Origin of the sequence: Mycobacterium sp. 852002-51613_SCH5001154 (genome assembly GCF_001667425.1) — a bacterium.
In the GTDB taxonomy this organism is placed as follows: domain Bacteria; phylum Actinomycetota; class Actinomycetes; order Mycobacteriales; family Mycobacteriaceae; genus Mycobacterium.
The window spans coordinates 113,433-171,103 of sequence record NZ_LZII01000043.1; the positions used below are offsets into that span (position 1 = coordinate 113,433).

Annotated in this window: 27 protein-coding genes and 1 pseudogene (2 of these 28 cut by a window edge); 11 read left to right on the forward strand and 17 right to left on the reverse strand. The window is 68.4% G+C overall.

Translation table 11 applies throughout. From position 1 onward, the window contains the following. Positions 1–169 carry the 3' portion of a class I SAM-dependent methyltransferase gene (locus A5750_RS11410; RefSeq protein ID WP_067262829.1) on the forward strand. 512 nt of this gene lie to the left of the window's left edge, so the window shows 169 of its 681 coding nt (coding positions 513–681); its start codon lies beyond the left edge, outside the window; the stop codon is at positions 167–169. Here the strand turns inward: A5750_RS11410 and egtE are convergent. The 9 genes from egtE to A5750_RS11450 form a co-directional block, all read right to left on the reverse strand. After that, complete coding sequence (egtE, locus tag A5750_RS11415) at positions 166–1,311, reverse strand: ergothioneine biosynthesis PLP-dependent enzyme EgtE (protein ID WP_067262832.1); 1,146 nt, start codon at positions 1,309–1,311, stop codon at positions 166–168. The genes A5750_RS11410 and egtE overlap by 4 nt on opposite strands. Beyond that, positions 1,308–2,273 (reverse strand): L-histidine N(alpha)-methyltransferase, encoded by a 966-nt coding sequence (gene egtD / locus A5750_RS11420; RefSeq protein WP_066955811.1) that lies wholly within the window; start codon positions 2,271–2,273, stop codon positions 1,308–1,310. Before egtD ends, egtE begins: the two co-directional genes overlap by 4 nt. After that, a complete protein-coding gene (gene egtC / locus A5750_RS11425; protein ID WP_067262836.1) occupies positions 2,270–2,983 on the reverse strand; it encodes an ergothioneine biosynthesis protein EgtC in 714 nt (237 codons plus the stop codon). Before egtC ends, egtD begins: the two co-directional genes overlap by 4 nt. Next, on the reverse strand, positions 2,983–4,278 hold the full coding sequence (gene egtB, locus A5750_RS11430) for an ergothioneine biosynthesis protein EgtB (RefSeq protein WP_067262893.1): 1,296 nt from the start codon (positions 4,276–4,278) through the stop codon (positions 2,983–2,985). The genes egtC and egtB overlap by 1 nt, the downstream gene beginning before the upstream one ends. 68 nt (positions 4,279–4,346) lie before the next feature. Then, positions 4,347–5,630, reverse strand: coding sequence for an ergothioneine biosynthesis glutamate--cysteine ligase EgtA (gene egtA / locus A5750_RS11435; RefSeq protein WP_066955817.1), 1,284 nt, complete (start codon positions 5,628–5,630; stop codon positions 4,347–4,349). A 166-nt stretch (positions 5,631–5,796) separates the two neighbouring features. Then, positions 5,797–6,444 (reverse strand): sensor domain-containing protein, encoded by a 648-nt coding sequence (locus A5750_RS11440; RefSeq protein WP_156659669.1) that lies wholly within the window; start codon positions 6,442–6,444, stop codon positions 5,797–5,799. Between the two features lie 38 nt (positions 6,445–6,482). Then, a complete protein-coding gene (locus tag A5750_RS11445; protein WP_066955823.1) occupies positions 6,483–7,931 on the reverse strand; it encodes a catalase in 1,449 nt (482 codons plus the stop codon). Between the two features lie 118 nt (positions 7,932–8,049). Next, positions 8,050–8,514, reverse strand: a complete 465-nt coding sequence (locus tag A5750_RS25310; protein ID WP_082959089.1) for a hypothetical protein — start codon at positions 8,512–8,514, stop codon at positions 8,050–8,052. 157 nt (positions 8,515–8,671) lie between these two features. Continuing rightward, positions 8,672–9,049 (reverse strand): hypothetical protein, encoded by a 378-nt coding sequence (locus tag A5750_RS11450; RefSeq protein WP_067262839.1) that lies wholly within the window; start codon positions 9,047–9,049, stop codon positions 8,672–8,674. Positions 9,050–9,304: 255 nt separating this feature from the next. Here A5750_RS11450 and A5750_RS11455 point away from each other — a divergent pair, with 255 nt between their 5' ends. Then, positions 9,305–10,813 carry a sensor domain-containing protein gene (locus A5750_RS11455; RefSeq protein WP_067262843.1) on the forward strand — a complete coding sequence of 503 codons (1,509 nt, stop codon included), beginning with the start codon at positions 9,305–9,307 and terminating at the stop codon, positions 10,811–10,813. 14 nt (positions 10,814–10,827) lie between these two features. On the opposite strand, the gene A5750_RS11460 is transcribed toward A5750_RS11455, so the two are convergent. The 4 genes from A5750_RS11460 to A5750_RS11475 form a co-directional block, all read right to left on the reverse strand. Next, complete coding sequence (locus A5750_RS11460; RefSeq protein WP_231989173.1) at positions 10,828–12,531, reverse strand: NAD-binding protein; 1,704 nt, start codon at positions 12,529–12,531, stop codon at positions 10,828–10,830. A gap of 96 nt (positions 12,532–12,627) precedes the next feature. Then, positions 12,628–13,770 carry a DUF4185 domain-containing protein gene (locus A5750_RS11465; RefSeq protein WP_067262846.1) on the reverse strand — a complete coding sequence of 381 codons (1,143 nt, stop codon included), beginning with the start codon at positions 13,768–13,770 and terminating at the stop codon, positions 12,628–12,630. 7 nt (positions 13,771–13,777) lie between these two features. Continuing rightward, positions 13,778–14,812, reverse strand: a complete 1,035-nt coding sequence (locus tag A5750_RS11470) for an aspartate-semialdehyde dehydrogenase (protein WP_066955835.1) — start codon at positions 14,810–14,812, stop codon at positions 13,778–13,780. Beyond that, positions 14,813–16,078: an aspartate kinase gene (locus A5750_RS11475; protein ID WP_066955838.1), complete on the reverse strand. Its 1,266-nt coding sequence runs from the start codon at positions 16,076–16,078 to the stop codon at positions 14,813–14,815. Between the two features lie 230 nt (positions 16,079–16,308). Between A5750_RS11475 and leuA the strand changes: the two genes are divergently transcribed. Continuing rightward, positions 16,309–18,150 carry a 2-isopropylmalate synthase gene (gene leuA, locus A5750_RS11480; RefSeq protein ID WP_197505411.1) on the forward strand — a complete coding sequence of 614 codons (1,842 nt, stop codon included), beginning with the start codon at positions 16,309–16,311 and terminating at the stop codon, positions 18,148–18,150. A 244-nt stretch (positions 18,151–18,394) separates the two neighbouring features. Here the strand turns inward: leuA and A5750_RS26090 are convergent, their stop codons facing one another. Beyond that, positions 18,395–18,550 (reverse strand): DUF6131 family protein, encoded by a 156-nt coding sequence (locus A5750_RS26090; protein WP_197503757.1) that lies wholly within the window; start codon positions 18,548–18,550, stop codon positions 18,395–18,397. A 119-nt stretch (positions 18,551–18,669) separates the two neighbouring features. On the opposite strand from A5750_RS26090, the gene A5750_RS11485 reads away from it, so the two are divergent. After that, the gene (locus A5750_RS11485) at positions 18,670–19,344 is read left to right on the forward strand and encodes a response regulator transcription factor (protein WP_066955844.1); all 675 of its coding nucleotides are present in this window, start codon (positions 18,670–18,672) and stop codon (positions 19,342–19,344) included. A gap of 6 nt (positions 19,345–19,350) precedes the next feature. On the opposite strand, the gene A5750_RS11490 is transcribed toward A5750_RS11485, so the two are convergent. Next, on the reverse strand, positions 19,351–20,343 hold the full coding sequence (locus A5750_RS11490; protein WP_066955847.1) for a DEDDh family exonuclease: 993 nt from the start codon (positions 20,341–20,343) through the stop codon (positions 19,351–19,353). Positions 20,344–20,502: 159 nt separating this feature from the next. On the opposite strand from A5750_RS11490, the gene A5750_RS11495 reads away from it, so the two are divergent. The 3 genes from A5750_RS11495 to A5750_RS11505 are packed head-to-tail and all read left to right on the forward strand — an operon-like array spanning position 20,503 to position 22,871. Further along, positions 20,503–21,732 carry a Mur ligase family protein gene (locus tag A5750_RS11495; protein WP_066955851.1) on the forward strand — a complete coding sequence of 410 codons (1,230 nt, stop codon included), beginning with the start codon at positions 20,503–20,505 and terminating at the stop codon, positions 21,730–21,732. Continuing rightward, on the forward strand, positions 21,725–22,432 hold the full coding sequence (locus A5750_RS11500; RefSeq protein ID WP_066955862.1) for a type 1 glutamine amidotransferase: 708 nt from the start codon (positions 21,725–21,727) through the stop codon (positions 22,430–22,432). Before A5750_RS11495 ends, A5750_RS11500 begins: the two co-directional genes overlap by 8 nt. Position 22,433: 1 nt before the next feature. After that, entirely contained in the window at positions 22,434–22,871 is a 438-nt protein-coding gene (locus A5750_RS11505; RefSeq protein ID WP_082948017.1) for a hypothetical protein, read from the forward strand. A gap of 6 nt (positions 22,872–22,877) precedes the next feature. On the opposite strand, the gene recR is transcribed toward A5750_RS11505, so the two are convergent. Beyond that, complete coding sequence (gene recR / locus A5750_RS11510; RefSeq protein WP_066955865.1) at positions 22,878–23,489, reverse strand: recombination mediator RecR; 612 nt, start codon at positions 23,487–23,489, stop codon at positions 22,878–22,880. 10 nt (positions 23,490–23,499) lie between these two features. Beyond that, positions 23,500–23,847, reverse strand: a complete 348-nt coding sequence (locus A5750_RS11515; RefSeq protein ID WP_066955869.1) for a YbaB/EbfC family nucleoid-associated protein — start codon at positions 23,845–23,847, stop codon at positions 23,500–23,502. Positions 23,848–23,945: 98 nt separating this feature from the next. Here A5750_RS11515 and A5750_RS11520 point away from each other — a divergent pair, with 98 nt between their 5' ends. The 4 genes and pseudogenes from A5750_RS11520 to A5750_RS26585 form a co-directional block, all read left to right on the forward strand. Further along, positions 23,946–24,719 carry an Rv3717 family N-acetylmuramoyl-L-alanine amidase gene (locus A5750_RS11520; protein WP_082948018.1) on the forward strand — a complete coding sequence of 258 codons (774 nt, stop codon included), beginning with the start codon at positions 23,946–23,948 and terminating at the stop codon, positions 24,717–24,719. Between the two features lie 551 nt (positions 24,720–25,270). Beyond that, positions 25,271–25,564, forward strand: coding sequence for a hypothetical protein (locus tag A5750_RS11525; RefSeq protein ID WP_066955872.1), 294 nt, complete (start codon positions 25,271–25,273; stop codon positions 25,562–25,564). Positions 25,565–25,580: 16 nt separating this feature from the next. Further along, on the forward strand, positions 25,581–31,826 hold the full coding sequence (gene pks2 / locus A5750_RS11530; protein WP_067262851.1) for a type I polyketide synthase: 6,246 nt from the start codon (positions 25,581–25,583) through the stop codon (positions 31,824–31,826). Between the two features lie 16 nt (positions 31,827–31,842). Next, positions 31,843–57,671: pseudogene (locus tag A5750_RS26585) on the forward strand (non-ribosomal peptide synthase/polyketide synthase); its annotated part runs 1,563 nt beyond the window's last position; the annotation flags it as partial.

Below are 57,671 nucleotides of genomic sequence, written 5' to 3' on the forward strand. Positions count from 1 at the left end.
CGCCGCGGTGAGCAAGTACTGGGAAGTCGACGAGATCCGGCCGGCCTTCATCCTGTCCAACGTCGTCGAAATCCCCAACGCGCCCTTCGAATTTCCGCCGCACGATCGCGATGACAAAGGCCGGATGAAGATGCCGGCCTACCTGCTGACGGCGCACAAAGCGGGCTAAGACGTCGCCGCCGTCGCGGCGATCAGCGCCTCGGCGAAGGTCTGCAGGTCCTCGGCCGTGGTGTCGACATGCGGCGAGATGCGCAGCACCGGACCGGCCAGCCGCAGGGGAGCCCGCTGCACGCCGACGAAGGTGGTCAGGATCCGCCGCTCGGCGAGCAGCCACGCCCGCACCGCTTGGGCATCGGCGCCGTCGACCGGGGCAAGGGTGGTGATGGCGCTGGGCTCGTCGACCTCCTCGACCACCGCCCAACCGGCCACGTCGGCCAGCACCCGGCGGCTGGTGGCGCCCAACTCGGCCAGCCGCGCGCGCACGGCCCGTGGCCCGTACGCCAAGTGCTCCCCCAACGCCAGCGAAAAGCCCACGCGCGCTGCGACATTGGCTTCGCCGAATTCGAGTTGCTGGGCGACAGTGCACGAGCCCGCGAGCGAGTCCGGCGGCGCCAGACGCGGACGCAGGCCCTCCATCAACTCGCGTCGCACCGCGAGCGCGCCGACACCGCGCGGCCCCGCGATCCACTTGCGCGACGACGCATACGTCACGTCGGCGCCGACCGCGCAGTCCACCTGGCCCAGCGCCTGGGCGGCGTCGACGACGAGCGGCAGGCCCAACTCGCGGCAGAGTTGCGCGATCATCGACAGCGGTTGCACCACACCGCTGTGGCTGCCGACCGCCGTGAGGTGGACCAGATCGGGCGGGTCGGCCTCGAGCGCCAGCGCCGCGTCGTCGAGCGCGACCCGCCCATCGTCGAGCGTCGGCAGCAACTGACGGTCGAAGCCGTGGGCGGCGAAGAGCGCCAAATTGGGGCCGTATTCACCGGGCAGGCACGCCAGCGTGCGGCGGTCGGCGGGCCAGCCGCCGAGCAGCAGATCCAGCGCGTTCAGGGAACCGGTGGTGAACACCACCTCGGCGTCGGGCACGCCGGCCAGTGCGGCGAACGCCACCCGCCCGGCGTCCAGCGCGGGTGCGGCCGCCTCGGCCGCGACATAACCGCCGATTTCGGACTCGTTGCGCGCGTGCAGGGCGGCGGCCTCGATCACCGTAAGGCTCTGCCGCGAACACGCCGCACTGTCCAGGTGCAGCCCGGCCACGGGCGGGCGGGCCGCCCGCCAGCGGTCCGCAAGCGAACCGCCGGCCGTCACTTGACGGCCAACGACAACCCGAAATCACCCGCGGCGTCCGTCCAGAACCGGGTGCGGCGCAGTCCCACGCGGGCCAATTCGGCGCTCACCCCGTCGGGGCGGAACTTGCACGACACCTCGGTGAGCATCTCCTCGTCGGCCGCGAAATCGACGGTCAGGTCGAGCGCGTCGACGCGGACCCGCTGGGCACGGCTGGCGCGCAACCACATTTCGATGCGTTCCTCGTCGGCGTTCCAGCGGGCCACGTGCTCGAAGGCCTCGACGTCGAAATCGGCGTCGAGTTGCCGGTTGATCACCGCCAGCACATTGCGATTGAACGCCGCGGTCACCCCGGTCGAGTCGTCGTAGGCGCGCACCAGCCGGCCGGTGTCCTTGATCAGGTCCGTGCCCAGCAGCAGGCTGTCGCCCGGGCGCATCTGGGCGGACAGGCTCGACAGGAACGCCGTGCGCGGTCCGGGCGTCAGGTTGCCGATCGTCGACCCCAGGAACACGAACAGGCGCCGCCCGCCGGTTGGGATCTCGGTCAGGTGTTCCTCGAAATCGCCGCATACGGCGTTGATTTCGACGCCGGCATATTCCTGCTGAATCGCCGCCGCGGCCGTCGACAGTATGCCTGCGTCGACGTCGAAGGGGACGAATCTGCGCAACGATCCGCGTTCACGCAGCGCGTCGAGCAGCAGCCGGGTCTTCTCCGACGTCCCGCTGCCCAACTCCACCAGGGTGTCGGCCTCGCTGGCCGCCGCAACCTCGGCCGACCGCGCGCGCAGGATCTCGGCCTCCGCGCGGGTCGGGTAGTACTCGGGCAACCGGGTGATCTGATCGAAAAGGTGGCTGCCCAGCGAATCGTAGAACCACTTGGGCGGCAATGACTTCGGCGTCCGCTGCAGGCCGTCGAACACATCTCGGCGCAGCGCCTGATCCGCAGAGTCGGCGGCCAGGTGGTTGGACAAAGTCAGCGTCATCGATAACCTTCCGAGTGATCCAGCGGGGTCAGCGCGACGCCCGTCGCGGTGACCTCGACGAGGTGGCGGTCCGGCACGTCCTCCCAGCCGGGGTCGTTGTCGTAGGGCTCGCTGGCCAGAACAATGCCGTCCGCGCGGCGCAAGATGGACAACGTGTCGCCCCAGGTGGTGGCGAGCAGGCGAGAGCCGTTTGCCGCCAATATGTTCAGCCGGGCGTCCGGGTCGGCTGCCGCGATCTCGGTGATGGTCGCGCCGAGCGCGTCGAGGCCCCGCTCAAAGATGGCGGCCGCGAGTAGTGCACTGTCGCAGACGGATTCGGCCTGCGAACTCATGGGTAACGCGGCGCGGTCCACCACGCCGTTGTGCGACAACATCCATTGACCGTCGGTGAACGGCGCCGTAGCGCTGACATCGATCGGCATGCCGACCGTCGCCGAGCGGACCGCGGCAACCACGCAGCGGCTGCGCAGCGCCGGTGCGACGGAGTCGAACGACGTGTCGCCCCACAGTGGCGCGTGGCTACGCCAGCGGCGGGGCACTTGCCGTCCAGAAGAGTCGTCGAAAAAGCCGACGCCCCAACCGTCGGCGTTGAGCAGGCCGTGCTTCTGCCGACGCGGGGCATACGACTGCACCCGCAGGCCGTACTGCGGGTCCAGCAGCAGCGAGGAGACGGTGACGTCGGCCCCAAGCCAGCCGAGGTGACGGCACATCAGGTGAAATCCTCGACGTCCCAAGCCAACCGGACGCCAGAAAAGATCTGGCGCCGGATCGGGTGGTCCCAGTTGCGGAAGCTCGGCCGCAGGATTGCGGGCTCTACGGCCCACGAGCCGCCGCGCAGGACCCGGTAGTCCTGAAGAAAGAACGGCTGCGAGTAGCGCTCGTAGATCATCGGAAGGAATCCCGGCCAGGGCCGCAGCGGCGAACTGGTCCACTCCCACACGTCGCCGAGCATCTGTTCCGCCCCGTACGCCGAGGCGCCGGCGGGGTAGGCCCCGACTGGTGCCGGACGCAACGACGTTCCGCCCAGGTTGGCGAGGGCGTCGGAGGGCGGCTGCGCTCCCCACGGGTAGCGGCGGCGACTGTCGGTGCCCGGATCCCAGGCGCAGGCCTTCTCCCATTCCATCTCGGTGGGCAGCCGCGCGCCGGCCCAGGCTGCGTATGCCTCGGCCTCGAAGTAGCAAACGTGCTGCACCGGTTCGTCGGCAGGGATGTCTTCGACGTGGCCGAACCGGGTGCGCGTTCGTGCGTCGGGGCTCCAGAACTGTGGCGCTGTCAGACCCGCGCGCTGGCGATGCTCCCAGCCGCGCTCGGACCACCAGCGAGGTTGGAGGTAGCCGCCGTCTTCCATGAAGTGCCGCCATTCGCCGTTGGTGACCGGCACCCGGCCGATCCGGAACGCGGGCAGCTCGACGACGTGGGCGGGACGCTCGTTGTCCAACGAATACGGTTCGCTCGCGGCGTCCACGCCCAGCACGAACGGACCGGCGGGCACCAGCACGTAGGTGCCGGCCAGCCCGGGGCGGCCGGCCGGCAGCGCCGCCGAGTCGCGCAGCAGCGGAGCGCCGGTGCGCAGGTTCAGCGCCTGCAGCATGGTTTCGTCGTGCTGGTTTTCGTGACTGATCACCAACGCGAACGCGAAGTCGTCACTCTCCTCCGGCAGCGCATCGAGGGCATCAAGGGCAGCGGACCGCACCGTGGCGCAATACGCCCGCGCGCGGTCCGGCGACAGCAGCGGCAGCTCGACCCGGCTCGCGCGGGAGTGGACGAAGGCGTCGTAGAGGCCCTCGATTGCCGCCGGCAACATGCCGGGCCGGCCGGGGTCACCGCCGCGCAGCAGCCAGAACTCCTCTTGCTGACCGATGTGCGCCAAGTCCCACACCAGTGGGCTCATCAGGGGGTCGTACTGCCGATACAGCTCGGCGTCGTCGAACTCGACGAGCCGCAACGTCCGCGTCCGCGCCCGCGCCAGATCATCGGCAAGACTTGCCCGGCATGACGACCGCAAGCGCGGCGCTGGGGGCACCTCCCGCTTGCCGGGGACTCCGCGCAGCGGGTCGGAATCATCGGGAAAGCTCACAGCCCCCCTTGCGAGGATCGCGCCGCCTTGGCAACCGTAGCCGCGATGCCCTGCTGTATCACCTGGTCGGAGAAGTCGTCGCCGGGACATCGGCCCCGCTCGACGGCGTCGACCAGCCGCTGCATCGAATCACCGAGTTCGGGCGGCGCCAGCTGAGCGGCGACGGCCACGCACTTGTTGGCCGCGGCGTACAGCCGCCGGTCACGCAGTCCCGCCTGGGCGGCCGTGTCCCAGGCGGTCGCCACCGGCTCGACCGCTTCGGCCGCGGTGTCCGCCGCGACCGGGTCGTCGAGCAGGGCCACCAGAGTGAACACAACGGCCGGCCAGAAGTCGTCCGGCACGCTGTCGAGATAGCGGATTTCCAGCCACTGCCTCGGGCGCACTGGGGGGAACAGCGTGGTCAGGTGGTATTCCAGGTCGGCGAGGGTGGGGCGGCGACCGCCGAGCAGCACCCGGCCGTCGACCCAGTCGGCGAATGGCACCCAATGCGTGACCGCGGTGGCGTCCGGGGCGTGCACCAGCATCACCGGCGCCTTGAGCGCATAGCGCGCCCAGTCGGTGCCCGGGTCGTCGCCGCTGGCGCCCAGGATGGGTCCGCACCGCGCCGAGTCCATCTGGCCCCACACCCACTGCCGGGTGGAGGCCCACCCGGTGAACTCGCCGCGCAGCATCGGGGAGTTCGCCGCCATCGCGATCATGGTGGGCCCGAGTGCGTGCGCCAGCCGCACCCGTTCCGCCCAGCCGGCCCGCGGGCCCGCGTCCAGGTTGACCTGAATGGACGCGGTGGACGTCATCATCGCCGCGCCTGCCTCACCCGAGCGGCTGGTCGCGAAGAACTGCTCCATGGCGCGGTAACGCGCACCCGGGTTGATGCGCTTGGGCGGCCGCAGCGGATCCGCCCCGAGGAACACCAGGCCCAGCCCGCCATCGACGAACGCCGACCGCAGCACGGCCTGGTCGCGCCGCATCGCGTCGATGGCGGCCGCCACCCCTTCGGCGGGCGGGCCGGACAACTCCACCGCACCGCCGGGTTCCACCGTGACCCGGCTGCCTCCCGGCAGCTCGGGCAAGTGCCCCAGAACGTCGGCGATCTCCTGCCAACCGGGCCTGCGATGCGGGTCGGCCGGGTCGTGGCAGTGGGCTTCCAGTTCCAGACCCACACGCCCCAGCGGGGCGTCCACCATGCAACCGTCTGCGATGTAGCGCGCGGCGGTCTTGGAATCGGCCATCTCGGGACTGGCCAGCTCGGAGCCGGCGGTAGTGATAGCGGCAAACGTCATATCACTATCCCTCCGGGCCTGAGCAAGCTCGAACATGCGCCTACGGACCGCTTCCCGACACAGTCGACGGAACGGTAACCGCCACTACTTCATCTAACAGATGGCTCCGACATATTCCCGTTCGCGCCCAATTCCAAGCATGCCCGACCCGGTCCCCGAACCCGGCTCACTGACCCAGCGCGTTCTGCATCGCCCCAGCCAGCACGTTGACCGCCGGCCCGGCGTTGCCAGATTGGCAGACCTTGGCCTGCAACAACACATTTTCACGCAGCCTGGTTTGATTGAAGCACCGCCGATCGGTACCGGCCTCTTGCTTGGTCCAGTTCGCGTCGGCGGCGTCGGGCGGCCCGCCATCGAACGACCACACCTGTGTGACGCCGTTGTCCAGGTGCATCGGGGTGGTCTGGCCCGAGCAGCCCACCGTCCGATCCACCACCCGATGGAAGGCGCGGCCGGCGGCGTCGTTGGTGGCAAACACACCGACGGCCTGCTTCACGAAGTGGGTTTGGTCGGTGGCCGAAGTCTGGGTGACCGCACCGTTGAACGACGCCAAGTCGGGGTCCTCATACACCTCGGGCAAGCCGATGTCGGCCCAGTTGTTGCACACCGGAACGTCCACCCAATCGCCCTGCACCGGTCGGGTAAACACCGACTCCCAGCCCATGGGCCCACCGACGATGTTGCCGACCGACCCCTTGCCCAGGACCGCGTAATTCACCACCCCCGGGTCCGACGGGTGGGCGGCCGCAACCGGAAGCGCGACCGCTCCGCCGACGGCCAGGCCGATGGTGATGACGGCCGCGCGAACCCGCATGGTCATGAGGCGATCATGCCAGGCACGTGGGCGCGAGGTCAGCCCCCGTTTGCCCGGACGCCCTCTTCGACTTTTTTGCCGAGGTCGGGGTCGACGTTGCGCCAGTACTCGAACACCCGCGACAGCACCGGCTCCTTCACTCCCTTGGAGACGTGCCCAATGATGTTGTGCGCCAGCCGGTCCCGGGCCTCGTCGTCGAGGACGTCGCGGACCATGGTGCCGGCCTGTCCCCAGTCGTCGTCCTCGGCGTGCAGCGTGTAGGCGGCACGGACCATGTCGCCGTCGGCGTGCCAGCGCACCTCGGCGGCGCGGGCCGGGTCGGCGTGCGGGCCGCCGTAGGAGTTGGGCGCATACACGGGGTCGGCGACGTTCGTCATCCGCATCGCGCCGTCCTTTGAATAGCTGTTCACCTCGACTTTCGGCGTGTTGACGGGGATCTGCCGATAGTTGGTCCCCAGCCTGGCGCGGTGCGCGTCGGAGTAGGAGAACCCGCGGGCCTGCAGCATCTTGTCGGGGCTCAGTCCGGTGCCGGGCACGGTGTTGTTCGGCTCGAAGGCCGCCTGCTCGATCTCGGTGTGGTAGTCGATGACGTTGCGGTTCAGCGTCATCTTGCCGACGTCGATCAGCGGGTAGTCGCCGTGCGGCCACACTTTGGTCAGGTCGAACGGGTTGAACCGATAGTTGCGGGCCTCCTCGTAGGGCATGATCTGCATCTTGAGCGTCCAGCTCGGGTGATCCCCGCCCTCGATTGCCTCGTAGAGGTCGCGCTGGTGGTAGTCGCCGTCCTCGCCGGCCAGCCGGTCGGCGTCCTCCTGGGTCAGGAAGTCGATGCCCTGGTCGGTGATGAAGTGGTACTTCACCCAGAAGATTTCGCCGGCGGCGTTGATCCAGCTGTAGGTGTGGCTGCTGTATCCGTTCATGTGCCGCCACGTCTTGGGGATGCCGCGATCACCCATCAGCCAGGTCACCTGATGCGCGGACTCCGGCGAGAGCGTCCAGAAGTCCCATTGCATGTTGTGGTCGCGCAAGTTCGTTGCCTGCATGCGCTTTTGGGACCGAATGAAGTGCTGGAACTTCAGCGGGTCGCGCATGAAGAACACCGGCGTGTTGTTGCCGACCAGGTCGAAATTGCCTTCGCTGGTGTAGAACTTCAGCGCGAAGCCACGCGGGTCGCGCCAGGTGTCCGGGCTGCCGCGCTCGCCCGCGACCGTGGAGAACCTGGCGAGCATGTCCGTTTTCGTGCCGGGTTGGAAGACCGCGGCCCTCGTGTACTTGCTGACGTCGTTGGTGACCTCGAAGGTGCCGAAGCCGCCGCCGCCCTTCGCGTGCGGCTGACGTTCCGGGATGCGCTCCCGGTTGAACTGGGCCATCTGCTCGATCAGGTAATGGTCCTGCAGCAGGATCGGCCCGTCGGGACCGACGGTCAACGACTGGTCGTCGCTGGGCGCAGCGATGCCGGCATCAGTGGTGGTGAAACGCTCCGTCATGTCGCTATCTCCTCGTTTGCTGGGCTTACTCCAGGCTGTGGCGACGAAAATTCTTGCGCGCCAATAACTATTCTCCGTTTCTGGACCAAGGCAAGAAAAACCTCGGCCGGGCCACCCGTCACGGACGCGGCGCCGGCGGGCTGGGTGTCGCGCGCGCCGGCGGCGGCCCGCCAGGACCGCTCAGACCCGGTCCGCCGGGGCCGCCCGGACCGCCGGGGGGCATGGGCACGATCAACCCCGGCCCGCCATCACCCCACGGGCCGCCGGCGGGTGCGGGCCCACCGGACCCCCACGGTCCGGGGCCGTATCCCGGTCCCCACGGCCCGTTGCCCGGCCCAGGGCCACCCGGGCCTCCGCCCGGTTTGAACATCTGGCCGTGGTGATGGTGGCAGTGGTGGTAATGCCCGAAGACGAAGGCACCGGCAAAGAACACGGTGGAGATGATGAAGACGATCCCGGCGACGATGATCACCCACGCCGCAGCCGTGTAGAGCCGCGGCGGTTTCACCCGCTCCGGGGCAGGCGGCGGCGGTGGGGGTGCAGCTGCGGGCGGGGTCGTCGACGGTTCGGGTGTCTCGCTCATTCCTGAATCATGCCCAGCGTCGCGACGGGCATAACAGGTTCGTCCCACAAACTTGCTGTGAATCGAGATCGGGTGGTTAGTTGCCGGTGACGAAACGACACGCAGCCCGGTGCTCTGGCGAGCACCGGGCTGCTGCTTGTTTCAGGAGCGGGTCGGACTACGGCGTCCGGGACGGGGCGACCGACGACGGGATCTGGCTGGGCCCGGGGGCGCCGGGGGTCGCCGACGCGGGTCCGCCCTGCTGGACGCCGGCTTGGCCACCCTGCTGGGCACCCGGGCCACCCGGACCGCCCATGCGGTGCGGATGCATCCACGCCGCGTGGTGCTTGTGGTGGTGGTGATGACCGCCGTGGTGTCCCAGAGCCATTCCGGTGAAGAAAATGACGGAGACGATGAACACAATTCCGGCGACAATGGCAACCCATGCCGCGGCGATAAAGACCCTGGGGGTCTTGTAAAGCGCGGCTGCAGTTGCGGGTGCGGGGGCAGTTGCGGTGGAGGTCCGCCCGGTGGGGGTTTCAGATGTTTCACTCATGAGACAAATGATGAAGGTGTTAACACCAGTCGCGGCTATGCATCACTTAAGTAGCAGCTGTGAGATGAACAGCCATCTTGCCTGGTAGAACCCCTATCCGGCGGACCCGCTGGAACCGTGCGCGCACCGCACGCTCTGGGGCCTCCCAATCGCCCACCTGCCCCACCACCGAAGATTTACGCTGCCTGAAACGCCTCGACAGTGATGTGGCCGCCCGCAGACCGACAAACCGCCGACCCTGCATCAGGAGAAAGCATGACGCTATTCGTCAGTCACTCCAGCCAGGACAAGGCGGCGATCCAGAATCTCCTGAAGGCGTTGCGGGACGCACGTCAGCACGTGTGGGTTGACGAAACGTTGGGCGGCGGTGACGCATGGTGGCGCACCATCCTCGAGCAAATCCGGGGCTGCGACGTGTTCGTCTATGCGCTGTCGAACAACTCGATGGCGTCGAAGCCCTGCCAAGCCGAGTTGCGCTACGCGGAAGCTCTGCGCCGTCCGATCCTTCCCGTCCAGGTGGGCCCGGTCGATTCCATGCGGCTCACTCCGCTGGCCGAGACTCAAGTCATCGACTACCGAAATCCGAACGTGGACAGCGGTATTCAGTTGATCGAAGCGGTGCACGAATTGAAGGAAAAGCTTGAGCCGCTGCCGTCACCGCTGCCCGAGGAACCGCCGGTGCCCTTCGCCTATCTGATGCGGCTGGGCAATACCCTTGCCGACCCGGAGCTCAGCGCCCGCCAGCAGGCCGAGTTGGTGTCGGAGCTGAAGGTCGGACTGCGCGAGGACGGGGCCGATCCGGCTGCGCGCCGTGACATCGCCCGATTGCTGGCCAAGCTGCGCGACCGTCCCGACGTCACCTATCAGGCGCGAAACAACATCGATGCCCTGCTCAAGTCGGTCGACGAAGAACCTTCAACCGAAGCCGCCGCGCCTGTTGCGACGCCCGGCGCGCCGGCGGAACCCGAATCGGGAGCGGTCCCGGCGGCGGGCTCCGACGCCGCGCCCCCGCACGCTCCCAAGGTCGGCAAGCGACACCGGCCGCGCGCCAGGTTGCTCATCGCCGGCGGCGCGGGTTTGGCCGTCCTGATCGCGATTGTCGTCGCCGCGGTGGTGCTCCTTCGGCCCAAGCCGGGTCCCGCCACCCTGTCCCTGGAGTCCATCCTGCTGAGCGACGCGGAGATCAACTCCATCGCGGGCACCTCCAACATGGCGAAAACCCCCGACAACCAAGGCAAGACGTTCAAGGACGTCAGCAAGGCCGTTGACGTGTCGCCGCGGTGGTGCATGGGCGTGCTCTATCCCGGCGCGGACCTGACATATGAAGACAGCGGAGAAAAGGAACTCGACTGGGCGGCGCTGGAGGACTCGGGTGGCTGGGTCCGGGCAGGCGAGGGCAATCATCACTTCGTCGACCAAGCCGTGGCGGCCTTTCCGACCAGAGATCAGGCCCTGGACTTCGTGCGGCGCTCGGCGAACGAATGGGCGGCCTGCGATGGGAAGACGGTGACCGCGACCTACCTCGACAACGGCCGCGCATACACGTGGATCCTGGACAACCTCACCGGGCATGCCCCGCAGATCACTCAGATGTACAGACAACAGGGCGAACGTCCCAGCTACGCGTGCCAGCGGGTGTTGCAGGCGGCGTCCAGTTATGTGATCGACGTCAAGGTGTGCGGAGACCACATCACCGATCAGGGCAGCGTGATCGCCGCGAAAATGGCCGTCAAGGTGCCGAAGTCCGCGGGGCCGAAGTTCTAAGTGGCGGCCGTTTCTCACTTCTGCCGGGTGCGGATCACCTGCAGGCCGGCCGAGGCAAGGAGGGCGGGGATCTCCCGCACGAACACGCGGTCGTAGTCGGCGACCTCGTCGGGCAGGTCCGAGAAGGGCACCAGATACGGGGTCCTCTTGTTTTCGATGTCCTTCTCACCCAAAGACCAGCCGTCGGCGAGGCGCTCGGCCATCCAGCGGTCGTGTTCGGCGACCGCGAGCGTCTCGACCTCGTCGGTGCCGAACACGAATTCCGATGCGTCCCAGTCCCGCAAGGGCGCAAGGTCACAACCGATGTTGCGCAGCTTGACCCCAATGTGGCGCGCCTGCGCGCGGCTGGAATCTTTGCGTGATTCATCGAGCTCGGACCATGGCGGCGCAGGCTTGCCGGACGCGAGTTGTTCGGCGCACCAGCGACGGTGGATCGCATGGGCGATGGCCTCATACGAACCGCCGCGAGTGAGTTCGACCGTGCAGGTTCGTTCGAGGGTCGGGAAGACATCGATGTCGGGTCCGCCGGAGCTGCCGGCCTCGTCGAGGAGGCGGGCAACCCCGCGCGACCGGGCCAGCGCGACGACCAAGGGGACGGCCGCGTCCAGTTCATGCCTCAGCTGCAATGCCAACTCGACGGATTGCTCGTCGTTGTCGGCGGTCACGTAGGCGCGGGCCAGCGGGGGCGCTCCCGCATCGGCGTGATAGGAGCGCAGCCGGTGGATGTTGCTGACAGCCGCGGGCAGCGTGATGAAGCTGCACACCTGCTCGAGGGCGGGATAGTGGCCGAGGAGCAACTTCACCCGGCGGTCGGCCTGGTTGTCGACGACGGTGACCACCAGCGCGGCGGTGTTGTCGCCGCGGTGGTCATACCAATCCCGGGCCGCGTGGTACACCACCCAGGCGCCCAGCTCATCGAGGCCGGCGATGAGGATGTGCGGGCGGTCGCGCCCGGTGTCGACGGGAAACTCGTCGAGCAGCAATCGCGCGCCGATCTCGTCGGTGTTGAAGAAGTCCAGCGCCGAGGCCGCATCGGCGCGCTCGGCCTCCCGGATCCTCAGCAGCGCGCACAGCTCCGGGTCCCCGATCTGGGCCAGACAGGTCAGCACATTGCCGGAACGACCACCCGCAAGCGCGCTGGCAACGGCGACGATCTCGGTGTTGACCGCATCGTTCGGACACAGCGCGAGCAGCCGCGATGCGCGCCGGACGCCGGCCGCCTGCAGGGTTCGTTCCTGCTGAGCATCGCCGACGATCACCGGCACACCCCAGCCGTGGCACAGCTGCATGTTCGGATTTGCCGCGTCCGAGTCGATGACAACCACCCGATCCCCCGCCTCGCGGAGATGGTGCAGAAATGCGCTGCCCACATCTCCCAGCCCGCAGACGACCACGTGACCGCTCATCAGCGGTATGCGCATCTGTTGCACCCGGTCGCGGAACAGCGACGCCAAGCCGCTGAGCCCCGCGAAGCCGGCGACGAGCGGGGCCAGGAAGCGGGCGATATCCAGCGTGACAGGCAGGTGATCGTCGACCGGGGTCGACGCCGTGAACAGCTTGAAGCTCCAGAAGACGATGTCGCTCGGTTCAGGATGATGCTTCCACAACTGCCAGAACCCGATATTGCCCAGAACGAGCGCCGCGACGCCCACCCCGGCGAGCACGTGCCAGCGGTAGTCGGCCAATAACAGTGCGAGCGATCGCAGAGAATTCGGCACAGAGCGCCGAGCACCACGACTGCCATTCACGCCAATATCGTTTCACCGCTGGTCAGCGGTGTCTGGCATATTGGCGCGGCGGGGGGCGACTTCTCGCTAGCCCGGCTTGAACGGGTTGACGGCGAACTGGATCACCCGATACGGCGCGGCCACGCGCGCGCGTGTGTCCCACTGGCTGACGAAGATTCGCAGCTCGTCGAGCGTCGAGCCGGGCGAGATGTAGCCGCCGTACGGTTGCGCGAGCCGGTTGTCGTAGGGCGGCGGCAGGCTTTCCGCCGGCTCGGGCCACTCGTCGTGCTGCACCACCGTGGTCACCGGCGCATCGCCCAGCGACGTCGGATCGTCGGCCACGCGGACCTCCATGTTGCCGGTTACCGCGTTGAAGTACGACAGCACGGCCTTCCCATCGATTTGGCGCACGCACATCTCGCCCGCCGCATCTGGCCATAGCGGGGTGGGGACCTTCCCCCAGCCGCCGTTGGGTCCGGCCGCCCAGCCCTGCCAACGGGACCGGTCGGTAAACGTTTGCGGGGTGGCCCGATACAGCACGACGGGATCCCTGCGGGTGAAGCTGTCGGCCACGATGTACACCCAGCCGGTGGGCGAGTCCGGCGTCGGGATCGGGTCGTAGTAGCCGCTGATCTGTGTCTGCGAGCCGCCCTGGTATGACGCCGTTCGCCGCGACCCGGCGATGGTCTGCCACCCAGCCCGTGCGGGCTCGGCAGTGACGAGCCGGGAGCTCTGTGGCTCCAGGTTTTTCGTCGTCGTCACCATCATGTAGTTGCGCCGATTGATCTGCACCACGCCCGCGGGCAGCTGCGAGGTGCCCGGCGGGGCGGGATCGGCCAGCAGCGGTTTGCTGACCCCGGTCACGCCGGTGTAGCGCACGCCGGCCGGGTCGTCGACGGAGGCGGTGTCCACGTGCAGCGCCACCGGCGCGTACCAGCCGCCGAACCCGACGCCTTGGCCGGCGAAGCTGTCGCCGCAGACCTGCAGCAGCTCGGTGGGGAACTCGACGAACTCACAGAGGTCGGTCGCGCCGATGCCGTAGTCGCCGGTCGGGGTGCCGGTGCCGGCCGTAGGGCCGAGCCGCAGCACCTGGCCGGGCGCCAGCGGCTGCACGATTGGTTCGGGGACCGGCGCCGGCGGATCGGCGTGCGCGGCCCAAAACCATTGCAGCACAAACAGGATCAGTGCAAGCGAGCACCCCGAGACCAGTCGGGCGTGGGCGGTGCTCACCCGCCTATTACAACTGGGCGGCCAGCAGCTCGGCAATCTGGATGGTGTTCAGCGCGGCCCCCTTGCGCAGGTTGTCTCCCGAAACGAACAGGGCGAGGCCGCGCCCGTCGGGGACACCCGGGTCTTGCCGGATGCGGCCGACCAGCGATTCGTCGACGCCCGCCGCCGCCAACGGGGTCGGCACGTCGACGACCTTGACGCCGGGCGCACCGTCGAGCAGCGCCCGGGCACGCTCCGGCGACAGTGGCCGGGCGAATTCGGCGTTCATCGACAACGAGTGCCCGGTGAATACCGGCACCCGCACGCAGGTCCCGCTGACTGCCAGGTCGGGGATGCCGAGGATCTTGCGGCTCTCGTGCCGCAGCTTCTGGTCCTCGTCGGTCTCCCCGGAGCCGTCGTCGACCAGGGACCCGGCCAACGGCACCACGTTGAAGGCGATCGGCGCGACGTAGGTCTTGGGCGCCGGAAACTCCACCGCGGAACCGTCGTGCACCAACTGCTCGGCGTCGTCGATGACGGCGCGCGCCTGAGTCGCCAGCTCCTCCACGCCGGCCAGCCCGCTGCCCGACACCGCCTGGTAGCTCGAGACCACCAGGCGGGTCAGCCCGGCCTCGTCGTGCAGGACCTTGAGCACCGGCATCGCGGCCATCGTGGTGCAGTTCGGGTTGGCGATGATGCCTTTGGGTCTGCGGTGCGCGTCCCGCTCGAAGTTCACCTCGGACACGACCAGCGGCACGTCGGGGTCCTTGCGCCACGCCGACGAGTTGTCGATCACCGTCACCCCGGCCGCGGCGAACCGCGGCGCCTGCACCAGCGACATCGTCTTGCCGGCGGAGAACAGCGCGATGTCCAGCCCGCGCGGGTCGGCGGTAGCGGCGTCCTCGACCTCGATCTCCTGGCCGCGAAACTCGAGCTTGCGCCCCTGCGAGCGGGACGACGCGAAGAACCGCACCGACGTGGCGGGGAAGTCCCGCTCGTCGAGCAACCTGCGCATCACCTGGCCCACCTGCCCGGTGGCGCCCACTACACCTATGGAAACCATTTATCTGCCCGTCCCCGCGTACACCGTCGCCGACTCGTCGCCGCCGAGCCCGAACGCCTCGTGCAACGCCACGACGGCCTTATCTAGTTCGGTGTCGCGGCACAGCACGGAGATGCGGATCTCGGAGGTGGAGATCAGCTCGATGTTGACGCCCACCTCCGCCAGGGCCTCGCAGAAGGTCGCGGTGACGCCGGGATGGCTGCGCATGCCCGCGCCGATCAGCGACACCTTGCCGATGTGGTCGTCGTAGAGCAGCTGGGTGAACCCGATCTCGTCCTTGAGCGAATCCAGCTTCGCCACCGCCGTCGGCCCGCTGTCCCGCGAGCAGGTGAAGGTGATGTCGGTCTTGCCGTCCTCGACCTTGGAGACGTTCTGCAACACCATGTCGATGTTCACGTCGGCGTCCGCGACGGCCCGGAACACCCGGGACGCATAGCCGGGGATGTCGGGGATGCCGACGATGGTCACCTTGGCCTCGCTGCGATCGTGCGCGACTCCGGTCAGGATGGGGTCTTCCATGGCTATGTCCTTGATCGATCCGACGACGACGGTGCCCGGCTTGTCCGAGTACGACGAGCGGACGTGCACCGGAATGTTGTAGCGGCGGGCGTATTCCACACAGCGCAGCATCAGCACCTTCGCGCCGCAGGCCGCCATTTCGAGCATTTCCTCGAAGGTCACCTTGTCCAGCCGGCGCGCGTTGTGCACGATGCGCGGGTCGGCGGTGAAGATGCCGTCCACGTCGGTGTAGATCTCGCAGACGTCGGCGTGCAGCGCGGCGGCCAGCGCCACCGCGGTGGTGTCCGAGCCGCCGCGGCCGAGCGTGGTGACGTCGCGGGTGTCCTGGCTGACACCTTGGAAGCCGGCGACCAGCACGATGCGCCCCTCATCGAGCGCGGCCTGCAGCCGCCCCGGGGTGACCTCGATGATCTTCGCGTTGCCGTGGGTGCCGGTGGTGATGACGCCGGCCTGCGAACCGGTGAACGAGCGCGCCTGCGCTCCCAGCGACTCGATCGCCATGGCCACCAGAGCGTTGGAGATGCGCTCGCCGGCGGTCAGCAACATGTCGAGTTCGCGCGGCGGCGGGGCAGGGCACACCTGCTGGGCCAGGTCCATCAGGTCGTCGGTGGTGTCGCCCATGGCCGAAACCACCACGACGACGTCGTTCCCCTGCTTTTTAGTCGCGACGATGCGCTCGGCGACACGACGGATCCGATCGGCGTCGGCCACCGAGGATCCGCCGTACTTTTGCACGACGAGCGCCACTACTTTTCCCGCCCTTCCCGCACGATTTAAGCCCACAACAGAATACGTGGCTGCGCATAACGGTTTACGCAGCGTTGCTAAGCACCACAGCCTGCGGTTTTGAGCGAGTTTTAGCGCAATTTTCTCCGCGACGCCAATCGCGGTAGAGTTCTCCTCGTGCAGCGGGTGCTCCTCCTCGGACGCCGCGACGGGGTCTGATCCAGACCGGCTTCCCGTCGCGGGTGTTCGCGATGCGCCGGTCTGAGGTTCCTTCTGACACCCCCGGAGCAACTACCGTGACTTCCAATCCCGACGCCTATACGTCAACACGTTCGATCGTCAAACCCGCGGGCCCGCCGGGGCCCGGCCAGCCCGCATGGAACCCCCAGCGCGGTTCGGCGATGCCGGTCAACCGGTACCGGTCCTTCGCCGAGGAAGTCGAGCCGATCCGGCTCCCCGGCCGCACCTGGCCCGACCGCGTCATCAACCGTGCCCCGCTGTGGTGCGCGGTGGACCTGCGCGACGGCAATCAGGCGCTGATCGACCCGATGAGCCCCACCCGCAAGCGCCGCATGTTCGATCTGCTGGTTCGCATGGGCTACAAGGAGATCGAGGTCGGCTTCCCGTCGGCCAGTCAAACCGACTTCGACTTCGTCCGCGAGATCATCACCGAAGGCGCCATCCCCGACGACGTCACCATCCAGGTGCTGACCCAGTGCCGTCCCGAACTCATCGAACGCACCTTCAGCGCGTGCGAGGGCGCGCCGCGGGCCATCGTGCACTTTTACAACTCGACATCAATCCTGCAGCGCCGCGTGGTTTTTCGCGCCGACCGGGCCGCGGTACAGGCCATCGCCACCGACGGTGCCCGCAAGTGCGTCGAGGAGGCAGCCAAATACCCTGGCACACAATGGCGTTTCGAATACTCACCGGAGTCCTACACCGGGACCGAGCTGGAGTACGCGAGGCAGGTGTGTGACGCCGTCGGCGAGATCATCGCGCCGACGCCGGACAACCCGATCATCTTCAACCTGCCCGCCACGGTGGAGATGGCCACTCCCAACGTCTACGCCGACTCGATCGAGTGGATGAGCCGCAACCTGGCCAACCGGGAATCGGTCATCCTGAGCCTGCACCCGCACAACGACCGCGGAACAGCCGTCGCCGCAGCCGAATTGGGCTTCGCCGCCGGCGCCGACCGGATCGAGGGCTGCCTGTTCGGCAACGGCGAGCGCACCGGCAACGTATGCCTGGTGACGCTGGGGCTCAACCTGTTCTCCCGCGGCGTGGACCCCCAGATCGACTTCTCCAACATCGACGAGATCCGTCGCACGGTGGAGTACTGCAATCAGCTGCCGGTGCCCGAGCGTCACCCCTACGGCGGGGACCTGGTCTACACCGCGTTCTCCGGCAGCCACCAGGACGCGATCAACAAGGGCCTGGACCAGATGAAGATCGATGCCGACGCCGCGGACGCCGACGTCGAGGACATCCCCTGGCAGGTGCCGTATCTGCCGATCGACCCCAAGGACGTCGGTCGCACCTATGAGGCGGTGATCCGGGTCAACTCGCAGTCCGGCAAGGGCGGCGTGGCCTACATCATGAAGTCCGACCACGGCCTCGCGTTGCCGCGACGGCTGCAGATCGAGTTCTCCCAGGCAATCCAGAAGATCACCGAAGGTGAGGGCGGCGAGGTCTCCCCGAAGGAGATGTGGGACGCGTTCTACGAGGAGTACCTGGCCCCGGTCTGGCCGCTGGAGCGGATCAAGCAGCGGGTCGAGGCGTCCGAGGAAGACAGCGGCACCACCACGATCGCCGCGACCGTGAAGGTCAACGGGACCGAGACCGAGATCAGCGGCGCCGGCAACGGCCCCCTGGCGGCGTTCGTGCACGCGCTGGGCGACGTGGGATTCGACGTCGCGGTCCTCGACTACTCCGAGCACGCGATGAGCGCCGGCGACGACGCGCAGGCCGCCGCGTACGTGGAGGCGTCGGTCAACGGCCGCACGGTGTGGGGCGTCGGCATCGCGCCGTCGATCACCACCGCGTCGCTGCGCGCTGTCGTGTCGGCGGTCAACCGCGCGTCGCGCTAGGGCCGATCGCAAGCGCGGTGCTGACGCCGGGCGCAGCGGGTCGGCCCACAGCCCCGGGCCGATCGCAAGCGCGGTGCTGACGCCGGGCGCAGCGGGTCGGCCAAAGCCCCAGGCGGACGCCGCGGGTCGGCCCCAAAGCCCTAGGCGGGCCCCGCCGCCACAGCGCTGTGGCGGAAGGGCCCGTCAATGGCCTCGCGTGTCGCCGCCGGCCTAGGGTCGCGAAGCCGGTTAGCGCTTTCGCCGTTCAGAAATAGTGTCGGCGGCCGGCGACGGGGCGTCCGACGTTGCCCAGGACCGCCAGGATCGCGCCGATGACCAACAGGATGATCCCGATCGTCCACAGGATCGAGATCTTGAGCAGGAATCCTGCGACCAGCAGGACGATGCCGAGAATGATCATGATGAGCCTTCCCCTCCGGATGCGTGACTACCTCGTGCGGCCGGTTGCCCGGCACCGACTTCAGTCGACCACCCCTAAGGGGGGTACCAATACACCCCTAGGTAGGTAATCTTCCCGGCATGACGCGATCGTCACGTGCCAGCGCGCCGATCACCGTCGCGCTCGTCGACGACTATGACGTCGTCGTGAAGGGCGTCGCCAACATGTTGGACCCCTACCGGGACCGCGTCGTCATTGCGGAACTGGACTCCACCATGCCCGTCGACGACGCCGTCGACATCGTGCTGTACGACTCATTCGCCCAACCCGAATCCGATCAAGAGGAGATCGGAGTTCTGACGGCGAACCCCCGAGCACGCCGGGTTGTCGTCTACACCTGGAACTTTCACCCCGACCTCGTCGAGAGTGCACGGCGGCATGGCGCTCAGGGATATCTGTCCAAGACCCTGCCGGCCCGGGAACTGGTAGCCGCATTGGAGGCGGTGCATTCGGGCGAGGTGGTTATCAGCCCGGTGACCGGGCGACCGCGCAGCGCTCCCGGGCTGGACTGGCCGGGCCGTAACGAAGGGCTCAGCGACCGGGAAGCGGAGATCCTGGCGCTGATCACCCAGGGTAAGAGCAATGCCGACGTGGCACGGTTGACCTACCTAAGTCCCAACACGGTGAAGTCGTACATCCGCACGATCTATCGCAAAATCGGCGTGGGCAGTCGGACCCAGGCCGTGCTGTGGGGTGTGGATCACGGGTTCACACCTGACCATCACCGCATCGAACACTGGCGCGGTGGCCCCTGACCGAGCTCAGAACAGCGCGAGCTGCTGGTCGAGCGCGGTGGTGTCGGTGAACTCCTCCATGCTGGTGCCGCCCACGACGGCGCGGATGGAGTCCATGAACTGCGTGTCGGAAATCACCGGGATCCCCAGCTGCCGAGCCAGGTAGCCCTTGCCCTGGTCCGGGGCGGGATCGTTGCACACCACCAGCGACGTCTCCCCGTCGACGGTGTCGCTGTAGGCCAGCCCGGCATGCAGGATCCGCTCCACGAGTTCCTCGTGGGTGCGCCCGACCTCGGCCGCCAGGGCAACCCGCATGCCCTGCACCAGCGGCCTGCCACCCACGTAGTGGCCGGGATTCAGGTACGGGCAGGGCATCCGCGAGGCCAGCACCTTCAACGGGCGCAGCTCGTCATGGGTGACGCGGCCGTTCGGCCAGCGGCGGCGGGTGACCGGATGCACCGGCAGCCAGATGTCACGTTGGCGCGCGCGCTCGAGGGCCGACGCCAGCACACCGGTCAGCACCATTGCGTCGTCGAAGGCGTCGTGCGGCCGTTCCTGGGTCACGCCCCAGTGCGCCGCGAGGGTCTCCAACCGCAGGTTGTCGGTGCCGAGATCCAGCCGCCGGGCCAGCTCGACCGTGCACATGACGGCGTCGATGGGTAGTTCGGCCTCGGCGAGCTCGGCTTCCGCGGTCAGGAACGCATAGTCGAACGCGACATTGTGGGCAACCAGCGTGCGGCCGTCCAGCACCTTGACCACGTCATCGACGATGTCGGCGAACTGCGGTTGGTCTTCCAGCATGGCGGTGGTCAGGCCGTGCACGTGGGTGGGACCGGGATCGACCCCGGGGTTCAGCAGGCTGACCACCGATTGCTCGACGCGCCCGTCGTCGTCGAGGCCCAGCACCGCCAGGCTGATGACCCGTGCCTGACCCGGGCGAAAACCCGAGGTCTCAACGTCGATGACAGCCCAGCCCCCGTCCGGCTCGCTGGCCGGTCGCCCCCACGACACCCGGTTCATGAGTTGAGGATGGCACGTCCGGCCGACAACGCCTGGTCGCTGCGCTGCCGTGTCGGCACGGAATTCGATGCGGGCGACCCGCCGCACCCGACACCAGCGCCGCGCTTGCGATCGCCCGGGATTCGATGCGGGCGGCGGCCCGCCTCTAAACTCACCCGCGTGGTCACCACCCGTGCACGTCTCGCCCTCGCGGCGGGAGCGAGCGCGCGCTGGGCATCCCGGGTGACCGGGCGCGGCGCCGGGGCGATGATCGGCGGCCTGATCGCGATGACCCTGGACCGCTCGGTGCTCCGTCAGCTCGCGGCCGGGCGGCGCACCGTCATCGTCACCGGCACCAACGGCAAGTCGACCACCACCCGGATGACCGCCGCCGCGCTGGCCACGCTGGGACCGGTGGCCACCAACGCCGAGGGCGCCAACATGGACGCCGGCCTGGTGGCCGCGTTGGCCGCGCGCCGCGAGGCGACCCTGGCGGCCCTGGAAGTCGACGAGATGCACGTGCCGCACGTCTCCGATGCCGTCGAGCCGGCCGTCGTCGTGCTGCTCAACCTGTCGCGCGACCAGTTGGACCGCGTCGGCGAGATCAACGTCATCGAACGCACGCTGCGGGCCGGGCTGGCCAGGCACCCGACGGCGGTCGTCGTGGCCAACTGCGACGACGTGCTGATGACGTCGGCGGCCTACGACAGCCCGAACGTGGTGTGGGTGGCCGCGGGGGGCTCGTGGGCGAACGACTCGGTCAGCTGCCCACGCAGCGGCGAGGTCATCGTCCGCGAGAAGGGCCACTGGTATTCCACCGGCGCAGACTTCAAGCGGCCCAGCCCGCAGTGGTGGTTCGACGACGAGACGCTGTACGGGCCCGACGGGCTGGCGCTGCCGATGCGGTTGGCGCTGCCGGGTGCGGTCAATCGGGGCAACGCCGCCCAGGCCGTGGCCGCCGCCGTCGCGCTGGGCGCGGATCCTTCGAAGGCGGTGGCGGCCGTGTCGGGCGTCGACGAGGTCGCCGGCCGCTATCGGACCGTCCGCGTCGGCGACCACGAGGTGCGGATCCTGCTGGCCAAGAACCCGGCCGGCTGGCAGGAGGCGCTGTCCATGGTGGACAAGCAGGCGGCCGGGGTGGTCATCTCGGTCAACGGGCAGGTCCCCGACGGCGAGGACCTGTCCTGGCTGTGGGACGTGCGCTTCGAGCATTTCGAGCACACCGCCGTGGTGGCCGCCGGGGAACGGGGCACCGACCTCGCGGTGCGCCTCGGCTACGCGGGCGTCGACCACACCCTGGTGCACGACACCGTGGCCGCCATCGCGTCCTGCCCGCCGGGGCGGGTCGAGGTCGTCGCCAACTACACCGCGTTCCTCCAGCTGCAACGGGCGTTGGCGCGCCATGGCTGACTCGACCGTGCGGATCGGGCTGGTGTTGCCCGACGTGATGGGCACCTACGGCGACGGCGGCAACGCGCTGGTGCTGCGCCAGCGGCTGCGACTGCGGGGCATCGCCGCGGAGGTCATCGAGATCACGCTCGCCGACCCGGTGCCGGACTCGCTGGACCTCTACACCCTGGGCGGCGCCGAGGACTACGCGCAGCGGTTGGCCACCAGGCACCTGGTCAAGCACCCCGGGCTGCAGCGCGCCGCGGAGCGGGGCGCGCCCGTGCTGGCGATCTGCGCCGCGGTCCAGGTGCTGGGGCGGTGGTATGAGACGTCGGCAGGGGAACGGGTCGACGGCGTGGGCCTGCTCGACGCGACCACCTCGCCGCAGGACGCCCGCACCATCGGCGAACTGATCACCAAGCCGCTGCTGCCCGGGCTGACCCAGCGGCTCACCGGATTCGAGAACCACCGGGGCGGCACCGTCCTGGGCCCCGCCGCGTCGCCGCTGGGCGCTGTGGTCAAGGGCGCGGGCAACCGGGCGGGCGACGGCTTCGACGGCGCGGTGCAGGGCAGCGTCGTCGCCACCTACATGCACGGGCCGTGCCTGGCGCGCAACCCGGAGCTGGCCGACCTGCTGCTGAGCAAGGTGGTGGGTGAGCTGGCGCCGTTGGACCTGCCCGAGGTGGAGTTGTTGCGCCGGGAGCGGTTAGGGGCGCGCTGACGTGCGGAATGACATCGCGAGAAGCAGCCGGCCGGGGTTGGCGGGCGGCGGCGCCCTGCTGGTCGCGGCCGCATTGATTGCGCCGGCGCCGGCGCACGCCACCCCGGAGGTGCCGAGCGGTCGTTACACCGTGCTCTATACCGACAGCGACAAATCGACCATGTGGCTTTTCGCCCCCTGCGGGTCGGACTGCACGCTGGCGACCTCGCAGGACGGCGGGACGTTCGTCATCAGCTGGGAGTTCGACCTCGTGAACGGACGCTGGACCCACAGCGGGGCGACGCAGGCGCCGTGCGCGAACGGAACATCGGTCCCGGCAACCGTCGACTACAGCTTCGACGCCGTGTCGCTTGCCGGTGAGGGCACGACGACCACGTCCGACGGGTGCGGCGGTCCAGGCTCGACGGTCACTCGGCCGTTCCGATTGACCAAAACCTGAGCGACGTCAGACCATCGCCCGGCGGCCGACCAGCGCGCGGCCCAGCGTCAGTTCGTCGGCGAACTCCAGGTCTCCGCCCATCGGCAGCCCCGACGCGATCCGCGTCACCGTCAGCCCCGGGATGTCGCGCAACATCCGCACCAGGTAGGTGGCCGTCGCCTCCCCCTCGGTGTTCGGGTCGGTGGCGATGATCACCTCGGTGATGTCGACGTCGTCGACCCGCTCACCGATCCGGCTCAGCAGCTCGCGGATCCGCAGTTGATCGGGCCCCACCCCCGACAATGGATCCAGCGCGCCGCCCAGCACGTGATACCGGCCGCGGAATTCGCGGGTGCGCTCGACCGCCTGGACGTCCTTCGGCTCCTCGACCACGCATACCAACGAGCCGTCCCGCCGGGGATCCGAGCAGATGCGGCAGCGCTCGTTGTCGGAGACGTTGCCGCACACCGCGCAGAACCGCACGCCGTCGCGGACCTTCCCCAGCGCCGCGGTCAGCCGGTCGATGTCCGGCGGTTCGACGGACAGCAGGTGGAAGGCGATGCGCTGAGCGCTCTTGGGCCCGATGCCCGGCAGCTTGCCGAGCTCGTCGATCAGATCCTGGACGGGTCCTTCAAACATGTCGGAAGGTCTAGAGCCCCGGCGCCGGGGCCGGAGGCTGGCCCGGGGGTGGGCCGCCGAAACCGCCGGCCAGCGCGCCCAGCCGCTCCTGCGCCATGCGGGTGACCTGCTTCGACGCGTCACCCATGGCCCCGACGATCAAGTCCTGCAGCGTCTCGACGTCCCCGGGGTCGACGACCTTGGGATCGATCTGCACCGCGACCACCTCGCCACTGCCTTTGACGGTCACCCTGACCAAGCCTCCGCCGGCCTGCCCGTGCACCTCGGCATTCGCCAGCTGTTGCTGGGCTTCCATCAACTTCTGCTGCATCTCCTGCGCCTGGGCCAGCAGCGCCGACATGTCGCCTCCGGGTTGCATGACAGTCCCCTCGCATCTTGGTCTCGAGTTGGTTTCGCCTGCGTGTGTCCGGCGATTCGAAACACTCAGCGTAGACCGCGCGACGCTACCTTTGCGCCGTGGACCTACGAGTGAGCAGGCGTGTCGGCATCAGGTTGGTCATCGGCGCGCTGGTTACCGCTTCGGTCGCGATCACCCCGACCGCCGCCCCGCCGGCATGGGGGGTCCCCTCCAACATCGCCGGCATGGTGGTGTTCATCGATCCCGGCCACAACGGCTCCAACGACGCGTCCATCGGCCGCCAGGTGCCGACGGGCCGCGGGGGCACCAAGGACTGCCAGGCGAGCGGGACGTCGACCAACAGCGGCTACCAGGAACACACCTTCACCTGGGACACCGCGCTGCGGGTTCGCGCGGAGTTGAACGCCCTCGGCGTCCGGACCGCCATGGCGCGCGGCAACGACACCGGGCTGGGGCCGTGCGTCGACGAGCGCGCCAACATGGCCAATGCGTTGCACCCCAATGCGGTCCTGAGCATCCACGCCGACGGCGGCCCGGCATCGGGCCGCGGATTCCACGTCAACTATTCGGCCCCCCCGCTCAACCAGGTGCAGGCCGGACCGTCCGTGCAGTACGCCCGGATCATGCGCGACCAGATGCAGGCCTCGGGTATCCCGCCGGCCAACTACATCGGCCAGAACGGGCTGTATGGACGCTCGGACCTCGCCGGGCTGAACCTGGCGCAGTACCCGTCGATCCTGGTCGAATGCGGCAACATGAAAAACCCCGCGGACTCGGCGCAGATGGAGTCGGCAGAGGGCAGGCAGAAGTACGCCGACGCGATGGTCCGCGGCGTCGCGGGTTTCCTCGCCTCGCAGGGCCAGGCGCGCTAGGCGCACACCGCCCGCACTAGGCCTCTCCGCCGGCCGTGCGACCACTCGCGGCTGAACGCACAGCTAACACCTAGGTCGCTTCGAAGAATTTGCCTCAACCCGGCGCGCTCAGCGGTGACCTTCTGTATGGTTTGTTGCACACACGTCGACTTGCGGTGTGGGAGAGCGCATGATCAACCCGTCGACAACGACAACGACAACTAGTTCGCCTCGGCCGGCGACAACCGGCGCGGGACAACTTCTTCCGGGCCTCCGCCCAAGACGCAGCCGAATGCCGGGCGACCGGGATCGCAGCCATTCGCGCTGCATCTTCGCGGCGCGCCACGACGAAGCGACGGCGGCCGGGCCAATCCGGTCGTCCATTCCCACGCCTTCGAGCCGGGCGAAGTCGGATGGGGATTGAGGACCCCGACCTTCCCCTGCCGAGGCGACAATCAAATGTCTGGCCTCCGCGAAACTCTGGCCACTCGGGTACCAAATGCCGATCGCGCTCATTGGCAAATATCGGGACTCTGGGTAATCCAGATTTGCTTAGTCCGGTAATCAGCAAAGTGCAGCAAGGGCCGGAACCACCCAGCGCCGATTTCTTCGAGGTGGGCGGCCGAATTTTCCCGCGGACGACCGATTATTCGATCGTCGAACCGAACGTTGATTATGTCTTTGCGCTGGTGGACCGGGCGATTTCGGACCATCAGCCCGGACATCGATCAATTGGAATGCGCACCGCTATGCCGTCCGGCATCGGGCGTTTCCCGCCGCAACCAATTGTCGAAGATGCGTTGACTCGACCAGGCGGTCTCAACGACCACTCCGAATTCAAGCGCGCTTACCGCCCCGCCGGATAAGAAGAGGTGAACGGCCGTGGAGAAAGCAACTTTCACTCCCACTGCTGTCATCGGCATGGCCTGTCGACTGCCCGGCGGCATCGACTCCCCCGAGCGGCTGTGGGAGGCGTTGGTACGTGGGGACGACCTGATCACCGAAGTGCCGCCGGACCGGTGGGACGCCGACGAATACTACGACCCTCAGCCGGGGATTCCTGGTCGGTCGGTGACCAAGTGGGGCGGGTTCCTCGACGACGTCGCCGGCTTCGATTGCGAGTTCTTCGGGATCAACGAACGCGAGGCCACCGCGATCGACCCCCAGCACCGGTTGCTGCTGGAAACCTCGTGGGAGGCCATGGAGCACGCCGGCCTGACGCGAGAGACCATGTCCGACTCGCTCACCGGTGTGTTCGTCGGTCTGACGCACGGCGACTATCAACTGCTGGCCGCCGATGCGAACGCAGTGGAGGCGCCGTACGGGTTCACCGGCAGCAGCTTCAGCCTGGCATCAGGGCGGATCGCGTACGTCTTGGGCATTCACGGTCCCGCGATGACGGTGGACACCGCATGTTCGTCGGGTTTGACCGCGGTGCACCTGGCCTGCCACAGCCTGAGCGACGGTGAAAGCGACCTTGCCCTGGCGGGTGGCGCGGCGGTGATCCTGGATCCGCGGAAGTTCGTCGCGGGTTCCGCGGAAGGCATGCTTTCCCCCACAGGTCGGTGTCATGCGTTCGACGTCGCGGCTGACGGGTTCGCGTCCGCCGAAGGCTGTGTCGTCGTATTACTCAAACGGCTGCCCGACGCGCTGCGTGACGGTGATCGGATCCTGGCGGTCATCCGCGGCACTGCCGCCAACCAAGACGGCCACACCGTCAACATCGCCACCCCGTCGCTCGCGGCGCAGACCGCGGTGTACCGAGCGGCGCTGGCCGCCGCCGGCGTGGATGCCCGCAGCGTCGGCATGGTCGAGGCCCACGGCACCGGTACGCCCGTCGGTGACCCGGTCGAATACGCAAGCCTGGCCGCCGTTTACGGCATCGACGTCCCCTGCGCGCTGGCGACGGTGAAGACCAACTTGGGTCATGCGCAGTCGGCCGCGGGAGCGCTCGGGTTGATGAAGACCATCCTGGCGTTGCAGCACGGCATGATCCCGCAGAATCTGCACTTCGCACGGCTGCCCGACGAGATGGCCGCAGTCGACACCAAACTGTTTGTGCCGCAGACGATCACATCATGGCCGACGAATGGTCATCATCCCCGGCGGGCGGCGGTGTCGTCGTACGGGCTATCAGGAACGAACGCACACGCCATAGTGGAGCAAGCTCCGGCGCAGGTTCCGGAAGCCGCTGTGCCCGAAGCTGAGTCGGCCGCACCTCTGCTCTTCCCGCTATCGTCCACGTCGGCCGACGAATTGCGTCGCACCGCCGGCCGCCTGGGCGACTGGGTCGCAGCGCATGAGGATGTAGCCCTCACGGACCTCGCCTACACCCTGGCGCGCCGGCGCGTGCACCGCCCAGTACGCACCGCCGTGATTGCCAGTGGCCGGCTGGAGCTGGTAAACGCACTGCGTGAGGTCGCCGAGGGCGACACCCCGTATCAGGCCGCGGCCGGGCAGGATGACCGCGGACCGGTCTGGGTCTTCTCGGGACAAGGTTCGCAGTGGGCTCGAATGGGAGCCCAGCTGCTGGCGACCGAACCGGTGTTCGCGGCGACCGTCGCGGCGGCCGAGCCACTGATCGCCGGCGAGGCCGGGTTCTCGGTGACCCGGGCGCTGACCGCCTCGGAGACCGTGACCGGTATCGACCGGGTTCAACCGACCCTGTTCACCATGCAGGTCGCGCTGGCCGCGACCATGCGCTCCTACGGGGTGCAGCCCGGCGCGGTCATCGGGCATTCCCTGGGTGAAGTCGCCGCGGCCGTCGTCGCAGGAGCGCTGTCGCTGGAAGACGGGTTGCGCGTCATCTGCCGGCGCTCCCGCCTGATGTCGCGGATCGCCGGCGCGGGTGCGATGGCTTCGGTGGAACTGCCTGCGCAGCAGGTGCTTTCGGAATTGGTGACCCGGGGCGTCGACGATGCCGTGGTGGCGGTGGTGGCGTCGCCGCAATCCACGGTGATCGGCGGCGCCACCCAGACGGTGCGCGACCTGGTCGCGGCCTGGGAGTCGCGCGACGTAATGGCCCGCGAGATCGCCGTCGACGTCGCCTCGCACTCCCCCCAGGTGGATCCGATCCTCGACGATCTGGCCGACGCGCTCGCCGGGCTGCATCCGATGCCGCCGGAAATTCCCTTCTACTCGGCAACCCTCTACGACCCGCGCGAGCGGCCGGTCTGCGATGCCGGGTATTGGGTGCAAAACCTGCGCCAGATGGTGCGTTTCGCGCCGGCGGTACGGGCCGCATTGGAGGAGGGCTACCGCGTCTTCGCGGAGTTGGCCCCCCACCCGCTACTCACCCATGCGGTCGAGCAGACCGCCCGCAGTCTCGACATGCCGCTGGCCGCCCTGGCCGCGATGCGTCGCGAGCAAGCACAGCCCTACGGCTTGCGTGGCTTTGTCGCGGATCTGTACAGCGCGGGTGCCGCGATCGACTTCTCCGTGCTCTATCCGAAGGGCCGCCTGGTTGACGCACCGCTGCCGACCTGGACGCATCGTCGGCTGTTGTTGAGCCGCGGCGGTCAACCCTCAACGCACGGTGGCTGCACCGTTGCGGTGCATCCGCTGCTGGGCGCCCACGTGCGCTTGCAGGAGCAACCGGAACGCCATGTCTGGCAGGCGGAGGTCGGCACCGCCGCCCAGCCCTGGCTGGGCGATCACCAGGTTCGCGATGTCACCGTGTTTCCCGGGGCTGCTTACTGCGAAATGGCGCTGACGGCGGCGCGCACCGTTTTCGGCGATGCTTCCGAGGTCCGTGACTTGCACTTCGAGCAGGCGCTGCTGCTGGACGAACAGACCACCATCGGAGCGTCGGCGGCGTTGTCGTCAACGGGCGTCGCCGATTTCGCGGTGGAGTCCGAGGACGGGGGCGACCAGGTGCGGTTGATCACCGCCGGGCTCTATGCCGCGGCGGAGGATCCCCCGCCCGCGCACGACATCTCCGCGCTGCTCGCCGCGCACCCGGGCAGCGAGGACGGCGCCGAGGTCCGCCGCCGCCTGGACGAGCGTGGTGTTCGGTACGGTCAGGCATTCAGCGGACTCACCGCGTTGCACATCGGCTCGGAGGCAACCGGCACCGTGCTGGCCGAGGTCGCGCTACCCGGTCAAATCCGCTCGCAACAAGATGCCTACGGGGTGCACCCGGCGCTGCTGGACGCCTGCTTCCAGTCCGTCGCGGCGCACCCAGAAGTGCAAACCCTGGGTGAAGACGTGCTGGCCTTGCCGCTCGGTCTCCGGCGGCTCCGCTCCCACGGCCCTGCCCGCGGAGCCCGCTACTGCTACACACGGGTGACGAAAGCCGATGCTTCCGGAGTCGAGGCGGATCTCGAAATGCTCGACGAGCACGGGGCCGTCCTGCTCGCCGTGCAGGGGCTGCGATTGGGTGCCGGGGCAGCCGAGAACGACCACGACGAACGGCTGCTGGCCAAGCGATTGCTGACGATCGAATGGCGGCAGCGAGAACTGCCGGAGGCCGAACACCGCAACCCCGGAGCCTGGCTGGTCATCGGCACCGCCGCCGACGCCGTTGCCCTGTTGACGGAAGCGCTGAAACGCCTTGGCGCACAATGCACCACGATGTGCTGGCCGCCGCACGCCGATCACACCTCGAACTCCGAACAGCTTCGAGATCGTCTGCGTGCCGGCGGATTCAGCGGTCTGGTGATCGCGGCGGGGACCGGGAAGGGTGACGCCGATGACCGGTCACCGGCGCTGGGCCTCGAGTCCGTGCAACACCTGGTGCATGTCATCCGCGAATTGCCCGACACGCCCGGCCAACTCCCCCGCCTCTACGTCGTCACGCGCAACGCCCAGACGGTGGTGGCCAGCGACGTGCCCAATTTGGAGCAGGCCGGGCTGCGGGGCCTGCTGCGGGCGATCGGCTCCGAGCATCCGCACCTGGGGGTCACCCAGATCGACGTGGACGACGACACCGAGGCAGAGCAGCTCGCCCGACAACTGCTCGCCGGGTCGGAGGAAGACGAGACCGCCTGGCGGCACGGCGCTTGGTACACGGCGCGTTTGGCCCTCAGCCCGCTGCGGCCCGAGGAGCGCCGCACCACCATCGCCAACCTCGAGCGGGACGGCGTCCGTCTGCAAATCCGCACGCCGGGTGATCTGGAGTCGGTGGAATTCATTGCTCGGGAACGAGTTACGCCGGGTCCGGGCCAGATTGAGGTGGAAATCAGTGCCTCCAACATCAACTTCGCCGACGTGCTGGTCGCGTTCGACCGCTACCCGGCCTTCGAGGGCCGGCGACAGCAGCTGGGCACCGATTTCGCCGGCGTGGTGACCGCGGTCGGACCGGGTGTGACCGACCACAAGGTGGGCGATCATGTCGGCGGTCTGTGTGGCGACGGCTGCTGGGGCACGTATATCACCTGCGACGCTCGCCTGGCGGTCACGCTGCCGGGCGGGCTCTCCGATGGGCAGGCGGCGGCGGTGCCAACCGCGCACGCCACCGCGTATTACGGCCTGCACGACCTGGCGCATATCAAGGCCGGTGATCGCGTGCTGATCCACTCCGGGACGGGCGGGGTCGGACAGGCGGCGATCGCGATGGCCCGGGCCGCGGGCGCGGAAATCTTCGCCACCGCGGGCAGCGAGGAACGCCGACAACTGCTGCGCGACATGGGCATTGAGCATGTTTACGATTCGCGCAGCACCGAGTTCGCCGACCTGATCAGGCGCCAGACCGACGGGTACGGCGTAGACATCGTGCTCAACTCGGTCCCCGGCGCCGCCCAGCTCGCGGGGCTCAAGTTGCTGGCTCTCGGTGGCCGATTCATCGAAATCGGCAAGCGGGACATCCGGTTGGGCCTCTTCTCATTCCGGCCCAACCTCGCGTTCCACGGCGTCGACCTGGCGTTGCTGTCGTACAGCGAACCGGACCGGGTTCACGACTTGTTGGCCACCGTGTACCGGCTCATCGCCGACGGCGTGCTCCCGATTCCGGAGAGCACGCACTACCCGCTTGCGGAAGCCAGCAACGCCATTCGGACGATGGCCGGCGCCGGGCACACCGGCAAGATCGTGCTCGACGTCCCGCACACCGGCCGCCACCGGGTGACGGTACCGCCGGCGCAGGCCCCGGTCTTCCGCCCTGATGGCGCCTACCTCGTCACGGGCGGTCTTGGGGGTCTCGGGCTGTTCCTGGCGGAAAGGATGGCCGCCGCGGGATGCGGGCGCGTCGTGCTGTCCGCACGCTCACAGCCGACGCACACCGCGCTGGAGACGATCGAGAGGATCCGCGCGACCGGCGCCGACGTCGTGGTGGAGTGCGGGGATATCGCGCAGCCCGACACCGCGCGCCGGCTGGTGGCCACGGCGACCGCCACCGGGCTCGCCGTGCGCGGCGTCCTGCATGCGGCCGCGGTGGTGGAGGACGCCACCTTGACCAACATCACCGACGAACTGATCGAACGCGATTGGGCAGCAAAGGTTTACGGCGCGTGGAACTTGCACACCGCCACCGAGGGCCAGCCGCTGGACTGGTTCTGCTCGTTCTCCTCGGCGGCCGCGCTGGTGGGCTCGCCGGGGCAGGGCGCCTACGCGGCGGCCAACAGTTGGGTCGATGGCTTCACCCACTGGAGGCGGGCCCGGGGGCTGCCGGCCACCGCGATCGCCTGGGGGCCCTGGGCAGAGATCGGGCGCGCGACCACACTGGCGGAGAATTCCAGCATTGCGATCGCGCCCGACGAGGGCGCTTATGCATTCGAAGCCATACTGCGCCACGACCGGGCCTATACCGGCTATGCGCCGATCACCGGTACCTCCTGGCTGGCGCTCTTGGCCGAGCGCAGCCCGTTTGCGCAGGCATTTCGCTCTGCCGGACAAAACCAAACGGGCACAAGCAAACTGCGGGCCGAGCTCGATGACCTGCCGATGGACGAGTGGCCGACCTGGCTGCGGAGGATGATCTCCGATCAGGTCAGCCTGATCTTACGTCGCAGCGTCGATCCCGACCGGCCGCTCTCCGGATACGGCTTGGACTCACTCGGCGCCCTCGAACTACGAACCCGCATCGAGACCGAAACGGGGGTGCGCATCCCGTCGGCCGACATCTCCACCATAACGATCCGCGGCCTGGCGGGCCTGCTGTGCGAGAAGCTGGCGCCCGCTAGTGCGGCCTGACACCGGAGGGGGTCGGATGGAACGTGACGACCGGGCGCTCCCGCTGACGCCCGGGCAGTTGGACATTTGGCTCGCGCAGGAGACGGGCCGCTTCACTGCGGAGTGGCAGCTCGGGCTCTTCGCGAAAATCGAGGGTCGGCTGCAGCGAGAGCCCTTGGTGTGGGCGATCCGCCGAGCGCTGCAGGAGGCTGAACCGGTCCGGGCAACGTTTTTTGAAGAGCAGGGCCAGGTTTTCCAGACCACGATTGATGATCCGAAACTGGAGCTGATTTTCCACGACCTGACCGGGTCGCAGCGTCCCCTGCAACACGCCTACGAGATAGCCGCGTCCATTCAACGCACGCCGATGCCGCTCACGGGACCGCTGTTCAGGTTCGCGCTGTTTCAGACACGGCCCGACGAATTCCATTGGTTCACGTGCTGCCACCACATCGTCGTGGACGCAACGGGCATTGCGCTGGTCGGCCACCGGATCGCCACCCTCTACTCGGCCATTGTCGCGGGCGCGTCCATGCCGCCCCCGTTCTTCGGCTCCCTCGAGGACTTGGTCAGGTGCGAGGCAGCCTACGAAGCGTCGGCCGATTACCAAGAGGATCAGGCGTATTGGGCGCACAACCTGCCGCCCGAAAGCGAATTCGAGCACTGGCTGCCGCGCGAGGCGAGCGAGCCCGGGCGTTGTCGTTCCTCCGCGCCGGTTCGCCTGGATCCGGTGGTGCTGCGCCGGATCCAAGAGTCGGCACAGGTGCGGGACATGCCTCGATCGTCGGTTATCACCGCGGCGTGCGCGCTGCTGGTACACGGCTGGTGCGCCCAAGGCCCTGACGTGGTACTGGACTTCCCGGTAAGCAGGCGAGTGGATCCGGAGTCCAAGACCCTCCCCGGGGTGTTTTCCGGGGTCGTGCCGCTGGTCGTGACGGTATCGCCGGACGCTACGGTCGCCGATTTCTGTCGGCATGTTGACCTCCGGATTCGAGAAGCCCTGCAACATCAGCGTTTTCCGGTGCAAGCCCTGGAACGCAAGTCCCGCTTCCGCGGCCGAAAGCAGCGAGCCCACCGGGTGAGCGTCAACTTTCTTCCGTCCGCATTCACCTTGGACTTCGGTGGCCTGCCGGCTTCGGCGTCATTCACCAATTCCGGCCTGACGGACGGCTTCGGGTTGTTCTTCTCTGCCGCCGGCGACGAACTTCTGTTCGGCACAGAGGGCACCGGCCAACCATTTCCGGCCCTCGGCGTCACGGACCTGGCGGAGCGGCTGCAAGACGTCTTGCTGGCGATGACGGCCGACCCGGGCCGGCGGCTCTCCTCGATCGATCCGTTCAGCGCCGACGAGTACGGCCGACTCGAAGAATGGGGAAACCGCGCGGTGCTCACGCAGGCGTCGGCCCAACCGGTTTCGATTCCCGAGTCGTTCGCCGCGCAAGTAAAGCGCGCACCCGGGGCCGTGGCCGTCAGGTTCGCGGGTCTGTCGATGACCTACGGGGAGCTCGATCAGGCCGCGAATCGCCTCGCGCATCTGCTGACCGAACATGGCGCGGGCCCGGCCGGGTGTGTCGCATTGCTGTTCAGCCGTTCCCCGGAGGCCGTCGTCGCGATGTTGGCGGTACTCAAGACCGGTGCGGCATACCTGCCGATCGATCCGCAGCATCCCCGGTCCCGCATCGAGTTCATGCTGAACGACGCCACCCCGATCGCCGTCTTGACCACCGCGGAACTCCGGTCGCGGCTGGACGGGTGCAACCAGGTGGTCATCGACGTCACGGACCACGCTGCCGACACCCGACCCGGCACCGCGTTGCCGCTGCCCTCACCCGATGACATCGCATACATCATCTACACCTCGGGCACCACCGGCGTGCCGAAAGGTGTTGCAATCACGCACCACAACGTGACCCAGCTGCTGGCGTCGCTGAACCCGCAGGGGCAGGTGTGGGCGCAGTGGCATTCGTTGGCCTTCGACGCTTCGGTTGAAGAAATCTGGAGCGCGCTGTTGTTCGGCGGCCGGCTGGTGATCGTGCCCGAACCGGTGGCGGGCTCACCGGAAGACCTGCACACACTGCTGCTCACCGAACAGGTCAACGTCGTGAGCCAAACCCCCTCAGCCGTCGAAGGATTGTCCCCCGAAGGTTTAGGATCTGCGGCGCTGCTGGTAGCCGGTGAGGCTTGCACCGCCGAGACCGTCGATCGTTGGGCGCCTGGGCGGGTCATGGTCAACGGCTACGGTCCCACCGAGACCACAGTGTGCGCGTCGAGAAGTGCGCCGCTGACCGCCGGAACGGGCGCGCCGCCGATCGGCGCGCCGGTGCCCGGAGCGGCGTTGTTCGTCCTCGACGCGTGGTTGCGTCCGGTGCCCGCCGACGTGGTGGGCGAGTTGTACATCGCCGGGCGAGGTGTGGGGGTGGGGTACTGGCGCCGGGCCGGGCTGAGCGCGTCGCGATACGTGGCCTGCCCCTTCGGGCCGCCGGGAACGCGGATGTATCGGACCGGGGATCTGGTGCGCTGGCGGCGCGACGGCCAGCTCGATTACCTCGGGCGCGCTGACGAGCAGGTCAAGATCCGCGGCTACCGCATCGAACTCGGCGAAATTCAGGCCGCCCTGGCGGCACTGGATGGCGTCCAACGGGCCGCGGTGGTCGTGCGCGAGGACCGTCCCGGCGACAAGCGATTGATCGGCTACGTCACCGAAACCGACGCTGGGGCTGTCGATCCCGGTGCCGTGCGGGCGGCGTTGGGCGAGCGGCTGCCCGGATATATGGTGCCCGCGGCGCTCGTGGTGCTGCAGTCAATGCCGTTGACGATCAACGGCAAACTCGACACCCGCGCCCTACCGGCACCCGAATACGGCGACGCCGAACGGTACCGGGCCCCCACCAACGCAGTCGAGGAGATCCTGGCCGCCATCTACACCCAAGTGCTCGGGGCGCAGCGCGTTGGCGTCGACGAGTCGTTCTTCGACCTGGGCGGGGATTCACTGTCGGCGATGCGCCTGGTCGCCGCGATCAACAAGTCGATGGATGCCGGACTCTCGCTGCGCACGCTGTTCGACGCCCCCACGGTCGCACTGCTGGCGCCCCGGCTCAATGGGGAAGCGGCCAAGCGCGCGCCATTGGTGGCCGGCGAACGGCCCGCCCGGGTTCCGTTGTCGTTCGCCCAGCGGCGACTGTGGTTCCTCGATCAATTGCAAGGCGGCACAACCACATACAACATGCCGGCCGCCTTCCGAATCCGCGGGCAACTGAACATCGAGGCTCTTTGCGCGGCGCTCGATGACGTCGTCGCCCGCCACGAACCCCTACGAACCGTCTTTCCCGACGTCGACGGCGTGCCCTTCCAGCGGGTGCTGCCGCCCCAGGGCCGGATGTGGCAACGCGGGGATGCCGCGATAGTGCAGTTGGCCGAGCAAGATCTGGCCGGCGAATTGACGTCGCTGGCCGGTCATCGATTCGATCTGTCGACCGAGATCCCGATCCGTGTGCAGATCTATTCGCTCGCTCCAGAGCGGTATGTGGTGGGAATCGTGGTGCACCATATCGCCTTTGACGGGTTGTCGCTGGCGCCGATGGTGCGAGACATCACCGCGGCGTACGAGGCGCGGCGGCGGGGCCTTGCTCCGGGGTGGGCCGGGCTGCCGGTGCAATACGTGGATTACACACTGTGGCAGCGGGCCCAGTTCGGCGACCTTGATGACGCCGACAGCCCGATCGCCGCACAGCTGGCGTATTGGGAGAATGCGCTGGCCGGGGTGCCCGATCGCGTGGAGTTGCCCACGGATCGGCCGTACCCACCGGCCGCCGATCAGCGTGGGGCCACCATGGCGGTGGATTGGCCCGCGGAGTTGCAGCAGCGGGTGCGGGCTGCCGCCCGCGAATGCAACGCGACCAGTTTCATGGTGATGCAGGCCGCATTGGCCGTATTGCTCTCACGACTCGGTTCGACTTCGGATGTGGCGCTGGGCTTTCCGATCGCCGGCCGTGACGATCCCGCGCTCGACGATCTGGTCGGGTTCTTCGTCAACACCCTGGCGCTGCGGGTGGACCTGACCGGTGACCCCACGGTGGCCGAGCTGCTGACCCAGGTCCGGCTGAAAGGGCTTTCCGCTCTCGAGCATCGGGATGTGCCTTTCGAGGTGCTCGTCGAGCGGCTGAACCCGGCGCGGTCGCTGACTCATCATCCGTTGGTGCAGGTGATGCTGGCCTGGCAGAACCTGCCGGGAAGCATAGGTGATCCGGGGGACGGGTTGGCGTTGGGTGATTTGGAGGTCGCGCAGCTACCGGTCGCCACCCACACCGCCCGCATGGATTTGACGTTCAACCTGGCCGAGCGCTTCACCGATGCCGGTGAGCCGGACGGGATTTCGGGATCCGTGGAGTTCCGCACCGACGTCTTCGAGCCGGGCACCGTCGTCGCCTTGGTCGGCCGGTTGCAGCGGGTGCTGGCTGCCATGACCGCCGACCCGCGGGCGGCGTTGTCGTCGATCGATGTGCTCGACTCCGATGAGGCCGCGCGGCTCGACGTGCTCGGCCACCGCGCCGTGCTGGCCCGGCCGGCGGAGGCGGTCTCGATCCCGGCGTTGTTCGCCGAGCAGGTGGCGCGCGCCCCGGAGGCGGTGGCCCTGCGCTGCGGGCCGCGCTCCTGGACCTACCGCGAACTCGACGAGGCGTCAAACCGGTTGGCGCACCTGCTCGTTCAATGCGGCGCTGGTCCGGGTGAGAATGTAGCGCTGCTGTTCACCCGGTCGGCCGAGGCCATCGTAGCGATCCTGGCCGTGCTCAAGACCGGGGCGGCCTACCTGCCGATCGACCCCGCAGTGCCCGACGAGCGGATTGCCTTCCTGCGCAAGGACGCCGCACCGGTCGTCACGATGACCACCGTCGCGCTGCGCCCCCGCTTGGGCGAGTGCGACCTGGTAGTCCTCGAGGTCGACGATCCCCGCATTGACGGCCAACCCAGCACCGGTCTTCCGGCCCCGGCGGCAGCAGATGTCGCCCACATCATTTACACCTCGGGCACCACGGGCGTGCCCAAAGGTGTTGCCGTCACTCACCACAACGTCTCCCGGCTGTTCGACGCCCTGCAGACCGGAATCAGGCTGGGGCCCGAGCAGGTGTGGACCCAATGCCACTCCTACGCCTTCGACTTCTCGGTGTGGGAGATCTGGGGCGCCCTGCTATTCGGCGGTCGGCTGGTAGTGGTGCCCGACGAGGTGACCCGCTCCCCCGACGACCTGCACGCACTGCTGATCGCCGAACAGGTCACCGTGTTCAGTCAAACCCCCTCCGCGCTCGCGGCGCTGTCACCGCACGGGTTGGAGGCGGTCGCGCTGATGGCCGCCGGGGAGGCGTGCCCACCGGAGGTGGTAAACCGATGGGCCCCGGGCCGGCTGATGCTCAACGGGTACGGTCCCACCGAGACCACCGTCTACGCCACCATCAGCGCCCCGCTGACTCCCGACCGTGCGACCGTCCCCATCGGCGTGCCGGTGCCCGGGGCGGCACTGTTCGTGCTCGATCCATGGCTGCACCCGGCGCCGCCCGGGGTCGTCGGCGAACTGTATGTGGCCGGCCACGGCGTCGGCATCGGCTATCTCAACCGGGCGGGGTTGACGGCGTCGCGGTTTGTGGCCTGTCCCTTCGGGCCGCCGGGAACACGAATGTATCGCAGCGGGGATCTGGTCCGGTGGGCCCCCGATGGACAACTCGACTACCTCGGCCGTGCCGACCAGCAGGTCAAAATCCGCGGCTACCGCATCGAACTCGGCGAAATCCAGGCCGCGCTGGCCGCTCTCGAGGGTGTTGAGCACGCCGCGGTCATCACCCGCGAAGACCGCCCGGGCGATAGGCGGCTGGTCGGCTACATCACCGAAACCCGCCCCGGCACAGTCGACCCTGCCGCTGCGCGCGCCGCACTGGCCGACCGGCTCCCCGGCTTCATGGTGCCCGCGGCGGTCGTCGCGGTGGACGCGCTGCCCATCACGGTCAATGGCAAGCTCGACGCCCGCGCCCTACCCGCCCCCGACTACACCACCGAGCATTACCGCGCTCCGACCACACCGGTCGAAGAAATCCTGGCCGCCATCTACGCCCAGGTGCTCGGCATCAAACGGGTCGGCATCGACGACTCCTTCTTCGACCTCGGCGGCGACAGCATCTTGTCGATGCAAGTAGTGGCCCACGCCCGTGCGGCCGGGCTGAGTTGTCGCCCCCGCGACATCTTCGTCGAACAAACCGTGGCCCGGTTGGCCCGCATCGCCGGAATCACCGACGGGCACGACACCGTCATCGATGAGGGTGTCGGGCCGATCAGGCCCACCCCGATCATGCGCTGGCTGTTCGACATCGACGGCCCCGTCGACCAGTTCAACCAAACCATGGTGCTCCAAGCACCGCCCGGCGTCACGCCCACCGATGTGCTCGCCGTCCTACAAGCTTTGATCGACCACCACCCCGTGCTTCGGCTCCGAGTCCACGGGGACGGCACCGAAGGCCGCACGCTGACCGTCCCCGAGACCGGCGTCGTCGACGCCGGTGAGTGCCTGCGCACGGCCGACGTGTTGAGCGATGAGGAGCTTGTCCGGACCCGGTCGGGGCTCAGCCCCGCCGCCGGAACCATGCTCGGCGCGCTGTGGGTGTCCGGCACCGGTCAACTGGTGCTGATCATCCACCACTTGGCGGTCGACGCAGTCTCGTGGCGGATCTTGTTGGAGGACTTAAACATTGCCTGGGCTCAACGCCATCGCGACCAACCCATCAGCCTGCCCGCCGGTGGTACCTCATACCGGCGCTGGGCCGAAATCCTCGAGCAACACGCCCACACGCCGGCGGTCACCGAGCAGACCGACACGTGGAAACACATCACCAGCACCGCCGTCGGCCTCCCCCGCCCCCAACAGCAAGACACCCATACCAGCGCCGGGCACCTGACGGTCTCGCTGGACACCGACACCACACGCCGACTCCTCACCGACGTTCCGGCGGCGTTTCATGCGGGCATCCACGAGATCTTGCTGATCGCCTACGCACTGGCCTGGACCGAATTCCTCGGCACCGGCGACGGCCCCCTTGCCATCGATGTCGAAGGGCACGGCCGCCACGACGACCTGGTCGACGACGTCGACCTGTCGCGCACGGTTGGCTGGTTCACCACCAAATACCCCGTGGGCCTGAATGTCGGCGACCTGCGGTGGCCGCAGGTCACGTCCGGCGACGCAGCACTGGGCTCGATCGTCAAGCGCATCAAGGAACAACTGCGCGCCGTGCCCCATCCCCTGAGCTACGGGCTGCTGAGGTACCTCAACACCGACACCGATCTGGCCGGGCCCGACCCCACCATCGGATTCAACTATCTGGGACGCCTGGGCGACCCGGCCGACACCCACATCTCTGGCGGCCAGTGGCGAGTCGACCAGGGCAGCCTGGCGGTCGCCGGCGCTGCCGCCGAGGTGCCAATGCCCCTGTCTCACACCGCTGAACTCAACGCCGCCACCATCGACACCGACGCCGGCCCACAACTCAACGCCACCTGGACCTGGGCGCCCTCGGCGCTCGATGACACCCGGGTCGGCCGGCTCAGCCGGCTCTGGTTTGACGCCCTCACCGGCATCTGCGCCCATGTCCATCGTGGCGGCGGCGGACTGACCCCCTCCGACATCGCTCCCGCCCGGCTCACCCAACACCAAATCGACGAGCTGCAAGCGCAATACGACATCGCCGACATCTTGCCCCTCACACCCCTGCAGGAGGGACTGCTGTTCCACACCGCTCCCGCTCTCGGTGACCTGTATGCGATGCAACTCGACATCACCGTCGCCGGTCCACTGCACCCCGACCGACTACACGACGCCGTGCAAACCGTCATCAGGCGCCACCCCAACCTCGCCGCCCGCTGCTGCCCGCAATTCGACGAACCCGTGCAGATCATTCCTGTCGACCCTGAAATACCCTGGCAATACCTCGATTACGACTCCCAGCCCGACGGGGGCGCCGAGCGACTGTGCGCCGCGGAACGCGCCGCGGTCTGCGACCTGGCCGGGGGCGCGTCGACCTTCCGGGCGGCGTTGATCCGCACCGCCGAAGACCAGCACCGCATAGTGTTGACTTTCCACCACATCGTGCTCGACGGCTGGTCGCTACCGATACTGATGCAGGAGATCTTCGCCAGCTACCAGGGCCAGCAGCTGCCGCCGGCCACACCCTACCGCCGGTTCGTCACCTGGCTGGCCGAGCGAGACCTCGACGCCGCCAGGGCGGCCTGGCACAACACCCTCGCGGGCTTCGACACTCCCACGCTCGTCGCCCCGCCGGCCCGGATCAGGCCCGGCGCCAAGGCCACTAGCGCGTTTGCGATGACCGGGTCCACCACATCGGCGTTGAACGAGCTGGCGCGATCCCAGCACACCACCGTCAACACCGTCCTGCAGGCAGCATGGGCGCAACTGCTGATGGGCATGACCGGCCAGCGCGACATTGTCTTCGGCACCGCCGTCTCCGGGCGTCCCGTCGAGCTGGCCGGTGCCGACACCATGGTGGGGCTGCTGATCAACACCGTTCCGGTGCGGGCCACGATCAGACCAACCACCACCACCGCCGGCCTGCTCGGCCAACTCCATGCCGCGCACAACCACACCCTCGACCATCAACACCTGGCGCTCAACGAGATTCACCGCACGACCGGTCACGACCAACTTTTCGACACCCTGTTCGTCTACGAGAACTACCCGATCGGCTCCACCACGCTGGCGGGCGCGGACGGGCTGACCATCACCGCGTTCGACGGCCACGAGGCCAACCATTACCCACTGACCATGCAGGCCACGCCCGGACCCGAACTGAGCTTCCGGATCGAGTACGACACCGGCGTATTCGACGCCGCAAGCATTGACACGCTCATCGACCGGCTGCGGCGGATCGTCGCGGCGATGATCGCTGATCCGCAACTCCCACTGTCGGCGCTCGACCTGCTCGACGCCGACGAGCGCAACCGCCTCGACGACATGGGCAACCGGGCGGCTCTGGGCGGACCCGCACCGGCGTGGGTGTCGATCCCGGAACTGTTCGCCGGCCAGGTAGCCAGCTCGCCGCGGGCGGTGGCCATCCGTTGCGCGGGCCGGTCGTTGACCTATCGGGACGTCGACGAGGCGTCGAATCACTTGGCGCATTCACTGTCTGGTCTCGGCGCCGGCCCCGGCGCGCGGGTGGCGCTGCTGTTGGAACGCTCCGCCGAAGCTGTCATCGCCATGCTCGCGGTCCTCAAGACCGGGGCGGCGTACCTGGCGATCGATCCGGCCCTGCCCGACGAGCGGATCGGATTCATGTTGGGTGACGCCGCGCCGATCATCGCGGTCACCACCACCGCCCTGCGCCCACGGCTGGCCGGGCACGCCCTCGCCGTCATCGATATCACCGACGACCGCACGACCGCTCAACCCCGCTCCACCCTCCGGGCGCCCGCTGCGGACGATATCGCCTACCTCATTTACACGTCGGGCACCACGGGAGTGCCCAAAGGGGTTGCGATCAGCCATCGCAACCTGGCCCACCTGGTGGAGTCGGCGTCGGCCCATTTACCCGCGGAGCAGGTGTGGACGCAGTGTCACTCCTATGCGTTCGACTTCTCCGTGTGGGAGATCTGGGCCGCCCTGCTGGGTGGTGGGCGCCTGGTGGTGGTGCCCGACCAGGTGACCAGATCACCGGACGACTTGCGCGCCCTGCTCATCGCCGAGGGCGTCACCGTGCTCACCCAAACGCCGTCGGCGGCCGCGGCGCTCCCCCCGCAAGGGCTGGAGTCGGTGGCGCTATTGCTCGGCGGCGAGGCCTGCCCGCCCGAGCTGGTGGACCGGTGGGCACCGGGGCGGGTGGTGATCAACGCCTACGGCCCCACCGAAACCACCGTCTACGCAACGCTCAGCGCCCCGCTGACGACGGGTTCGGGGACGGTCCCCATCGGCGCACCCGTACCCACAGCGGCATTGTTCGTCCTCGACGAATGGCTGCACCCGGTGCCGCCCGGAGTGGTCGGCGAACTGTACGTGGCCGGACGCGGCGTCGGCGTCGGCTACATCGGCCGGCCCGGGCTGACCGCAGGGCGGTTCGTGCCGTGCCCCTACGGCGGGCCCGGCGCGCGGATGTACCGCAGCGGTGACCTGGTGCGCTGGGGAGCCGACGGGCAACTGCGTTACCTCGGTCGCGCCGACGAGCAGGTCAAAATCCGCGGCTACCGCATCGAACTCGGCGAAATCCAGGCCGCGCTGGCCGAAATCGACGGCGTCGAACAGGCCGCGGTCATCACCCGCGAGGACGTTCCCGGCGCCAAACGACTGGTCGGATACGTCGTCGAAACCGCCCCCGGCACCGTCGATCCCGTTGCGGTGCGCGCCGCGCTGGCCGTGCGGCTGCCGGGTCACATGGTTCCCCAGGCGATCGTGGTGCTGAACGCGCTGCCGCTGACGGTCAACGGCAAACTCGACACCCGGGCCCTGCCCCCGCCCGACTACGCCCCCGGGCACTACTGGGCCCCCGCTTCCGCCGCTGAAGAGATCCTGGCCGGCATCTACGCCCAGGTGCTGGGCGTCGAACGCGTCGGTGCTGATGACTCGTTCTTCGACCTGGGCGGGGACTCGCTGTCGGCGATGCGTTTGATCGCCGCCGTCAACACCGGGCTGGACGCGAACCTCGCCGTGCACGAATTGTTCGACGCGCCAACGGTTGCGCAACTGACGTCGCGCCTCGACGACGAGACCCATCGCCGTGAGCCATTGCGGGCGTACCGGCGCCCGGCGATGATCCCCCTCTCGTTCACCCAGAACCGGCTGTGGGTTCTCGACCAGTTGCAGGGATCCTCCTCGGTTTACAACATTCCGGTGGCCCTGCAGTTGCGCGGCCCGCTCGACGCCGAAGCGCTCGGCGCAGCGCTGGCCGACGTGGTGGCCCGGCACGAAAGCCTGCGCACGACATTTCCCGCACTGGATGGGCTACCGCAGCAACTCGTCATCCCCGCCGAGCGGGCGGATTTCGGCTGGGAAGTCATCGACGCCACCGGATGGCCGTCCGGCCGACTCGACGAGGCAATCGACGAAGCGGCGCGTCACCCCTTTACCTTGGAGACCGACATCCCCCTGCGCGCGAAGCTTTTCCGGGTCGCCGATGAGGTGCACGTGCTGGTGTGCGCAGTACACCACATCGCCTTCGATGGGTGGTCGGTGGCGCCGATGATCCGCGACATCGGCGAGGCCTATGCCAGCCGATGCGACGGGCGGCTCCCGGGATGGCCTGAATTGCCGCTGCAATACGTGGATTACACGCTGTGGCAGCGGGCGCAGTTCGGTGCGCTCGACGACGGTCACAGCCGGATCGCCGCCCAGCTGAAGTATTGGGAAGACGCCCTGGCCGACCTGCCCGAGCGCCTCGAATTGCCGACGGACCGGCCCTATCCCTCGGTGGCAGATCAGCGTGGTGCCAAAGTAACCGTGGACTGGCCGGCCGAGCTGCAGCGCCGCATACGCCAAGTGGCCCGCGACCTCAACGCGACCAGTTTCATGGTGGTGCAGACCGCCTTGGCGGTACTGCTGTCGCGGCTCAGTGCGAGTTCCGATGTGGCCGTGGGATTTCCGATCGCCGGGCGTGGTGACCCCGGGCTCGATGACCTGGTGGGATTCTTCGTCAACACGCTGGTGTTGCGGGTCGACGTAGCCGGTGACCCAACCGCCGCCGAGCTGCTGGCCCAGGTTCGCCGGCGCAGCCTGCTGGCCTTCGAGCATCAAGACGTGCCGTTCGAGGTGCTCGTCGAGCGGCTCAACCCCACCCGGTCGCTGAGCCATCATCCGCTGGTTCAGGTGGCGTTGGCGTGGCAGAACCTGCCCGGGCACGCCAGCGACCCCACCGCTGTGCCGGCGTTGGGTGACGTGCGGGTTACCGAGCTGCCGCTGGACACCCACAGTGCCCGCATGGACCTGACCTTCTCGCTGTCCGAACACTGGACCGACGCCAACGCGCCCGACGGCATCCGAGGCGCGGTTGAATTCCGCACCGACGTGTTCGACCCCGACAGCATCACCACTCTTGTCGATCGGTTCCAGCGCATCCTGGTGGCGATGACCGCCGATCCCCGGGCGCGGTTGTCGACGATCGATGTGTTGGATGCTGACGAGCACGCCCGTCTGGACAAGACGGGTAACCGGGCAATCCTGACCCGGCCGGCGCCCGGGCCGGTCTCCATACCGGCCCTGTTTGCCGGCCACGTGACCCGCACCCCCGACGCGGTCGCCATCAGCGACGGGGGACGCAGCTGCACTTACCGCGAATTGGACGCGGCATCAAACCGGTTGGCGCACTTCCTGACCAGGAATGGCGCCGGTCCCGGTGAGAGCGTGGCGCTGCTGTTCTCCCGCTCGGCCGAGGCCGTCATCGCGATCTTGGCGGTGCTCAAGACCGGGGCGGCTTATCTGCCTCTGGACCCCGCGCTACCGGCGGGCCGGATCGATTTCATGCTCGCCGATGCCGGGCCTATCGCCGCGATCACCACCGCGGCCCTGCGCTCGCGGCTGGATGGGCACCGGCTGACCGTCCTCGACGTGGAAGACGTCGCCGTGGACACCCAGCCGAGCACACCGCTGCCTGCGCCCGCCCCCGACGACATCGCGTATCTCATCTACACCTCAGGGACCACCGGTGTGCCGAAAGGTGTTGCCATCACTCACCACAACGTCACGCAGTTGTTGGCCTCATTGGACGCCGGCCTTCCGCCCAAAGGCGTTTGGCCGCAGTGTCATTCCCTGGCCTTCGACGTCTCGGTGTGGGAGATCTTCGGCGCCCTGTTGCGTGGCGGGCACGTGGTGGTGGTGAACGAAGACGTGACCACGTCACCGGCCGACTTCCACGATGCGCTGGTGACCGGTGAAGTCGATGTGCTTACCCAAACCCCTTCCGCGGTGGGTGTGTTGTCACCCGAAGGCCTGGAGTCGGCGGCTCTGGTGGTGGTCGGTGAGGCTTGCGCCCCCGAAGTGGTCGATCGATGGGCGCCCGGACGAGTGATGATCAATGCCTACGGTCCGACCGAGACGACGATGTGTGTCGCGATCAGTGCGCCGTTGACCGCCGGATCGGGGACGGTGCCCATCGGCACCCCGGTGCCCGGGGCGGCGTTGTTCGTCCTCGACGAGTCGTTGCTTCAGGTACCGCCGGGGGTGGTTGGTGAGCTGTACATCGCCGGCCGCGGCGTCGGTGTCGGTTATCTGCGTCGGGCGGGACTGACCGCGGCCCGATTTGTGGCCTGCCCCTTCGGAGGCCCCGGGGCGCGCATGTATCGCACCGGAGATCTGGTGCGGTGGGGCCGTGACGGACAACTGCACTACCTCGGACGCGCCGACCAACAGGTCAAGATCCGCGGTTATCGCGTCGAACTCGGCGAAATCCAGTTGGCGCTGGCCGCTCTCGAGGGCGTCGACCACGCTGCCGTCGTCGCCCGCGAAGATCATCCCGGCGACAAACGACTCGTCGGCTATATCACCGGCACCGCCGAGCCGGCCGCCGTCCGTACCGCCTTGGCTGAGCGGCTGCCGGGCTACATGGTTCCCGCCGCCGTTATCGCATTGGACGCGCTGCCCTTGACGGCCAACAAGAAGCTCGACACCCGCGCCCTTCCGGCGCCCGACTATTCCAATGTCGATAACTACCGTCCCCCGACCGACGCCGTCGAGGAAATCCTTGCGGGCATCTACGCCCAAGTCCTGGGACTCGAGCGGGTAGGAGTCGACGACTCCTTCTTCGACCTTGGCGGCGACAGCATTTCGTCGATGCAAGTGGTCGCCCGCGCCCGCGCCGCCGGACTCGTGTGCCGCCCGCGCGACATCTTCGTCGAACAGACCGTTGCCCGACTGGCCCGCGTCGCCCACGCCACCGAGGGTCTGGAAGCCGCTGCGGACGAGGGCATCGGCCCCGTACCGGTCACCCCGATCATGCATTGGCTGCACGACATCGACGGCCCCGTGGATCAGTTCAACCAGACGATGGTGCTACAGGCGCCGCCCGGGGTCACCCACGCGGACGTGGTGGTGGTCCTGCAAGCCCTGCTGGACCATCACGCCATGCTGCGGCTGCACGTCGCCGAGGGCGATGCCGGCGAGTGGACACTGACCGCGCGCGAGGCCGGTGCGGTGGATGCCGGCGGCTGCCTGTACGCCGTCGATGCGTTCACCGACGGCGCGGTGGCGGACGCCCGGGCACGGCTGAGCCCCGCCGGCGGGAGAATGGTCAGCGCGCTGTGGGTGGCCGACACCGGCCAGCTGGCGCTGATCATTCACCATCTTGCCGTCGATGCGGTGTCCTGGCGAATCCTCTTGGAGGACATCAACATCGCCTGGGCTCAACACGCCGGTGGTCAGCTAATCGAACTGCCCGCGGGCGGAACGTCGTTCCAGCGGTGGGCATCGCTGCTCGCCGAGCACGCCGACCAGCCCGAAATCGTGAACCACGCCAAGACCTGGCAACGGGTGGCGACGACGCAGGCCGCGCTCACACCACCAAAGCCCGAGAGTGATACCTACGCGAGCGCGGGGCATCTGACGGTTTCGCTGGACACCGAGACCACCCGCCTACTGCTCGGTGAGGTACCCGCGGCCTTTCACGCCGGCATCCAAGACATCCTGTTGATCGCCTTCGGTTTGGCGTGGGCCGAGTTTTCGGGCTCGGAGCGTGGCGGGCCTATCGGAATCGACGTCGAGGGCCACGGCCGTTACGAGGATCTCGCCCCTGATGTCGACCTGTCCCGCACCGTGGGCTGGTTCACCACCAAGTACCCCGTGGCGCTGGCAGTCGACGGGCTGCACTGGGCCCAGCTGGTGACCGGTGACGCTGCAGTCGGCCCGATCGTCAAGCGGGGCAAGGAACAGCTTCGCGACCTGCCCGACGCCATAACGTACGGCCTGCTGCGCTACCTCAACCGAGATGCCGCGCTCCCCGAATCCGACCCGACGATCGGGTTCAATTACTTTGGGCGGCTAGGCGCGGCCGAGGACTCCGCCGAACTGTGGCGGATCAGCCGAGACGGTCTCGCGGTCTCCGCCTCCGCCGCGGCGGGGCCCATGCCGCTGGCTCACACGCTGGAACTCAACGCCAGCACAGTCGACACGGCCACCGGTCCTCACCTGCATGCCGACTGGACCTGGGCCCCTTCGGCGCTCGATCACACCCAGGTCGCCCGGCTCAGCCAGCTGTGGTTCGACGCGCTGACCGGCATCTGTGCCCACGTTCAACGCGGGGGCGGCGGCCTGACTCCGTCCGACGTCTTCCCCGCCCACCTCACCCAACGGCAGATCGACGAGCTGCAGCAGCATCACCGAATCGCCGACATCCTGCCGCTCACCCCGCTCCAGCAGGGATTGCTGTTCCACTCCGCCCGACAGAACAGCGACAACGACCTGTACGCAATGCAACTCGACATCACCGTCGCCGGCCCGCTTCACCCCGAACGCCTGCACGACGCAGTGGACGCCGTCATCGCCCGTCACCCGCAACTGGCCGCCCGATTCTGCAGTCAATTCGACCAACCGGTGCAAGTCATCCCCGCCGATCCGCAATCTATCTGGCAATTCCTCGAATTCGAGACCGATGTCGACGAGCAGGTCCGACGGATATGCGCCGCGGAGCGCGCCGCGGTCTGCGACCTCAGGGGCTCGCCGGCTTTTCGCGTTGCTCTGCTCCGTACCGGGCCGGAACGGCATCGGGTCATCCTGACCAATCACCACATCGTGCTCGACGGGTGGTCGTTACCGATCCTGCTGCAAGAGATCTTCGCCAGTTATTACCGCCAGCGACTGCCGGCCGCCGGGTCGTATCGACGGTTCGTCACGTGGCTCGCCGAGCGCGACCTGGCCGCCGCCCGGGCGGCCTGGGGTGACGTGCTGGCCGGTTTCGATGTTCCCACGCTGGTCGGGCCGCCGGGCCGGTCAAAGCTGGGACCGCGAGGCGTTGCCTCGGCCCGGGTTCCGGAGGCCACCACCCAGGCCGTGAACGAGCTGGCCAGATCCTGTCGCACTACCGTCAACACGGTGCTTCAGGGCGCCTGGGCGCAGGTGCTGATGTCGATGACCGGCCGGCGTGATGTCGTCTTCGGCGCCGCGGTCTCGGGACGGCCCACCGAGGTGACCGATGCGGAATCCATTGTGGGACTGATGATCAACACCGTCCCGGTGCGGGCCACCATCACACCGGCGACCACGATCGCCGACCTGCTCGACCAGCTCCAGAGTGCCCACAACCACACCCTCGACCATCAACATCTGGCGCTCAACGAAATTCACCGCATCACCGGGCACGACCAGTTGTTCGACACGCTGTTTGTGTTTGAGAACTACCCCATCGACACCACCGCGCTGCTCAACAACAACGGACTTGCCATCACCGATTTCACCGGCACCGAATCCAGCCATTACCCGCTGACGATGCAGGCCCGGCCGGACCGCGAATTGATCCTTCGCGTCGAGTACGACAGCCACGTGTTCGATGCGGCCGCCATCGAATCATTGATCGAGCGCTTCCAGCGGGCATTGGTGGCGATGACCAGCGATCTGGGCGGCCAATCGTGACCACCAATCCAACACGGCGGCTGTTGTCCATCGATCTGCTCAACGAGTCTGAGCACGCACACCTGGATGAGTGGAGCAACCGCGCGATATTGGCCAAGGCCTCGGCGCCCGTGTCGATTCCGACGCTGTTCTCCACCCAGGTGGAGCGCGCGCCCGAGGCGGTGGCAGTCACCTTCGAGGGCCGCTCGATGACCTACGGCGAGCTCGATCAGGTATCGAACCGGCTGGCGCACTTGCTGGTTGGATCTGGCGCCGGCCCGGGTGCGTGCGTGGCCGTGCTGCTCTCAAGGTCCGCGGAGGCGATTGTGGCGATCCTGGCGGTACTCAAAACCGGTGCGGCGTATCTGCCGATCGATCCGGCGGTGCCCGCCTCCCGGATCGAATTCATGATCGCCGACGCCGCGCCCATGGCCGCGGTCACCACCGCCGCGCAGGCCGGGCGGCTGCACGGATGTGGGCTGGCCGTCGTCGAGGTCGACGACCCATGCATCGACACCCAGCCGGACACCCCGCTGCCGGGCCCGGCCCCGGACGACATCGCCCACATCATCTACACCTCGGGCACCACCGGTGTCCCGAAAGGGGTTGCGGTTACCCACCACAACGTCACCCGGCTGTTCGACTCACTCGACGTCGGGCTGGAACTGACTCCGGCACAGGTGTGGAGCCAGTGCCACTCTTACGCGTTCGACTTCTCGGTGTGGGAGATCTGGGGCGCGCTGCTGTTCGGCGGGCGGCTGGTCGTGGTGCCCGAGGCGGTGGCCGGCGCACCGTCGGACCTCCACGCCCTGCTCGTCACCGAACACGTCACCGTCTTGAGCCAGACCCCCTCAGCGGCGGCCGCACTCTCCACCGAGGAATTGGAGTCGGTGGCGCTGATGGCCGCGGGTGAGGCCTGCCCCGCCGACCTGGTCGACCGCTGGGCACCCGGGCGCGTGATGATCAACGGCTACGGCCCAACCGAAACCACCGTCTACGCCACGATCAGCGCCCCGCTCAGCCCCGATTCGACGGTGGTGCCCATCGGGACGCCCGTGCCGGGGGCGGCGCTGTTCGTCCTCGACGAGTTGCTGCACCCGGTTCCGCCCGGATCGGTCGGCGAACTCTACGTGGCCGGCCAGGGCGTCGGGGTCGGGTATGTGCGCCGGCCGGGGCTGACCGCGTCACGGTTCGTTTCCTGTCCCTTCGGCGGAGCGGGGACGCGGATGTATCGCACCGGGGATCTGGTGCGGTGGGGCCCCGATGGGCAACTGCAGTATCTGGGTCGCGCCGACCAACAGGTCAAGATCCGGGGCTACCGCATCGAACTCGGTGAAATCCAGGCGGCCCTGACCGCACTGGACGGGGTCGACCAGGCCGCGGCCATCGCGCGCGAAGATCGCCCCGGCGACAAACGGCTGGTCGGCTATATCACCGGGACCGCCGACCCGGCCACCGCGCGTGCCGCGCTGGCCGAGCGGTTGCCGAGCTACATGGTGCCCGCGGCGATCGTGATGCTGCCGGCACTCCCCTTGACGGTCAACGGGAAACTCGATACCCGCGCCCTGCCAGTGCCGGAATACCAAGCTGCCGAACACTATCGCGCCCCGACCAACGCCGCCGAAGAGATCCTGGCCGGCATCTACGCACAAGTGCTCGGGCTCGACCGGGTCGGCATCGACGACTCGTTCTTCGACCTGGGCGGGAATTCGGTGTCCGCGATGCGTCTGGTCGCCGCGATCAGCACCGCGCTGGACACCGACCTCGACGTGCACACGTTGTTCGACTTTCCCACCATCGCCCAGCTGGCGCCCCGTATCGGCGACGAGGCAGGGCGGCGCAAGCCGTTGGTGGCTGTCGAGCGCCCGGCGGTGGTGCCGTTGTCTTTCGCCCAGAATCGGTTGTGGTTCCTCGACCAATTGCTCGGCCCCTCAGCGGTTTACAACATGGCGGTGGCATTGCGGTTGTGCGGGCGCCTTGATGTCCACGCGCTGGGTGCCGCGCTGGTCGACGTGATCGCACGTCATGAGAGCCTGCGCACGGTGATTGCCGCGCCCGACGGCATACCCCAGCAGCGGGTCGTGTCCGTCGAGCGGACCGACTTGAGGTGGGAGATCGTCGACGCCGCCGCATGGTCGCCGAGCCGGCTGAGTGAGGCCGTCGAGCAGGCAGCGGCTCACAAGTTTGACCTGGCAACCGAGATACCGCTGCGTGCAAGGCTTTTCCGTGTCGCCGACGATGAGCACGTGTTGGTCGGCGTGGTGCACCATATCGCCGCCGACGGCTGGTCGATCACGCCGCTGTTGCGTGATCTGGGCAAGGCGTATGCCAGCCGGAGCGCGGGGCGCACCCCGGGCTGGGCTGACTTGCCGGTGCAGTACGTGGATTACACGTTGTGGCAACGCGAACGTTTCGGCGATCTCGACGACGGCAACAGCCCCATCGCCGGGCAGCTGGCCTACTGGCGGGACGCCCTGGCCGGGATGCCCGAATTCCTGCAGCTGCCAACCGATCGGCCGTATCCGCCGGTGGCCGACCTGCACGGCTCCAAGGCCGACGTGGACTGGCCGGCGGAGCTCCAGCAACGAGTGCGCCAGCTCGCCGGTGAGCACAACGCGACCAGCTTCATGGTGGTTCAGACCGCCCTGGCGGTGCTGCTGTCGGCGCTCAGCGCGAGTTCCGATGTGGCGGTGGGGTTTCCGATCGCCGGGCGTGGCGATCCCGCGCTCGACGAGTTGGTCGGGTTCTTCGTCAACACCCTGGTGTTGCGGGTCGATCTGGCCGGAGATCCCAGCTTCGGCGACCTGCTGGGCCAGGTGCGCAGGCGCAGCCTCGCCGCCTACGATCACCAAGACGTGCCCTTCGAGGTGCTGGTCGAGCGGCTCAACCCAACCCGGTCCTTAGCCCATCACCCCCTGGTCCAGGTGATGCTGTCCTGGCAGAACCTCTCCGGGCACGAAAACCACGACCCCGCCGCCGGATTGGCGTTGGGCGATGTGCGAGCCACCCAGGTGCCGGTGAACACCCACACCGCCCGCATGGACCTGTCGTTCTCGCTTGCCGAACGCTTCACCGAGGCGGGCGAGCCCGCCGGCATCGGCGGGGCGGTCGAATTCCGCAGCGACTTGTTCGACACGGCAACCGTCGCCGCACTCATCGAGCGGTTCGAACGCGTGTTGGACGCGATGACCGCCTACCCAGACCAGCGGTTGTCGTCGCTGGATGTGCTGGATGCCGCTGAGCATGCCCGGTTGGATGAGCTCGGCAACCGGGCGGTCTTGACCGAGCCGACGCCCGCGCCCGTGTCCGTTCCGGAGTTGTTCGGCGGCCACGTGGCCGGCTCGCCGCAGGCGGTCGCGATCCGCAGTGGCGGCCGTTCACTGACCTATCGGGAACTCGACGAGGCCGCCAACCGGTTGGCGCACCGGTTGAGCGCCGACGGGGTGGGGCCGGGCTCGTGTGTGGCGCTGTTGTTGGAGCGATCCGCGCAGGCGGTGGCGACGATGCTGGCCGTACTCAAGTCCGGGGCAACGTATCTGGCGATCGACCCCGCGCTGCCCGACGCCCGGATCGAGTTCATGATCGCCGATGCCGCGCCGGTCGCCGCTCTCACCACCGCGGGCCTGCGGTCGCGACTGGACGGGTACAGCATGTCGGTCATCGACGTCGACGACCCTGCTGTGGACGGCCAACCCGGCACCGCGCTGCCCGCACCCGACCCGGACGACATCGCCTACCTCATCTACACCTCGGGCACTACCGGTGTCCCCAAAGGTGTTGCCATCAGCCATCGCAACCTGACCCACCTGGCGCAGTCGGCACCCCCGGGCCTACCCGGCGCCCAGGTCTGGACCCAATGCCACTCTTATGCCTTCGACTTCTCGGTGTGGGAAATCTGGGCCGCGCTGCTCGGCGGCGGGCGGCTGGTCGTCGTGCCCGACGAGGTAGCCGCCTCGCCGGAGGACTTCCACGCCTTACTGGTCGACGAAGGGGTGAACGTGCTCACCCAGACCCCGTCCGCGGCGGCCGCGCTCGCACCGCAGGGGCTGGATTCGGTGGCGCTGCTGCTGGGTGGTGAGGCCGTCCCCGCCGAGGTGGTGGATCGCTGGGCACCCGGACGGGTGGTGGTCAACGCCTACGGACCGACCGAGGCGACGGTGTACGCGTCGATGAGCCGGCCGCTGGCAGCGGGGTCCGGGGCGGCGCCGATCGGCGTTCCCGTCACCACCGCGGCGTTGTTCGTCCTCGACGAATGGCTGCGCCCCGCGCCGCCGGGGGTGGTCGGCGAGTTGTATGTGGCCGGCCGCGGCGTGGGGGTCGGGTATGTGCGCCGAGCCGGATTGACCGCGTCACGCTTTGTCCCCTGTCCCTTCGGCGAACCCGGGACGCGCATGTATCGCACCGGCGACCTCGTGCGGTGGGGTCCCGACGGGCAGCTGCGCTACCTCGGACGCGCCGATGATCAGGTGAAGATCCGCGGGTACCGCATCGAACTCGGCGAGATCCAGACCGCGCTGGCGGGGCTGGACGGCGTTGAGCAGGCGGTGGTGATCGCCCGTGAGGACCGTCCGGGCGACAAACGCCTGGTCGGCTACATCACCGGAACGGCGGGCCCCGCCGAGGCGCGCGCCCAGCTGGCCGAGCGGCTCCCGGCCTATATGGTTCCCGCCGCGGTGGTGGGCATCGACGCATTGCCGTTGACGGTCAACAACAAGCTTGACACTCGCGCCCTGCCGGCACCGGAATACGGGGACGTCGATCATTACCGCGCGCCGACCAACGCGGTCGAGGAGGTCCTGGCCGGCATCTACGCCCAGGTGCTCGGGCTTCAGCGGGTGGGGGTTGACGAGTCATTCTTCGACCTGGGCGGGGACAGCATCTTGTCGATGCAGGTGGTGGCCCAGGCGCGGGCGGCCGGGCTGACGTGTCGGCCGCGCGACATCTTCGTCGAGCAGACCGTGGCCCGGCTGGCCCGCGTGGCCGCGGTGGCCGGCGTCGAAACCGTTCCGGTCGATGAGGGCGTCGGGCCGCTGCCGGCCACCCCGATCATGCGCTGGCTTTACACCGTCGCCGGGCCGATCGACCAGTTCAACCAGACGATGGTGGTCCAGGCACCCGCCGGGGTCACCGAGGCCGACGTGGTGATCGTTCTTCAGGCGTTGCTGGACCGGCACGCCATGCTGCGGCTACGCGCCGGCACCGACGATGCCGGCGACCTGTCGCTCCACGTGCCCGAACCGGGTTCGGTCGACTCCGATGCTTGCCTGCGGATCGTCGACGCGCTCTCCGGCGAGGCGCTGTCAGACGCCCGGTCACGGTTGAACCCGGCTGACGGGGCAATGGTTCGCGCACTGTGGGCGACCGCGACCGGCCAGTTGGCGCTGGTCATTCACCACCTGGCCATCGACGCGGTGTCCTGGCGAATCCTGTTGGAGGATTTGAACATCGCGTGGGGTCAGCATCGCGGCGGACAACCGATCGCGCTGCCGGCAGCGGGGACCTCATTTGCCCGCTGGGCCGCACTGCTCGACGAGCACGCCCACGCCCCCGCGGTCGCCAACAAGGCCGACCGCTGGCGAAAGGTGTTGGCGCTCCCGGCCGCGCTGCCGCCGGTACAACCCGAGGTGGATACCTATGCCGGCGCCGGGCACCTGACGGCAACACTGGACGCCGAGACAACCCGCCTGCTGCTGGGTGAGGTGCCCGCGGCATTTCACACCGGCATCACCGACATCCTGCTGATCGCCTTCGGCATGGCCTGGGCCGAATACTTCGGCGCCGACGGTGGCGCACCCATCGGCATCGACGTCGAAGGCCACGGGCGCCATGACGACCTGTTCGGGGGCGTCGACCTGTCGCGCACGGTGGGCTGGTTCACCACCAAATACCCGGTCTCCCTGGCGGTCGGGGGGCTGCGCTGGGCTCAGGTCGTGGGCGGTGACGCGGCCCTGGGTGCGGTGATCAAAGACGCCAAGGAACAGCTCCGCGCCCTGCCCGACGGCCTGACCTTCGGGCTGCTGCGTTACCTCAACGCCGACGTCGACATGCCCGGTTCAGATCCGGCGATCGGGTTCAACTATTTGGGCCGGATGGGCGCGGGCGCCGCCGACCTCCCCGACGAGCTGTGGCGCGTCAGCCAGGACGGCCTGTCGGTCGCCGCCGCGACCACCGTGCCGATGCCCTTGGGACACACCGTGGAAGTCAACGCCGTCGCGTTGGAAAACGATGACGCCGGCGCCGGCCCACACCTGCACGCGACCTGGACGTGGGCCCCTTCTGCACTGGACCACGGCCAGGTCAGCAGGCTCAGCCGGCTGTGGTTCGACGCCCTGGCCGGCATCTGCGCGCACGTCCTACGCGGCGGCGGGGGACTCACGCCCTCCGATATCGTCCCCGCCCGGCTCAGCCAGCCCCAGATCGACGAGCTGCAGCAGCGATACCGGATCGCCGATATCTTGCCGTTGACTCCCCTGCAGCAGGGACTGCACTTTCACGCCGGCGCCGCCGGCGGCAATGACGACCTGTACGCGATGCAGCTGGACATCACCGTCACCGGCCCGCTCGACCCGCATCGCCTGCACGACGCCGTACACGCGGTGATCACCCGCCATCCCAACCTGGCCGCCCGGTTCTGCGAAGAATTCGACGCGCCGGTCCAAATCATTCCGGCCGACCCGACGCCTGCGTTTCAGTACTTCGAACTGGGCTCAGAGGAACAGGTCCAGCAGGTGTGCGCCGCCGAACGCTCCGCGGTCTGCGACCTCGCCCAGCCACCGGCTTTTCGGGTGGCTTTGATCCGCACCGCCGAAGGCCGGCACCGGGTCGTTTTGACCAATCACCACATCGTGCTCGACGGCTGGTCCCTGCCGATCCTGTTGGGGGACATCTTCGCCGGCTATTACGGACAGCGACTCCCCGCGGCCACGCCGTATCGCCGGTTCGTCGACTGGCTAGCCGATCGGGACCTGGAGGCCGCCCGCGCGGCCTGGCGCGATGTGCTGGCCGGCTTCGATACCCCCACTCTGGTGGCCCCACCTCGCCGATCGGGGCTCGGGCGGCGCGGCGTGACCGCGTCGCGGTTGCCCGAGGAGACCACCCGGGCACTGACCGACCTGGCGCGCTCGTGTCACACCACCGTCAACACCGTGCTCCAGGCGGCGTGGGCGCAGCTGCTGATGGGGCTGACCGGCCACCATGACGTCACCTTCGGCACCGCGGTATCCGGCCGGCCGACCGATGTGCCCGGCGCGGAAACGATGGTCGGCCTGTTGATCAACACGGTGCCGGTCCGCGCGACCATCACCCCGGCCACCAGCACCGTCGACCTGCTCGACCAACTGCGGAACCACCACAACCACACGCTGGAACACCAACACCTGGCGCTCACCGAGATTCACCGCGCCACCGGCCACGACCAACTCTTCGACACCCTGTTCGTCTACGAGAACTACCCGATCGACACCGCCGCATCGTTGGATGTCCGCGAGCTGGCCATCACCGACGTCGCCACCCGCGAATCCACCCACTATCCGCTCACACTGCAGGCCATGCCGGGCGACCAATTGGGCCTGCGCGTCGAATTCGACAGCGATGTCTTCGACGCGGCCGACGTCGAAGCGCTGACCGCGCGGTTGCGGCGGGTGCTGGTGGCTATGACCGCCGATCCGACGGCTCGGTTGTCGTCGACGGATGTGCTCGATGCCGACGAACACGCCCTCCTCGATGAGATCGGCAACCGCGCGGTATTGGCCCGGCCCGCGACGCCGGTGTCGATTCCGGGCCTGTTCGCCGCGCAGGCGGCGCGCACACCCGAGGCGGTGGCGGTCACGTTCGACGGCCGTTCGATGACGTACCGCGATCTTGACCTGGCATCAAACCGCTTGGCGCACTTGCTGATCGAACACGGTGTAGGACCCGGCCAGTGTGTGGCGCTGCTGTTCAATCGGTGCGCCGACGCGATCATCGCGATCCTGGCAACGCTGAAAGCGGGCGGGGCCTATTTGCCGATCGACCCGGCGCACCCGCCGGCCCGGATCCAGTTCATGATGGCGGACGCCGCGCCGATCGCCGCGGTCACCACCATCGGCCTGGCCGACCGGCTGCGCGGGTACGACGTTCCGGCCATCGCCACCGACGACCCCGCCGTTGATGCCTACCCAGAGACGGGGGTCCCGCCGCCGGGCCCCGACGACGTCGCCCACATCATCTACACCTCGGGCACCACAGGTGTCCCCAAGGGCGTCGCCGTCACCCACCACAACGTCACCCGGCTGTTCGACTCACTCGATGTCGGCGTGCAGCCCGGGCCGGAACAGGTGTGGACGCAGTGCCACTCCTACGCCTTCGACTACTCGGTCTGGGAGATCTGGGGCGCCTTGCTGCACGGCGGCCGCCTGGTCGTGGTGCCCGAGGCGGTGGCGGCCGCACCGGAGGCCTTCCACGCCTTGCTCGTGGCTGAAAGGGTCAGCGTCTTGAGCCAGACCCCGTCGGCCGTGGCGGCGCTCTCACCCGAGGGTCTCGGACCGGCGGCGTTGATGGTCGCCGCCGAGGCCTGCCCGGGCGACGTGGTGGACCGTTGGGCGCCCGGGCGGGTGATGATCAACGGCTACGGCCCGACCGAGACCACGGTTTACGCGGCGATCAGCGCCCCGCTGGCGGCGGGGTCGGCGGTGGTGCCCATCGGTGCACCGGTGCCAGGGGCGGCCCTGTTCGTGCTGGACGGCTGGCTGCGGGCGGTGCCGGTCGGCATGGTCGGGGAGTTGTACGTGGCCGGCCGCGGCGTCGGGTGCGGCTATCTGCGCCGGGCCGGGCTGACCGCGTCGCGGTTTGTGGCCTGTCCGTTCGGGGAGCCCGGAACACGCATGTACCGCACCGGGGATCTGGTGCGGTGGGGCGCCGACGGGCAGCTGCAGTATCTCGGGCGCGCCGATGAGCAGGTCAAGATCCGCGGATACCGCATCGAACTCGGTGAGATTCAGGCGGCACTGGCCGCGCTGGACGGGGTGGAGCAGGCGGTGGTGATCGCCCGCGAGGACCGCCCGGGCGACAAACGATTGGTCGGCTACCTCACCGAGTCCGTCCCCGGAGCGGTGGACCCCGCCGCGATCCGCGCGCGGCTCGCCGACCGGCTACCGGCCTACATGGTCCCTGCCGCGGTGATGGTCGTTCAGACACTGCCCCGCACCGTCAACGGCAAGCTCGACCGACGCGCCCTGCCGGCACCCGAATACCGGGCCGGTCCCTACCGGGCCCCCGCCGACGTGGTCGAAGAGGTCCTGGCCGGCGTGTACGCC

Excerpts from the sequence above, each read along its gene's own strand:
- egtD (WP_066955811.1), bottom strand. The coding sequence starts at position 2,273 with ATGACGCTGACTTTGTCCAACCACCTGGCCGCCGACTCTGCGGATCAG.
- egtC (WP_067262836.1), bottom strand. The coding sequence starts at position 2,983 with ATGTGCCGTCACCTCGGCTGGCTTGGGGCCGACGTCACCGTCTCCTCG.
- egtA (WP_066955817.1), bottom strand. The coding sequence starts at position 5,630 with ATGACGTTTGCCGCTATCACTACCGCCGGCTCCGAGCTGGCCAGTCCC.
- A5750_RS11440 (WP_156659669.1), bottom strand. The coding sequence starts at position 6,444 with ATGCGGGTTCGCGCGGCCGTCATCACCATCGGCCTGGCCGTCGGCGGA.
- A5750_RS11445 (WP_066955823.1), bottom strand. The coding sequence starts at position 7,931 with ATGACGGAGCGTTTCACCACCACTGATGCCGGCATCGCTGCGCCCAGC.
- A5750_RS25310 (WP_082959089.1), bottom strand. The coding sequence starts at position 8,514 with ATGAGCGAGACACCCGAACCGTCGACGACCCCGCCCGCAGCTGCACCC.
- A5750_RS11450 (WP_067262839.1), bottom strand. The coding sequence starts at position 9,049 with ATGAGTGAAACATCTGAAACCCCCACCGGGCGGACCTCCACCGCAACT.
- A5750_RS11455 (WP_067262843.1), top strand. The coding sequence starts at position 9,305 with ATGACGCTATTCGTCAGTCACTCCAGCCAGGACAAGGCGGCGATCCAG.
- A5750_RS11470 (WP_066955835.1), bottom strand. The coding sequence starts at position 14,812 with ATGGTTTCCATAGGTGTAGTGGGCGCCACCGGGCAGGTGGGCCAGGTG.
- leuA (WP_197505411.1), top strand. The coding sequence starts at position 16,309 with ATGCGCCGGTCTGAGGTTCCTTCTGACACCCCCGGAGCAACTACCGTG.
- A5750_RS26090 (WP_197503757.1), bottom strand. The coding sequence starts at position 18,550 with ATGATCATTCTCGGCATCGTCCTGCTGGTCGCAGGATTCCTGCTCAAG.
- A5750_RS11485 (WP_066955844.1), top strand. The coding sequence starts at position 18,670 with ATGACGCGATCGTCACGTGCCAGCGCGCCGATCACCGTCGCGCTCGTC.
- A5750_RS11490 (WP_066955847.1), bottom strand. The coding sequence starts at position 20,343 with ATGAACCGGGTGTCGTGGGGGCGACCGGCCAGCGAGCCGGACGGGGGC.
- A5750_RS11500 (WP_066955862.1), top strand. The coding sequence starts at position 21,725 with ATGGCTGACTCGACCGTGCGGATCGGGCTGGTGTTGCCCGACGTGATG.
- recR (WP_066955865.1), bottom strand. The coding sequence starts at position 23,489 with ATGTTTGAAGGACCCGTCCAGGATCTGATCGACGAGCTCGGCAAGCTG.
- A5750_RS11515 (WP_066955869.1), bottom strand. The coding sequence starts at position 23,847 with ATGCAACCCGGAGGCGACATGTCGGCGCTGCTGGCCCAGGCGCAGGAG.